A 55,499-nucleotide genomic window follows, 5' to 3' on the forward strand; every position below is an offset into this window, starting at 1 on the left:
TTGTATAACTAAAAAAACGCGGATGATCCTAATAAGCTCGCCCAATAATCCCACAGGCGGATTGTTGGAAATTGGGGATTTAAAGGTGATCGCAGACCTATCCATAGACTATGATCTCTTGGTTCTTTCTGATGAGATCTACGATAGGATAGTGTATGACGACTTAAAGATAAGGAGCATAGCTTCATTCGATGGAATGAAGGATAGGACAATAGTGATAAATGGTTTCAGTAAGACCTATGCAATGACAGGTTGGCGTCTAGGGTATGCCTGCGCGCACAGGGATATTATAGAGGCAATGGATCGCATACAACAGTCGACGACTACGTGCCCCGCAAGCTTTGTTCAGAAAGCTGGCGTGGCAGCCCTGAAGGGTCCTCAGGATTCTGTTACAAGGATGATTAGAGAATATGATTATAGACGCCGTTTCATAGTTGATGTGCTCAATAGTATCCCTGGGGTCCACTGCGTCATGCCCAGAGGTGCCTTCTACGTCTTCCCAGACTTTTCACGCCTAAGAATTCCTAGTTACGAACTCTCTAATAGACTGCTCCTTGAGGAAAAAGTTTCAACAACTCCGGGAATCGAATTTGGAAAGTGCGGAGAGGGTCATATTCGCCTTTCCTATGCGGTTGGGCTAGACGTAATCGGCGAAGCTCTTAAAAGGATTAAAGAATTCGTTATTAGATGCCAAAAGAATTGAGAAGTGAGCCAAAAATGTTCGATGAGAAGTCTCTTTCGGTGTTGAAGCGGATGGTGGAATCTTTCGGTCCCTCAGGATTTGAAAGAGAAACTGCTAAGATAATTAGAGATTACATGAAGGAATATTCTGACGAAATTCTTTCAGACAAGCTCGGCTCATTAGTCTTCCTCGTGAAAGGTGATAGCGAGCGTCCGCACGTGCTTATAGCGGGACACATTGACGAGGTCGGATTTGTAGTTTCGGGGATAGATGAGAAGACAGGTTTCCTATCTTTCAATCCTCTAGGCGGATGGTTCGATCAGGTCTTACTCTCTCAAAGGGTTGTCGTCAGAACTGAAAAAGGAGATTTGCATGGAGTCATCGCAGCAAAGCCGCCGCATCTCTTAACAGATGAGGAGAAAGCCAAAGTAGTCACTCAGGATAAGATGTACATAGATATAGGCGCAACCTCGGGCAAGGAGGCTATTGAGGCTGGCGTTAAGATCGGGGATCCCGTGGTGCCTTGGTCACCCTTCTCTTTAATTCGACAGGGTAAAGTTGCAATGGGTAAGGCCTTCGATGACAGAATCGGCGCATTTGTCATGATGGAGACTATTAGGAGGATCAGAGAGAACCATGTGAGCCATCCAAATACCGTTTATGGAGCCGCAACTGTTCAAGAGGAGGTTGGGCTTAGAGGGGCACAGACCGTCGCCTACCTTGTTGATCCTGATGTCGCGATAGTGCTTGAAGTTGATATTTCAGGTGACGCGCCCGACATTAAACCTTCAGAGGCGCCCGCTAAGATGGGGAAAGGGCCAAGTTTAGTCACTTATGATAGGAGTATGATACCAAATCAACCTCTGAAAGAGTTCGTCATAAAGGTAGCTAAAGAAACAGGAATTCCGCTTCAGCTATCACAAGTATCAAAAGGTGGAACTGATGCTGGACGAATACATCTAAATAGAGTCGGATGTCCAAGTGTTGTGCTTAGTGTGCCTACTAGGCACATTCACAGCCACGTAGGTCTCTTGAGTTTAGAAGACGTTGAGAACACGGTTAAGCTAACGCTTGAACTCATTAAAAGACTGGATAAAAGGACAGTTGAGAGTTTTACGGAGATCTAGAACCCAGCGCCTTCATACTTTTTTCACCTGTTTATCTTAGAAGTCTGAAGAGCTGCATTGCTGGGAGGACATTTCCTTTATCATCGAATAGAGCGTTAGACCCGCCGAACCAGACATCTAGTCCGCTTACAGGTATGGATTCTGGATACCACCAGAGAACCCCCGCTCCCAAGTCGTTAGGCGTTTGTAAAACAGAGAATATCAGATCGGCCAAAAATTTTCTTTGACCTTCTGGGCTCATTTGCCATCCTAAATAGGCTGGATTCGCATACTCGACTTTGCTGAAGTCGACGTAACGGTAAGGATAAGCGGTTTCCACTATGAAGATGTCTTTACCGAAACGTCTTGCCGCATTGGTTAGAGTTTCACGTAGTGCGCTAATGGGACCATGCCACCATGGATAATAACTAAGACCTATAATATCATATGTGACATTATAGCGCTCAATGTTTTCAAAGAAAAACCTTGTTCCAGCCCAGTCACCACCCCGATCAATGTGAATCAATATTTTGATTTCCTCCCCTCCAGATCCGTCTCTAATCCCCTGTATGGCAGCTTTAAGTAGAAGCGTGAATCTTCGCCACTGCTGCTCAGTATCCCCCAGATCATAAAGTTTACCGTCTGGCCACAACATACCAGAGGTTATCTCATTACCCGGCTGCACAATGTCCGGCAAGACCCCCTCATTTCTGAAGTATTCGATACATTCTCTAGTGTAATTATAGACCCTCTCAACTAATGAGTCAAAATCCAAATCTTTCCAAGCCTCTGGTTTAAGCTGTTTTCCGGGATCCGCCCAAGTGTCACTATAATGAAAATCAAGGACTAATTTGGCTCCTGCTGCTTTGATACGTTTTGCAAGTGCCACAGTATATGGAAGATCGTTGACCACCACATCAACACGCGGCGGATCAACAAATAAACGGAGACGAAAACAGTTGGCTCCATATTTAGTCATAATTTTTACAGCATCATCAGGTCTGCCATCGTCCCTAAAAATTCCGCCTCTTTTTTCGATTTCGGCTAATGAAGAAATATCTCCGCCAAGGAGAAACTCTCTTCTTCTGGTCTCGAGTCTCGTCCTTATCAACTTCTTGATCTCTTCCTCTATAGAAGATTTCACGTTAAAGAGGCTCTGGAAGATTGCATATGCCACTAATAAGGATCCTAGAAGTATTATTGGGATTAAAATATAGGCTGGTCTCCTGATACCTCATCGCCCACTATCTTCATTTTACCTCTCCATCTAATAATTCTTTGCATGAAAGCTTCAAATTAATGATTTTCTGCTGATCGTTTCCAGAAAAATCTGGTTTCACCCATCATTTTGATGTCTAAAGGTCTAATTTTTATAATCATTGGAAAATCCTTTACAATCTTACCTAAAACAAGACAGTAATGTGGAGGAAGATCCCGTACAATAGATATCACTGTCTCAGCATCCACCTTGGCAGCTCTAGACACTGTCTCCAAATCATGCTCGTTGACGAAGTTTAATAGGAAAATATTGTCCACTTGCCTGTAAATGTTCTCATTTATCGTGTTCGGCTGATTTGTTACGAATGTTGTGAAGATGCCTAGGTGTCTCATTCGAGTTACAACATCATCCCAGTATGTCTCTCTTAGGTATAAGTGGGCTTCTTCAGCAAACAGGAAGATTGGTTCGATCCTTCTTTGTGAAAGGGCTTCTTGGAGCTCTGCTAAAATGAATTCAACGACTATCTGACGGTCCGTATGGGATGTCTCGCTTAAATCGACAACTATAACTCCGCCGCCGCCTTTCTCAATTTTCCTAATAAGGCCTTCGAAGTCAACAGCTTCGGCCATGTTGTCAGTGAAGAAATTTGAATTCAGTAGTGCATGGTAACGTGAAAACATGGCGTCTCTTACATGCTGGTTGCATTCCCATCTTCTTATAGCATCTCCTAGGCTGCTGAGGGTAAGGGAGCCTCTTTCATGAAGAAGCCTCCAAATCTGTCTAAACTCCCTCGCCGATGTGCCAGGTAAATCCAATACGTAAGTAAGAATTCGAAGTATGACGTATAGATCTGTCTGGTAAAGTGTAACTTTGAAATTTTTTCCGGGCGAGAGTATGTGAATCTTATCATAGAATCTATTTTTTTCACCATTACATGTTAGACCGAGATTTGTGTATTCGCCGTTTATGTCAAATACGATGACTGTTGCTCCATGCTCAACAAGACCTAATGCGATAATTTTTGAAAGATGTGATTTACCCGTTCCCTTCTTTCCAGTTATGACATTCAGCCGCCCATCAAGTTCACATGCGTCAATAAAAAATGGCACCATGTCATGCGTCCAGCCAAGATTTATGCGAAGTCCGTTGCAAACACCAATAATTTTCAGAAGCGATTCAGTAGTCAACCTCTTTATGGTTGAATGTATTCGAGACGGAAGCCATGAATTCTCAGGCCTAATTTCCTCTCCAAAGATTGTCCCATGTATCTTGCAGATGAGCAGATGCGTGTCTTGAATATGCTGTATATGTGACACGATATTTAACGGATCGATGTCGTTGCACTCTGGGTCCTCCTCAATGTTGGGTGAGCGAAGTAGTTCTTCCATTATTCCTGGAACATTCGCATATTGTATGTCAATAACCTGCGCTACCATAGATTTTTTAGCTTTATGATCTTCGATCACAAGGTATCCTCCTTTTTCAATTTCTTCGCCTGGAAAGCTCAATATGTGCAGTGTATTGCCAACTTTTTTGAAAAGCCTCATCCTTTAATCCCCGAGTCCAGTGCCATAAGGTCCGAAAAGGGATCTTCGCATATTCGGCCGCCGCATTAGTCTTATTCCTAACTCTTTTACAAGATAAGATTGTATTCCAACCACATCAATTGAAGTGAATGTGGAATGGATGTGGGCTAGTCTGAGAGTTTCTGGGTATCCTTGAAAATTGAGTTCATTTCCGAGAAGTCTCTCAATAGTGCTTACAGAATCTTGTTTGGAGAAAGCATGATCAACGTCGAGACGAAAGTGGAGACCATCCCTTGAGAGTTTTGCTATATATACTCTTCCGAGAAATATTGTGTGCTTGCAACTTTCTGAATATGGTTGTTCGACTTCAAATAGGCAAGGACATGTGTATTCGGCGAGTAAATCCGTAATTTTTCTCAATATGGGCTGAAGGCTGCTCTCTTTAGAGATGGCGATGACGACGTTAAAGTTTTTTCTGGCATTTCTAAGTATTCGATCAACATCTTCTACGTTCTGACTATATGGGTCAACCGATAAGGATCCGTCCCAAAGAATTAAGCTGTTGCAGGTTGTAGAGGAAATGCTTGCTCTAACATGGTGTTCTATTAGGTTACAAAGGAGCTTCTGCGTTTCGATCAATACGGATTGGCCATTGTAATTAAACGTCCATCTGCCTCCGAGGGTCCTCAGAATTTCCTTATAGTTGTCTTGGTCGATATAGAATGGAAATGGCCCAACTCTCATATACCTATATTTTCCCTTGTTATTCCACACTATTGCCGCTCTCACTGCACATAATGTTCCCGTCTCGGTCTCTCCGATGCGAATAGTTGATGCGTCGATTCCTACGATAGGTGTTCCATCGGGAATTGGCTTCAACGGTATAAGGGAAGCGGAAATAGTTCTCCCTCCAAAATCCTCGTCGATTCCATGTAGCAGGCAGACAGGTTCCGAAATTTCCGGATGATAAGACGTGAACGTTTTTCCCTTGGAGCGGTCAATTGAGCTTAGACTTAACTCTGTAAGGATAGCTTGAAGTTCAGTTTCCTTTATTTGGTCGGGAAAATTATATTTTGGTGTTGCATCATATTGTAGTTGTTCAATCAACAATATTCACCAACTAGCATTTAGTAGCGAGGTATTGATATATAAATGTTGCGCATGTTCATCTTGAACAACACAATAAACAATAATTAGGAAAAATAGGTGCGAGAACAATCATGTCAGATCCCCCCAAAGAAGAAAAACCGTCCGGCCAATTTCCCGTTCACATAAAAATTAGAGTTAGAGGTGTAGAATTCGAAATTGAATGTAGAGAAGAACAAGTAGGAGATGTTGTTCAGAAGATCCTTGCAACCGCAACCCAATATGCCGAAAAGTCATCTACTTCTCTAGAGGAGAAGACAACCTCCATAACTAAGGCTGAAACATGTAGAGGAGTTGTGGAGCAACTCTGGAGGGACGGATGGTTTTCAAAACCTAGATCCCTAGGTGACATTCATGAGGAGATGACGAGAATAGGATACCATTATGACCGAACTGCAGTTGCGCATGTATTACTAGACCTTGTGAGAGATGGCATATTGACAAGGGATGGAAAGGCTCGACGATACGTTTATGTCCAGAAACGTCCATCTTCAGTTGCTGAATAAACGTGTGGAATTTTAAAGGATGAATTGGTAAAGAAAATGGCGCAGAATGCAGAATATGAATTTAGACCCGAAGTTTTGGTGCTTGCTCATTGTCTCCTAAATTATGGAACTAGATGGTGGCAGTATGAGCCTTCAAACGAAAATAGGGGGCCATGCCCCGAGATCGTCAGATTTTTGGTGAAGCATAGAGTTGGAGCAATCCAGTTACCATGCCCAGAATATTCTTTCTGCGGAAATCCCCGGCCACCAAGAACAAAGGATGAATATGAAAGGACGCCGTCCTTCAGTTCACATTGCAAAGATCTTGCGGTTGGAACAGCAAGATATCTTAAGGCCATGGCCCGTGCAAAAGATGGTTCAGAGCTTAAGATCTTAGCAATTGTTGGGGTTGAGCATTCACCCACATGCGCAGTAAAGAGTACTCCACGCATTATAAATGGTCTGAAAGTATACGTCGAAGAGAAGGGGCTGTTTATGGATCTACTCGAGAAAGAATTAATCGCGCTCGGTCTGAACTTCCCCTTCATTGATGTGAACCTCAATGATAGAAAAGAAATCGGCAGAAGACTGAATTTTCTGCTCCGTAAACCTAAAAAGCATCCTGGATGCAGTCCATAGGACTGGTGATTATATGCCCGGTTTAGTGGTGGTTGGAACACAGTGGGGCGACGAGGGAAAAGGGAAGATAGTTGACTTCCTCGCGAAGGATGCTGACTGCGTTGTCAGATATAATGGTGGGTCCAATGCTGGACATACAGTTGTGGTTAAAGGCAGGATATATAAGTTCCATATTGTCCCATCAGGTGTCCTCCAGGGAAAGAGGGTGTACATAGGTAATGGAGTAGTTGTCGATCCCGAAGTTCTTCTTAGGGAAATTGAAGGTCTAAGAAGTAATGGTTTTGACCCAGATCTTCATGTAAGTGACCGTGCTCATGTCGTCTTTGACTTTCATAAGGTTATTGACGGATTAGAGGAGAAGTTTAAGGGCGGATTGAGTGCCGGGACAACACTTAGAGGGATAGGGCCAGCATATTCTGACAAGGTTGCGAGGTTTGGGATACGAGTAGCAGACCTCTTAAATAAGGACGAGCTCAAAAGAAAGCTTGATCTTCTTTCCACATTAAAGCAAAAAGTAATAACTCATGTATATGACGCTGAAGAGGTAATTGACAAAGAAGCAATATTTAGGAAGTACTTAGATTACGGCCAACGTATTTCAAAGTATGTATGTGATGTTTCATCTGAAATCAACGAAGCTTTGGATAAAGGAGAAACCGTTATTTTCGAGGGTGCTCAAGGCACACTCTTAGATGTTGATCACGGAATCTATCCATTTGGGACCTCATCAAACGCGACGGCGGGAGGGGCATGTACAGGCGTGGGTGTCGGGCCAACGAAGATTGAAAAAGTAATAGGGGTGGCCAAGGCTTATATCTCAAGGGTTGGAACAGGTTACGTTCCCACAGAATTGAGGGACGATATTGGTGAGAGAATACGTGTTATCGGCGGCGAGTATGGGACTGCAACGGGGAGGCCTAGAAGGTGTGGCTGGTTTGATCTTGTTCCGGTAAAATATTCAATCAGAGTTAACGGGATATCTGAGTTGATACTTACTAAGCTGGATGTTTTAAGCGGCATAAATCCATTAAAGATTTGCCTGCATTACATGTGCGAAGGTAAGGTTGTGAGCGATGTTCCAGCAGACCTTACAAAATATGAGAAATGCGTGCCTATATATGAGGAGATGGAGGGGTGGAGCGGCTCTATAGACTGGCACAAAGTTGCGGTTGGGGGGTACGACGCGATGCCTGAGGAAGCGAAAGCCTATGTCGAGAGGATCGAAGAGCTAACTGGTGTACCAATCAAGATGATTTCAGTCGGTCAAGAAAGAGAGGACACTATAATCAAGGATTAGCTTCCGGCGTACGGGATTCACGTATTACTTTAAGGATTTCTTCAACTCTTCGAATGCCGAGAAGTGTTAAACCATATTCGCCATCGGGCCTCCTCTCAATAATACCATTTGAAAGCAGTTTCGGGATCTCATTTGACACAGTTTTACGTGCCTTTCCAATTATCCTCGCAAGTTCGGCGGATGACAATGTTGCCTTCGGAAGCTTACCTATCATGTTTCCTACATATGCTCCAAGTAGTGAGATGCATATTGCATCTCTAGATGAAAGGTCAAGCCTGGATAGGATCGGGCCATCATCAGTTATCTCAACTAGACCGACAAGTTTTTCAGACAACTCCGCAATATTGGGATTGTAAGAGATTTTTTGAGCGATCTCTAAAGATGGAAATACTTTGGAGAGAAATCCGAAGATGAGTTTAAGGGCTTCGTTCACATCCCCCTCAAAATCTGCTTTGACACCATCAATCTCTAGGTGAACCTTAAGTTTACTCTTCTCGGCCACTTCTTAGTCCTCAGACCTAATTCTTGGCAGAATCTCATCTAGAAATGCATTTATGCCTAATGTAGTTATGCGATACTCTCCACGTCCAACCCTCTCAACCCAACCAGCATTAGATAGCTCGCTCAGCCTAGCCCCCACCGTCCCAATCTTACCGCTTGTGAGAGAGGCTATTTCACTTGCCGTTAAGGTCTCCTTCTCTGTTTTACCAGCCTTATAGCCGACATAAGCCTTGATGAGTTGTAGAATTATGGCGTCCTTCTCGCCGCCCATCTTCTCTCTGGGAACCGTTATAGCGACCCCCTCAGGTGTGAAGACTATCAATCCTTTTATGCCCTCCAGAAGCCGCTCGAAATCTACTGTTAAAGTCAATTTCGAAAAGAGGTCATATGTGGGAATAACTTCCCTGATGAAAGCGAAAAACGACTTCAAAACGTCGTCACTACTGCCTGAAAATTTTGCCTCCATGTCCCTATACTTTACGTGAACTTCAAGTGTGTCTTTGGGTTCGCCGCTCATATGAACTGTCCTCCTCAACTCCTTCCAACCTAACCTTTCTACTTCAACATGTCTGAAATTATTAGGGTATGTAGTAAATGGTATGCTACGCATCTAAATACGCTCGCATTATTTAAAAGACTTTTTGAGCAGGAAAAGTTCTTTCCGTCAATGTTAAAAGATATTTTTAGAAAGCCTATGCTTTTATATAATTTTGAACAAAAAAAGGCCTGGAGTGTAAAAGAGTTTGAGTGAAGCAAAGTTCTTTCCCAGAAGGCTAAGCTTTCCAAGAATATGCGATGTTCTAGTCGCGTACTTGAATGCTGGAGCTGATAAAGAATTTGTAGGTCTGAGCGACGTTGTGGCGAAGTCTAATGTCACGCTCCATAACATAAGTAGAAACAACAATTTTCTGAAGAGCTGGAGATTCATTGAGGAAAAGGAGGGAACTGGCAAGTATAGGCTGGGTCGAGAGGCAGCAGAATTCGCTTATGCCTATAAGATTGATCCTAACGGACAGCAGACGAAGGAGATTTTGCGGAGAATACTTTCGGCTGATGATGCGTTGGCAAAGTTTGTCGAGAGGATAAGGGAGGAACGAATGGGAAGGGAGAAAGTATTGATAGAGCTTCCTCGTCTAATAGGAGATCTTAGATCAGATAAGGTTGGGCTTAACGCCTTTTTGGACATGATGGCCTACGCATTCAATTTGGACGAGATTGAGAGAGTCCAGGAAATAGGGACTGGTGAAACAGTGACTAAAAAAGGGAAAATGGTGAGATTGGTTAGAGGGGCGCATAGGACCTTGGCTATGGCCAGGCTGCCGACATCGGAGACCAGCATTTCAATAAACATCAATATTACTCCTGAGATATCTCCCGAAAAACTTAAAGAATATGTGAGGGCTGTGCTCGAGGCTCTTAAGAGCGGCGAAGAATAGATGATCGAATTATTCACGTTCCAACATGCTCAATTTTTCCTTAATCATCCTGCTGAGAGAGTCGGTGTCAACCTTTCCCCTGTACTCTCTCATTATTGTTCCCATGAGGAAGCTGAATGCATCTGCGCCTTTTCCCCTTATGATCTCTCGTTTATCCTCGATTATGCTGTCAATTATAGATGAAATTTCAGCTTCAGATAGAATTGAAAGTCCTAAAGCATCGACGGCTTCTGAAGGCTTCAAGTCGACATGCTTTGTCAACCATCTCAGAATCTCAGGAATTGATTCCTTAGAGACCCTCTTCGCATCAACAAGTTTGAAGAGCTCAATTAATTGGGCATCGTTCAGCTGCTCGATTTCAGCACCTTCTCTCTTAAGCGCCTTAAGGGTTTCAGTGAGGGTTGCAGCTACAACTGTCGGAGCGATGCGTGTCTCCTTCATTATCTTTTCAAAGAGGTCCCCATAGGGCGAGTCTTGAAGCTGACGAGCAAGTTTCTCATTTAACCCATAGTCTCTCATTAGCCGTCTTATTCTTTCCTCGGGCAATTCGGGAAGATTCATCCTTATTCTCTCAACATATTCGGCTGCTATCTCTATAGGTGGGACATCAGTCTCAGGGTACATCCGAGCTGCTCCTGGTCTAGGCCGCATGTACCTTGTTGTCCCATCTGGATTGGCGGCTCGAGTTTCCTCCGGGACACCTTTTATTGCCTCTCTTGCCCTTTCAATCACAGCCCCTAAAGCGTCGACCGCATTTTCTTTAGAATCAGCAACTATGACCACAGCGTCATCAATCTCGGCGTTCAAGAGTCTCCTGACCTCGGCGACTTCCTTTTCGGTCAGTCCATACTTCTGAAATTCGTCGCTGTGCAATATGCCTGCTACTCGACCCCAGAAGCGCGCCCTATCAGCCATCTCTGTTCCAAGCCTCACTCCCGGAATAAGTTCAAGTCCCAACAGTCCCGAAAATTTAGGTAACTTCACGGCTAGGACATGCTTACCTTGATCTATTGCCCTGCCAATCAGTCGGCAACCTGTTCCTTTGAAGGCGGAAGTAACATCTATGATCTCCTCATTTATTGTAGACTCGCTGAGACCCCTCGCCCTAAGTTCATCTCTAATTTTTAAGAGGTTTAGCTGGCGCTGTACTTCATATTCAACTACTTTCGATATTAGCTCCAGCTCCTGTACTCCCTTGATTTCAACTAATGCTCCCTCTGAAATCGAGATGTTCAGGTCTTGCCGAATTGTTCCGATGCCTCTCTTAACCTTTCCTGTAGCCCTTAAGATCCTTCCAATGGATAGAGCTACCTTCTGAGCTTCTTCTGGCGTTGTTATCACTGGGCCGGTTGCAACCTCGATAAGCGGGATGCATAGCCTGTCAATGCGGTATCTTACGGTTAAGCCTTCATCGCTAATCTTCCTTGCCGCATCTTCTTCTAGGCTTATATGCTCTATCGGTACCCTTTTTCCTTCGACTTCGACTGAACCGTTAAGAGCTATGACACATGTCCGCTGAAACCCTGTCGTGTTTGAACCGTCAATCACGATTTTCCGCATGACATGTACCTCATCTACGGGCTTTGCATTCATCATCAACGCTATCGAAAGTGCTATGTCAAGCGCCTCCCTATTCAACTCGTGCGGGGGTTCTTCATCCATCTCGACAAGGCAGGCTGCCTTCCTATTCGATTCGTAAAGTATTCTAACTTCTTTCTTGAACTCAAAATAGGCGGCAGGATCGACTTGACCCATTTCGCTCTGAGTAGGCCTGAGTCTCCTCATAAAGACTGTCTCCGGTTCCTCTTTAAACAGTGAAGGTTTGCAGGCGCAGAAAAGTTTCTCCTCTGTGTCGAGTTGCTGATGGCATTCGAGCCCGACTTTAAGGCCTATTCTAGTATACTCTATACTCACAATGCACCCTCCTATATGCGGGACAAAATATGCGGCTGGATCGACTCAATACTTCTTGGGGAGATTTCATTAGCTATATTCGCTTTAAGGAGAGACCTCACTTCGTCCTGATTCTTCGTCTGGCCGAGTATCCACATTAACTTGACCAGCGCGGTCTCAGGAAGCATATCCTCTAAAGGTATGACGCCGGCGGTCAGCAGGTCTCTTCCATTCGAGTATACGTTCATGTTTACCCTTCCCCATATACATTGAGATGTCATAGCGATGATGACGCCGTCCTTCAACGCGTTTCTTATAGATTCGAAGCATTCCCGTCTAATATGTCCTAGACCTGTTCCTTCTAGAATTATCCCTAGATAGCCCTCCTCTACATGCCAGTCTATGACCTTCGGATTCATTCCAGGATAAAACTTAATCAATGCGACTTTTTCATCAAAATCTGGCTTTAGCACTAAGATTCTGCTCTTGTCCCTTTCTCTGAAATTCTCTGTTAGCATTTCAATTCCCCTATTCTCCAGGATTCTGGCGAGTGGCTCTCCATTAACGGTTTTGAATGCATCTCTTCTACTAGTGTGGCATTTTCTAACCTTTGTACCTCTATGCAATAATACTGAGTCGTCGGAGATTGTCTCATGCATTGCGACAGCGACTTCCGCGAAGGGAGCTTGCGAAGCAGCTAGAACCGCCCCTATCATGTTAGTCGCAGCATCTGAGCTTGGTCTATCCTCCGATCTCTGAGCGCCGACGAGGATGACTGGTACAGGCAGATTCTGTAGTGCAAAGCTTAGAGCAGCTGCGGTATAACCCATTGCGTCTGTGCCATGAGTTATGACAACTCCGTCCACTCCTTTACTTATATAATCAGCAACCTTCTTTGCCATACCACTCCAGTGAGCAGGTGTCAGATCCTCACTGAATACGTTAAAAAGGATATCAGTCTCAATGGCGGCTATTTCTGAGAGTTCGGGGATGATGCTATAAAGATCGCTGGCAGATATTGCTGGTCTAACCGCTCCAGTTCTATAATCGACGCGGCTTGCTATAGTCCCCCCAGTTCCAATTATGGCCACTCTAGGAAGATCTGGTCTTTGTGGTGGTGGCGGCGGCGGAGAGAACGAGGGCCTTGATTCTACGCCTATCTTCTCTATCCTGGTTGCAGGAGTAATTTTTATCCCTATGTTATATCCCGATTTGATCTTGATGACAATATGCTTGTCATCTCCGTATTCCGACCTTGGAATCAGTATTCCTTCAAAAGAAGTATCTTCCCTCAAGATCCGCACTCTGTCCCCGATCTTTACTTTAGATTCCTTCAGCAGCCTGAGCGCTTCTCCTCGATATCCAGGGAGTTCCCAGTCCAACTTTACATTACTTCCAAAGATTTTTTTCTTAGAACTTAAGATCTCATGCACATTAATAAAGGTGAGGGAATGGGATTGCTAATCCGCAAATAAGCTGACCGTGTATAATCTTAAATATGATAACAAAAAAGGAGATCATTTTTGGTATGAAGTGTTAGAAATTTCAACTACAGAATCTTCATTAATCGTTAGGTCATAAGATCTTATAGACCCTATCCATTTCTCTAACTCTATTCTCCACCTTGAGTCCTATGCTTTGTCCGGCATAAGCCTTAGTGACGTTTCTATGCTCTATCTGCATTGAAGAGACGGTTTGCTCGAAATTTGTGGTAGATCCTTGAATTAGAATCTTGTCGCCGACGGAAAGGGTATCGGTCAACTCCACAACTGCAACCCCTATCTTCGTGAAGTAATGTGTTACCCTACCAATCTCTTTTAATTTCCTTTCAGACATGCCAAACCACCTGTACATGAAATGAATAGTACACTTTGCTTAAATGATTTTTCTATTTAAAACGAAATTTATGATTCGCCTGAGAGCTAGGCGCCTACTCTATGAGGATACAGCGCGGTACATTATGCATTTTCAGAAGTTTGCCAGAAGCTGCAGATTACGATAGTATTCAATGTATTGATGCCCGAGATCGGTTGTTTTGAATCTTTCTTCCTTGTCTCTTTCCCTTTTGATGAGACCCTTTTCCTCAAGCCTCTCTAGATACTGCTTAAGAAGGGAGTGATTCAAATTCGCGCCATAGACTATCTGCGTCTTTCTCGCGCCAGCGCTGGCGATACGCAGAATTTCAACTGTTATCTCTATACAGTTTCTTCTTTCCATTCGACACGTCTCCAAATACCTCTTAAGTTTATACACCCATCAATCTAAACCTTTCCTTGACTAGCCCTCGTATAAGCGAGGCCGCCAGGCTTGTGTTGAAACAGATTCCATCAGTCATCTTAGGAGCCTTCCCTCTAAAGCGTTCGTCACCTAATCAAAAAATCCAATATTTAAAGTTAATCTGACAAAAATGGAAATCATTTTCCTAACATGGAAAATTTTTCCATTCTTTTCCAATAATTGGAAAATCCATATTATGAGATGGCTGCACCTCTAACCTTGAAACTTACCAAAAACCTTAATATTTTTCCGGACCGTTTAATCCGAGATAGGCGGGGGTGTCCGAGTGGTCAAAGGAGGCAGGCTTAGGAATACGCTGCAGAGGAAAAATAATCCATCCGAAAAGGAAAGTGATTAATTGATGTATAAAGAAGGTTTCTCTAGGCAGCTTTTAAGATACCTGCTGGCGTAGGCCTGCGCGGGTTCGAACCCCGCCCCCCGCACCTTGCATATACTTTTGCCGCATCAAATCGATATAGGCGTGATCTTAGCAAAAGACCGCTCAGTTATTTAAATATGGAAACTTTTCAGTCGGCTGTTTCCCATTTTCGCGTAAAAAGAAAGTTTTACAATAAAAAGTTTTATAAATTGATAATACATGTAAAAAATATACGTGGCAAATATGTCTGAGGAAGTAGAATTAAAGAGTGGCTTAACACCGAAGGCGGTGGTTACCGGCGTAGTCCTTGTTGCTTTGCTTGCCGCTTGGAGCACACTCTTCACGTATACATATCCGATGAACACATACCTTCAGCCCTATCTGCCAGCCGACCGTGTGAACATGTCGATCTACTGGATGTTCTGGGCTGGAGCGCTCTTCACGTTCTTCTGCCCGCTGCTTGTCTTCGTTCTCCTTCCGGAGAAGATGAGGTTCACTCGGCAAGAGCTTTCGGTAATCTTCGCAATGGTTATCGTTGTTTATCCCTTGACCGTCAAGACGGGTAACATGATGGCACTTCCATCAATAGCATTATCAGGAGCGCCATGGCTTGACGGAGATTATCCGGAAAGAAACTTCTGGATAATGCCGTGGCACTGTCCGGCATGGAAGAGACTTCCTGACGGAACATGGGAATACCAGTACGTTAATGGGGGCCCTGTAGGGAGACCGCTTAACGTAGCCGTACCAGTCAGGTGGGACTTATACTTCCCAGGTTACGTGTTCGGTTTCTTCGAATTAGGTCTATTACTCATAATGGGGTTCTGTGTTGCAGCCCTCATCCGCAAGCAGTACATCGAGGTTGAAGCTCTGCCGTTCCCAAATGCTGCTGCAGCCACATGCCTAATTAATGAGGCTACAACGCTGCCTGAGGGTAAAGCAGGCTTCTTAGGAACTAAACCTAAACTTCTAAGCAATAAGTGGCTATGGATCGGCTTCTTAGTCGCTCAAGGCCTTATGATCCCAGCGTGGCTTGGACTAATCTTGCCGCGCATGGGGATCAGCGCAACAGCATACCAGTTCTATGCAACATCGGCGAACCAGATCATACCCTACATTCCAGTTAGGATAGTTTTCACGGCACCTTGGATCCTAGGCTTAGGTCTTCTCTTGCCACTTGACGTGCTCATAAGCCATCAGATCACATGGATAGTATTCGTCGTGATAATAGCGAATCTTCAATGGATAGTCGGCTTTTATGGGCCTCCGCCAGCAACCGCGACAATGTTCTGGTACATCAGGCAAGTTGAACAAAACCTCCTCATAAGGGTCAGCCCAGGCGGTCAGGGCCTAAATGCATGGGCGGTCGGTATCCTCATAGTGGGAGCCATATACCCGATGTGGGTTCACAGAAGACATGTGAAGTCAGTGATAATGTCAATATTCAAGCCTCAGCCAGAGCTTGAGAGAGGCGACATAAAATACAGATGGTACTGGCTCGGGCTGATACTCAGCTTCATAGGATATGTACTCTTGTTCGCGATACCTGAATACAGAGGATACAATATACGTCCATTCCTATGGATTACGGCCCTATTCCTGATATTCACATTGATAATGTGGCTAGGAGAGGCAAGGCTCAGAGCTGAGACAGGTGCAGTCGGAGGATTCGTCAGCTACGTCGTCCTATACTACTTCTCGCCGCGATTCTGGGGGCCGAGAGCTCTGATGGCACAGTTGATGGGCTACCCTGACGTTGCAGGTAACGCCTCTGGACGCAACATGATATACTACTGGACGTTCCAGTCAACACATGGAATGTTCTGCAACCAGAATAGTCCAATTGGAATACCAATAGCGAATATGCTGGAAGGATTCAAAGTCGGACATGAAGCTAAGGTGAGACCAGTAGATCTGCTAATAGCGGCTATTATAGGCATCGTCGTAGCATACTGGGTCTGCAACCCATTATGGAGCTGGCTGCTTTGCACCGCTAACTGGCAGGGACAGCAAGGATTGGCGGAAGAGCACATCCGACATGATTGGCACACGTCATACACTGCCTCTCGAGGGGCGCCCATAGGATGGAGAGGCTACTGGTACATGGGCTACGGAGACCCATGGCCAGACGTGACAAACATAACATACCAATACATCATCGGCGGTGCCGTCGGATTAATATGCTTCATACTTAGAGCGAAGTTCCCAGCCTTCATCTACAACCCATGGACAATCGTACTATGGGGAGTATGTAGAGGAAACATCCATGACGCATGGTTCTTCTTCCTCGTGGCATTGATCGTCAAATTCATAGTCATTAGGGTGTGGGGAGTTACATTCTACGAGAAGAGCTTAGTCCCGCTCTCTGTAGGTCTAATAGTCGGCGGCGCGCTGATATTCCCAATAAACGAGATCATCTACTGGTTCACTGGAAGAATCGTGGCAACATAACCTCCATATCCCCCTTTTTATATGCTCACATTTTTGGGAGAAGCATGAAAAAGACTCCGCTTCCGGTCAAGTTACTTAGAGACTATGTGAGAGATTGGATCGAAACTAGAGAAGGAATAGTTATCCATCCTAAGGATGAAATGTTGGAGGAGCTGCTGCTGAGGCCGCACTACGTCTTCTTTCTCGGTGAACAGATTGGATGGGAGTTCATAGCCATGGTGAGGATTCCATTTCGGGAAACTGACACAGAATCCATAAAATTTTTAGAGCATCTAAGGAATGTGAGATGCAAGTTGACTTGGCATGGAATTGTCCGAAAAATTCCTGTCTTCCAAATGATAGAACCTACGGAACATGATGAAGCGGGCTCCACCATCCCTTACCATGACCTTCCATCGTTTCTCAATCGTAGCGAGGAACTAAAAATGTCTGTAAAAGACGCAAAATTCAGTGAGATGATGATCTCCCTCCTGGGCGGCACGAAGTTCCTAGGATCTGATGAGACTAGGCGTGTCGCGATGGGTCCATATTGGCTTGTAGAGGCTGTGAAAACTTTTATGTTTCCAATTGAAGGGCTCAGCCGTAAAAAATGCAGAAGAGACTTCATTAAGGCTTATGACGCGATCTCAGAAACCTCCAGAGCCTTAAATAACTACTTCTTAGCAAAGTTGGCGGACAAGTTCTCTGAAGACTAAAAAAGTGTTTGAGAAGAGTGGAAAGAAAGTCTTATATTTTAATGCGAATCGATAATGATTTGGAGAGTAAGAAGCGGATGAAGGCGGGAAAGATTATTGCCTTAACACTTTTTCTCTCAATTCTTGTATTAACTGGCCTAAATGTAGTATGGTCGGTAAGCGGATATGAACCTAGAGTGATTCCGAAAATCAACTACCTACCCATAGTTGAGAGGGCGAACAGAGATTATGAAGAAGTTAAAACCATTGTTAAGACGTTATCTTCCCTGGGAACTCGCTACACAACCTCTCAGGGATACATCATTGCCAGAGATTACATTCTAGACTGGTTTAATAAGTATCTAACCAATGTCACAGTTCACAAATATAATTTGACAGTTCTGGTTGACTACGGAGGAAATTTGACTCTAGAAGATGGAACATTCTTCAAGGCATACCCATTGATGCCGAACGTAGTGGTTCCGGTAATCGCAGAGAATGTCTCAGGACCGTTGGTATACGTTGGAACCGGAGAGCTAAATGAGCTGGACGGCAATCCAATCCAAGGGTCAATTGTTATTATGGACTTTAACAGCGGTCTAAATTGGATAGAAGTAGCCAAGCTAGGAGCAAAAGCTGTAATATTCATAGAACCCGCGACAACGAATCGAGAGCAGGCATTAGAGAAGAGGCTTGAAAGGCTTGCATTCAAGTTCCCCAGATTCTACATTAAAAGAGAAGACGCTTCTAAGATTCTGTTGGCTCTTGCGCAAAGCAAAAAGCTTGGAAAGCCGCTAATAGGGACTCTGAACGGGCTTACAAAATGGGAGATGAGAACCGCAGAGAACATAATAGGCTTTGTTAGGGGCACAAAATATCCGAACAATTGGGTTGTAATAGGTGCGTACTACGACTCGCTTTCCGTCGTGCCAAGCATATCCCCAGGAGCATCGGAATCTGTAAGCATGGCCATCCTTTTGACGCTTGCAAAGTATTACAGCGAAAAACCGCCAGACTACACAGTTATGTTCGTAGCATTTTCAGGCCATCACCAAGGGATATGGGGAGCAAGAGAATTTGTGGCTGATTACGTCTATGGACCAGTATATCCTAAGGATTCTCCGCATTATAGGGCGGAAAGCATCGCAAAATATGTGGTTGCAGGGTTCGGAATAAGCATAATCCCGGACACTCCACTCCTTTATCCAACCCCAAGCGGAGGTTTCTACATACAACCAGAAGAAGAGAAGATGCCGGGAGATGGCATAAACTACATTATAGACACTTATAGGCTGCTTATGGAGCAGACTGGGAAAGATTATGGTCTTGAACCGCATGGCACAGGAGGAAGTCAATCAATATCATTTGCCATCTCAGCAGCTGACACCTATCCCGTGCAGAGTCCAAATTATATGAGGTGGGTTGACATGGAGGCACTTCTTGCGCCTAACAGTCCAAGGTGCCCCGGATACTTATTTATGACTTCAAGATGCTTTGATTGGTTCTACTATACGCCTACGGATACATACGAGGCCATAGAGCCTTTGCTTCCCAATGTCAAGGAGCAGATGGAACTTCTTTATTCCTGGCTCCACACATTTCTACATACAGATTATCTTACTAAAATCCCTGCTAACAATCCGCAGCAGCACTGGGGCCTATACTGCGATATCGGGACAGAAGGGTTAGTCTCAAACCATCAGACATACATGAGAAACTACTTCCAAGCAGTGATGTATGATGAAACCACAGGTTGGTATGTCAATGTCGCGCCAAAAGAGAACCAGCAGCTACTTTTAGTAGTTCATACGGCTAGTCATGGAACATATGAGGGTTTAATACTCTATAGGGATCGGATAGCCTTTGTAACCTTAGCAAACGAGTCAGGTGTTGCTGAGATCATCGGCGAGATTGGCAGCGAGCACTTAGATAGGTCTTGGCAGCACCACGAAATGTTCAACATGTATCTCTTAGATTCAAAGGGTAATGTTCTTATGGCAAGAGATCTCGGACAATACAATCTTCCACAAACAATATATTGGCATCTCACAGGGGCTGTATGTCGAGGTCAAAGCAACTTCAACCTCAGGCGTGTTGTTCTATTTCCATGCGCGGCTTTCGTCCTCTTCGATTATATTGAGCCAGACTATCTAGACCTTTCATATCTATCCTTTGTCATGAGCGTCAGATACTTCATCGGCCACACACCGATCATCCACCATAATTTGCCGAGGGTCGAAGCCTCGGAGAGGCTCTATTATGACCTAGGTCCGAACATCGCTATGGCATACGTGGAACCCAACGTGCCATTAGAATTTATTATATACTCCCCATACGCAGCCAACAGACCATACGCAATCTTCACAAACGCGACAAAGGATAATCGTGAAGGTTACGGATACACCCTCAGGCAGGGTGAGCAATTCATAATAAGCATATACGATTACGCTAGGGACCTATTCTATATCAATGAAGAGAGGATTATGAGGGTGGCCGAGCCGGCCAAAATATCTGGAATCTACACGGAACTGCATGCCAAGTCACGTATCCTTCTTGAAGAGATGAGAGCCGCCTTAAAGAGTTACAATTACAGTGTTGCGTATGTCAAGGCGGTTGAAGCTTGGAAGAATGAAATTGAAGCATATGCCTCGCTAAGGAGCACACTAGAGGACACAATCTTTACTGTCCCATTCTTCTGCGCCCTGATAATACCGTTCGTATTCTTGGCGGAAAGATTATTCCTCCATTACTCCGGGTATAAGAGGTTGGGCGCAATTGTCGCCATCTATGCAGGGCTAGTAGCAATATTTTCTATAATGCATCCAGGTTTCACGATAGCGTCCTCAGCAATGATGGTTCTAGTTAGCTTTGCAATATTGGCTCTGGTAATACCTATCCTCTTCATAATAGGTAGCCAGACAAACACACTGTTGAACGCGATAAGACGAAGAGAGCTCGGGATGCACGTCGCGGAGATAGGGCGTATGTCCTTCGCAACCACAGCATTCTCGACTGGAATAGAAAACATGAGGAAGACAAGGTTCAGAACGGCTCTCACACTGATCTCAATCTTGATACTAAGCTTAGCATTAGTTCTGTTCACATCTGTCGCTGGCGTTCAGATGGTCAGGAAGACAGAGCAGTCCCCGAAGTATACTCCGCCATTCGAAGGAATAGTCGTCATGAGAGAAAACTTCGGGGAGACCCTAGAGGGGTTCAGGTATGGCATTGGCATAAGAGCCATTCAATACCTCAAGGCTAAATATGGGTCAGAAGCCATAATTGCCCCTAGAATCTGGTTTATAGCAACGCATCCAAGCCGAGTATCATGCGGTTTGATCGTATGCAGATTGCCCCAAGAGAAGGAGCCATCAGGCAAACCCACTCTAATCAGGGGCATAACCCTATTAACGCCTGAAGAAGCAAAGCTTACAGGTGTGGCCCAAGCCTTAGTCGGAAACAACAGCGACTGGTTTAATGAGCAGGACCTCTATGCATGTATTCTACCCGATATTATTGCTGAACGTTTAGGAATCCCGAAAGACCTTTCCCCAGAGAGGGGCAAGTACAAGATAAACCTATGTGGCTTGGTACTCAGTGTAGTCGGAATAGTTGAAGACGGCTTCTTCGATGCGATAGTTGACTTAACTGGCTTCGCCCTGACACCAATCGATAGAAGGGTGTCAGTTTCGCCGCCAGCACAGCTGTTTACAAGCGAGACGATAATATTGCCGGCGAAGCTAGCTCCTTACTTGAGACAGCATTGGAGGAACTCTGAGATAGTTGAGGGGGTTATGACGAGCAGCGTTGCACTCAAGTTTCTGAACAGGAGCGCAAATATAGATAAGGCTGGCGAAATCTTCAGCATGTTCAGAGGCTCGACATCGCAGGTCTGGGTGTACCAAGACAAGAATCTATACACGCTGACGGTATCCGTTTCTGTTAAGAGTACAGGTATGGCTGAGCAGAGCATCGCGCTTGTCCTCGTAGGACTAACAATATTCAACCTTATGCTGGGAAGCGTACATGAGAGGAAAAGAGACCTATTTATCTATAGCTCCGTTGGTCTAAGCCCCATTCACATATCAATAATGTTCATAGCGGAGGCGGCCGTATACGCGGTTGTCGGAAGCCTCATCGGTTATGTGGTGGCGATGACTGTTGGACGGGCTGCTGTTACGTTGGGTCTCCAATTGGGCTTCATGAACTACGCTTCAGGATGGGTGGCAGGAGCAATAGGAGTCTCACTCCTTGCAACAATCTTGTCAACCTTGTATCCAACAATATCCGCTGCGAGAATGATCACACCCTCATTGGAAAGGAGATGGAGGATACCTACGAAGCCTGTTGGAGACGAATGGTCAATACCGCTTCCCTTCTTCCCAGCGGATGAGAGAGAAGCGGCGGGCATACTAAACTTCATTAAAGAATACTTTGAGCATCATATGAGCCCAGTCGCGCCAGAGTTCTCTGTCTCATCCCTAAATATAATGGAAACCCGCGTTGAAGGTTTCCCAGCACTAATCCTTGATGCTGAAACGAGGATAGTACCATATGAGCAAGGGATAAGACAGAGGACAAAGATACAGCTGATCAACAGATCGGGGAAATGGAACATCGTAATACATCTGACGAGGCTTACGGGAACTTCGAAGGCATGGGCTGACCATAATAGAGCGTTCCTCACAAAGGTTAGAGAACAATTCCTATTGTGGAGAGGTCTTCCGCCAGAAGAAAGGCGGAAGTACTTGAAAGAGGAAAAGAAATAGGTGAGGTGGGATGGAAAAATCTGGCAGCTCCGAAAAACTCCTGAGAAGCGGGCTTACACCAGTCACAGTGATAGCTCTGCTCTACGCAATCTTCGTATTTCAACCAGCCATGGTCTGGCTGTCGCTGACTACGGGTGGAGGGCTAGGCGCCATAAGCTGGATAACAGTAATAATATTTGCGGAGATAATGAGGCTCTCTGGAAAACCCATAAGCAAACAAGAGGCAACAATCATATTCCTCCTCGCGGCCGTTGGGGGAAGCATGGCTGGAACACCCTTCTTCATAAACATGATTTACAGGGCCTATTATGCCCAGTCGCCCATCGCTAAACTATTCGGAATTGCGGATGAGATACCGAGATGGTGGGCTTCAACAAGTATTGAGGCGTGGCAGAGGAGAACTTTTCTACACCCAAGCTGGACGCAGCCAATCATCATCGGGATAATCATGCTAATTCTGGGGGAAGCCGTAAACCTGAGCATGGGCCTCATCACCCGAGAGATATATATCAGATCGATGAAGCTACCCTTCCCAATGCAGGAGGTTTCAGCAGTGGGAATCGCCACTATCGTCGAGCCGGAACAGGAGAAGAGAACAATCTTCCTGATCGGAAGCCTATTCGGAATTATATATGGATTCATACTTTATGGTCCACCCATACTGAATCAGCTACTCACAGGCGTCCCCAGCAGCGCACCTATACCATGGGCTGACATGAACGAAATCATCCAGACAGGCATACCTGGAGCAAGCTTCGGAATAGCGACAAGCTTACTGACCCTTATAGGCGGATTTATATTGCCGTTCAGCACGGTTGTGAGCATTCTTGCAGGATCAGTCGCATTGTACATGATTGCCAATCCGCTGCTCGTCAGCCTCCGTCTAACAGGGTTCGCGGAAGAATACTTCTATGGTATGAGCATAGCTGACATCATGTATAGGACGAACCTTCATGCGTGGGCGGGACCTTTAGTTGGCGTTGCCTTGGGAGCAGCTGTGATCCCGCTGCTACAAGCCAGAAAGGCAATAGCCGCGGGTTTCAGATCGCTGTCGAAGATAGAGAAAGGCGGTCTCAGTGTCACATCTCTACCAGTTCTACTTGCAATATGGCTAGGCTCCTCAGTCGCCTCGGTCGCCATAACCTACATGCTAATACCAGCAGGGATAATCTATCTCCTAGTAATGCTCGGATTCTCGGTTGGCTGGTCATTCATTTGGACGATGATCAACGCGTATTCCCTAGGTGTAACCGGCCTCCAGATAGGAGAGCCCCGGCAGGTCATACCAATATTTAAGTACTCATATATCTCGACCGGGTTCTATCAGGGCAAAGACATATGGTTCATGGATCCGATTATAGGCACAGGGGGAGCCGGATGGTGCGGAACATTTAAGGTCTGCGAATTAAACGACACGGATCCTATAAGCCTAATAAAAGTCTTCCTATTAGTGCTGCCGATAGTTACGGTAATGGGCTTCGTTTACGTTCAGAACTTCTGGTCAATAGCGCCTATCCCCTCCGTGATGTATCAATATACTGCCATATACTGGCCGATATCGGCAACGAACGACTCACTCTGGATAGCAGGCAGAATGTTCACCGCATTTGATCCCATATGGGTTGCTGGAGCATTCGCGTTGACTCTTGCAGGCGGAATCATAATTGCGGTGCTGAAAATACCCGCAAGCATAATAGGGCTGGCTGTCGGAGTAAACACTGCAATACCCTATGCAGTAACAATATTCCTCGGAGGAATAATAGGAAGATTTATCGAGTGGAGAATTGGAAGGGACTGGTGGAGACGAAACAGAATGGTTCTAAGTGCAGGCCTCTCACTCGGAGAATCCACATCAATCATAATCGTAAGCGTAATAGGGATGATCACGCGGTCCCTCTGGGTAATGCCATATTAGAATAGACTTCTCCCATCATGCATGACGCGGTCCTAATCCCTTGGCCATTAGAAATCCTCCTCTTTTTCCTCCCCCTGTAAAGAAGAGTAGATGAGATAGGCTAAGACGATGAGATCAAGCAGGTAGATGAGAAGTAGGTTGAGAAAAACGTCTAAGCCGTAGATAGAGATTGCCTTTCCAAAATCGACTAAGATATTAATTATGATGGCGAAGGCGGCTATGACACGTCCAATCGGCCATGAAAGAAATATGATTATGCCTGAGACAACATAGATTATGCATATTGACAATGGAATAAGCGGGTCGAAAGGAGGGCGGAAGAAGACTCCAAGATCAAAGTTTACCATATACAGCTGGATGGTGACCCTGAACAATCCAAATAGCAGCATGAAAAGCCCCGAAAGGACTACCCCTAAAGATAATTCTCTAGCCATTATAACCAGCCCGGCAACCTGAAAGATTTTACATAAAACTTTATTTAACAATTATGCAAAGGCTATTCTCTCCATTACTAATCCGTAACCAACGTCAATATTTATATCAAAATTAAAATTTTGGGAACACTTAAATATGGAGTAACGAAAAAAGATATGAAAAGATATGTCGCGCGGACAGATTACGCCGGTACTGCTCGCCGCCCTGATGTTCGCAACCCTGCGAATATATGTCTGCGAAGCTCAGATCGAACCTATCATATATGGAAGGGTGAGGGATGCTGTTACCGGTCAGCCAATTATTGGAGCGACAGTAATCATTTGGAATCTGAATCGCAATATGAGAGAGGTTTACCAAACCAGCGTTAATGGAGAATACGTGATATCAGGTTCAATCCTATTATGGAATGATCAGTACCTGGTCTATGCGTTTCGTGGGAACCTTACAGATGGAAGATTGGATTACGTTCCTGGAATGTATGAATTCAAGCTTGCCTACGGCGAAGTTTCAAAGAATGTTTCAATGCAGCTGCTGCCAGGCGCATCTATAACAATAGATGGAAGCTTCTACTCGCCTGAATCTTCATCTCTTGGAGAACGATATTTAGTAACAGTAAATCCTGAACTAGGCTACCTCCCCCAAACAGAGACGAGATATCTGAGAGAGTATGGAGACTCGTCCTATGCAAGGCTACTCGGCATCAGCCGGCGAGTAGTTGTCGTACCAGCTAATATACCCATAAAATTGGTGGTTGAGACAGCATTTCTTATTGAAGAGTATAGGATGGATTATGGAGTTGTATATAAGACCTACAGCTTCCGAACTGAGAGGTTGACGCTTGACGATTTTGGAAGACCATTCAACCTCACACAGGCCCAGCAAATCTCCCTCAATCTATCAGAGTACTCGCTGAGACATGGCATGAATATGCTTAACAACAGAATATCCGAGGTCTCCTCAAGCCTGGACGAGGCTCAGAGAATAGGGTTTGTAGTCTTCGAGGATAGGTCGAAACTTGCTGAAGCTGAATCTAGGCTCACCGAGGCTGGAAAATATCTTGAAAGGAAAAACTATACAGAATGCTGGGTAGTGCTCAGCGATATCCTAACAAGGACGAAGCTCATCACATTAAATCTAAATAACATGAAAACTGTCAGTATAACAAGCGCGGTCTACATGCCAGCAATCCTTGCAATATTCAGCGTTATCCTAGCCTTCTTCTTCTTTGAGAACGAGAAGAGGAAGCTTATCTCAAGCATCATGATCTATACCGCCTTCCTAGGCATTTTCTACATCATATACCCTGGGGCGCATCTCATAATGGATCTGAATAGGATATTATTCATAGAATCCGCTGTAATCTCAGTTGCGGCGACATTGCTTGTCGTCTTCGGGGTTCCAAAGATATGGAAGGAAAGGCAGATTGAAGGTGAAGTGTCACTGAAGAGCGCAGTCTCAATCCTCTTCTCGATGGGGAAGAGGCAGATAAGACGAAAGAAACTTAGAGGATTCTTCACGATACTCTCCACCGTCATCCTCGTTCTGGCATTCGTTTCTCTAACATCCTTCGGAACAGTCTTCGACATAGTTGCAGAGAACATAAACGTTAACCCAGGTGCAAATGGGATACTTGTAAAACGGCTTCAGAATGCGACTTCAATATTATCAAGCCCGCTTCCCATCAGTGACATGGAGATAATATCTGGGCTCTATAGCGCAATGACGCTCTCACCTAGATTTGAGAGTTCCCCAAGCATGAACCCCATAGCTCAAATCATCAACCCCGCAAATAACAAGGATTTACCAATATATGGGATTGAGGGGGTGTCGCTTGCAGATGATCCTGTGATGAAAATTAGAACAGGCCTAATAAGCATGGGAAGACCCTTCAATGAGAGCGTGGCCGACGAAATAATTGTCAGCAGCACGGCAGCCTCGATCCTGGGACTAGGATTAAACCAGACAGTCTACCTAAGCATAGCAGGTGTATCGGGCTTTATTGGCAACTTCACAGTTGTGGGCATATTCTCTGACTCTGTATATGCAGGTATCATTGACCTTGACGGGCAATCCTTCGGGCCGATAAGGCTTCTTCCCGACGGAACCCCAAGAGTTTGCAACGCTACCGAGGTTATACTCATGCATTGGAAGACGGCTAACATGCTCCAGGAGAAGATTAATGAAATCGCGGGAAAGGGAGCGCCTCAAATTGCAGTGATTCATGAGATAATCTTCCAGCCATCTGCCACAGTTAAAATTCAGGATATGATAAAAACCCTAATATACTCCTTCCATTACGATGTCTTCATCTCATCGAATAATATTATAACACATTATTTCATAGGGTCCTTTTACGAGATAAAAGGAGCCGCTGAGCTAATAATCCCTCTAGCGATGGTAATCCTCAATATAGGCACGGTTATGCTTAACGCTGTGTATGAGAGGCGTGGGGAGCTTAGAGTACTCTCAATGCTAGGTCTCAATCCGGCTCATATAAGGTTCATGTTCTTGGCGGAAGCCATAATAGTAGGCATGGTTGGAGGTGGAGTTGGATACCTCTTCGGGCTGGGCTTCTATCGGATCGCAACCTTCTTCGGGCAAACATTAATGGTGAGGGAGAAGCTAGAATGGTGGTGGAGCGCGATAGGCTTCGCGGTTGCAATGATTGCATCCGTCATCTCAGCGATTAGACCAGCAATCCTTGCTGTTAGGCTATATACGCCATCAATGGTCCGCAAATTCAAGCTCAGCGAGCAGGAGCAGAGAACACGCAGAGAGGAGATATTCAAGGTTTATCAGGCCAAGGAGGTAAGCATGCCCGTTAAGATCCTCCCAAGCGAGCTGCCATTCTTCTGCGGCCTCGTACTCAATAGGCTTGAAGAGATGAAGACGGGGGCAATGGAGAGGGTTGAGGAGGTTAAGGAGATACCGGAAATAGAGAATGTGAAGGGTGAACTTGTAAAGGCGATTAACTTCAACTACTACTTTACTATCTCGGGAACAAGAAGAGGCACAAATAACGAGCTGATATGCATCAAGAGTCCCGGGGAAGATTATTATCGTGTAAGGCTAAAATCGAAACCAGCCGCTCCAGGCATGCCTGAAGACTCAATAGACAGAACAATAGATTTCGTCCACTCCCTCTGTATTGAGTGGAGCAAGAACAAGAAGAGGATAATCGGCGGCTAAACCTAAAATTTATTCTCAAAACATTCGGATAGATTCTCCAACATCAAACTGGGATGTAGGCCGGGCGGAAACAGACTTTCACTAACTGTTGTCTCCTAAACCATAATTATGATAGGAGGGAGGCTTGCAATTCATAAAATAAAGCAACGTCAGAGTTTAGGGGCGGAAGGGTTGCCGGGACCGAAATGCTTCAAGATCACAAGGTTCTCCACTCTACTCTGATTGGAGATCTCAACACCCTCTTTAGCAGCTTCAACAGTGACGAAAAATTCGTCACTGGTAAGTTCTCCGTAACGAATCATGGTAGGTGATTCAGCATGAAATCCGCCGATTCTCCCATGCCCCTGAACAACTATCAAGCCGTAGGCTGCCTCGTCAATGATCTTCACGTTCCGACCCGGATATATGATGAGCTCTTTCGCGCTGAAATCCTCAGATCCATAGATTACCCACCGTTCTATATAACCATCATCTAAAGCGTCCTGCCCCCCACTCAAATTTCTCGGGATCAAATGATGATGCCTCTTAAACTCCGGATCTAAATTCGCATCCCAATCGATCATGTCTACCAGATAGTCTAAGTCGCCTTGGAGGTCTGGAGGGACGTCCTTAACCAGTAGTCTCCGCGGAACAGGCTTGCCCTCGAGCATAGACTGGTACATGGCGAAGACGTCTGAAGCCTTCTGCACCTCATATGTAACAAGTGTTCCAGGGGCGTGAAGTATCCCTGCCTGCACAAGCCAGCCTGTTCCTGGAACGAGCCTATAGGCTTGGGAATACGCTAGAATGCCATTGTCCCCATTCTCCCACCTCTCAAGGCAACGTTTAATATCATCCCTACTGGTTCCCGGAGCCAGCCCGAAAAATGTATAGGGGAATTTTCCCTCAACCATGTTCAATTGGGGCGGAAAATAGTAGGCCTCGGGCTTCGGCTCCCGGCCAACAATATGGGCATGTTCCTCCATCTGGTGTAGGTGAAGCGGGATTGGGCAGGCGTTATCGAAGAACTTGGTTAGAACCGTCCAACCGCCATACCTATGCATTACTTGTCTGCCTAGAATCCTGTCACCAAACTCGGCGATCAGATCGCTTAAGAGAACCTTCTCAATTCTCCCCTCATCCTCTATCACGGCGTAGCTTAAACCTTCATCTTCAGGCGCGCCTGGGTTGTCCGCCCTCACGGTTGAAGCCAGCCACCTCTCATCTATGCCGCCTCTCTCGACGCCTAGAGCATAAAGGTCATGGGGTGAAAGCCTAATTCTTCCACCTGGAACTAGAAAGTCTCTTGGAACCCATGCCGGGGCCAACCTTATAATCCCATGATCCACAGCGTCTGATATGCTTCTCCTCTTCAACCTAGACACTCCGGCTCAAAGCATACTGAGGATTGGCGGATCATCAATAAAAATTATTTGATAATTGATCGGGATTCTTCTTAATCAAGCAGCTATTGTCCGGCGTGGAACCCCTCCTTCTTCAAGGCCTCCCTCAGAGCCCTCAACAGTATCTGTACAGTCTCCTCATTCGCGTTTACACCCATCAAGCCTATCCGCCAAATCTTGCCTTTAAGTTTCCCAAGGCCTCCGCTTATCGTTATGTTGAACTCCTCGCGGAGAGTTCTGCGGACATTTTCGTCGGAAACCCCCTTTGGCACCTTAACCGACGTTATCACTGGACACCTATACCTCTCATCAGCGTGGAACTCAAGTCCAAGATCCTCAAGCCCCTCAACCAGGAGGCTCCAGCTCCTCCTATGCCGCTCCCACCTAACCTCCAGTCCCTCCTCATAGAGGAGCCTCAAAGCCTCTCTTAGAGCATAAACTAGGAGAATCGGCGCGGTGTGATGATACGCCCTATTATTCTTAACCCAGTATTCCTCGATGGTTGAGAGGTCAAGGTACCAGCTCTGAACCTTACTCTCCCTACCCCTAATCCTCTCCATCACCAGTTCATTAGCGGTGATGGGGGCCAGTCCGGGAGGGCAACCCAAACACTTCTGAGAGGCGGCATAGCAAATGTCTATCCCGAACCCGTCTACGTCGAGCTCGCATCCGCCTAGCGACGTCACAGCGTCGACGAGTAGAAGCGCACCGTACTCATGTGCAACCTTTGAGATCTCCTTTATCGGTTGGAGAACCCCGGTTGAAGTCTCAGCGTGAACGATAGTGACAACTTTCGCATCGGACTCGGACAGTGCAGATTCAACAGCCTCTTTACTCACAGCCTCCCCCCAATCCGCCTCGACCAGGATAGGGTTGCCGCCGCATCTCCTCACCATCTCCGCCATCCTCTCGCCGAAGAACCCGTTCACGCATACAACCACATCGTCGCCGCGTTGGACAGTGTTGCATATAGCGCTCTCCATTCCAGCTGAACCCGTCCCGGAGATCGGAAAGGTAATATAGTTTCTAGTGCGGAAGCAGTACCTAAGCAATTCAACAGTCTCGTCCATCACCCTCATGAAGAATGGATCAAGATGATCAACGATCGGCAAGGACAAAGCCTTCAGGACACAGGGGTCAACATTGCTCGGCCCAGCGCCCAAGAGAAGCCTGCTAGGCGGCCTCAGCTCACCATAAGTCCTCATGGCGAAATCGGATACCTCAGGCAACATCTTAACCCAAATAGCATAAACATTATGATATAAAGGCTTTACGCTCTATCACAACTCCGCAGGGCACGGTAAAACTTAAGTTACACATGCTCCACTCAAAAATATCGGCGGGGGTACCCGAGCCAGGTCTAAATAATGGGTCAGAAATCCCTGATCCCATAGGATAAGGGGGAGGACTTAAGATCCTCTGGCGTAGGCCTCCGTGGGTTCGAATCCCACCCCCCGCACCACGGATGAACCCCCTGCATTCTCATTCTCTTTTCCGGAAGAATTTGAGGCCGTCTTGCTCGCAGACGTATTCAAATCCAGCCTCTATTAAATCAGCTATTTCTTTAGGCGTCTTTGCCACTTTGCAGACGAAATCATCCTCGTTCTCATTTTTCGTCAGTTGTGTATAGATTAATGTGTTTTTTAGGCTTTTATGTCCAAGCGTTTTCATCACGTGTAGAATGTCTCTGGTCTTAGCGTATTCCATAGTGGCTTTCCAATGCCGTAGCGTGTGGAAGCTAATCTTCAGAAGCCTTGGGTTTGAAAGTTTATGTGCTAATCGTTTCCTATGCCTCCCGAATGTGCCTGCTATACTGTCCAAATCCTTATAGCGGCTGAAGACTCTTTCACGGTCTCTTGGAATCGTTCCCAGCATGCCGCGCCTGTCCTACGCAACCGAGCATACTCTTCAAGATCCTCCCAAGGCTCAACAAGGCTGACCAATCTTGTCACCTTAAACATTTGTTTGAGGAAAACTATAAGACGTTTCTGGCGCAGGCAAAGTACACTGTACCTTGCAAGCTTAGCTAATGCACAGTGTACTTTAAAGCGGCCTTCAAAGTACATATTAAAGGCGAGACTGTACTGTCGGGGCTGTGGGCGAAAAGGCTGAGCTAGCCCAGGTTGACTGGCGCGAATCTTCCGTCTGTTCCAGTTATTTCTAGTTGCGGTGAGGCTGGCTTATCTATGTAGTCTTTCTTGAATTCTGTGTAGTCTCCCCAGCCGTAGAAGCTGAACCATTCTCCGCGCAGGTGGAAGGCTGGCTCGCCGTGCCAGTGCATGCCGCTTGGGTATATTGCTCCGGCTACGCGTGCCTTCACTCCAAACGTGTACGCGACAAGCGTCGTGTATTCGGGAACAGTCTGTTCGCTCATGCTTGGAACTATGTTTGTTTTTGGCGTTTCCTGGTATGAGCCGCGCAGATAATAGGGGTACCCGATTATGAATGGTATTAGGTCGCTTTCTTTCATGATGCTGTCCAGGTTCTTCTGGTACTCTGCATTGCTATTGGGCCAGTTACGGGCAAGAGCATCTCCTTGTCCAAAAGCAAACCATATGGCGACCTTGTAAGGCGGCTCAGCCTCGCCGGAATTTGCGATGGGAGGGTCTGAGCGGAAGTAGTCGCTTGGCACTCCGCCGCCTCAACCCGAAAACCCAGCCCCCACGAAACCAAGCAACACTTTACCCAACAAAACCCTTATTTTTTACACCCAACACATAAACATGGAAGCCAAAGCAGAGATAACTGTTTGTATTTCAGCTTCCTCAACAAGCCTCTCCAGATCTAGGCTGCCTAATGCAACCGCCAAGGCAGCTCTAACCGTCAACCAGTAAAGAGGGGCTCTGAATCCTGCCCTTGTCTCCTGCCATCTCAAGATATCTCTTGCTTGTTAGAGACTAATTCTGCGGTAGACCACAGAGTACTTTACGCGGCTAAACTGCCTCTGCGCCCTAACCCGTTTAGTTACCTCATAAGCCGTGAGAGGCGCCTCTTCTGCAAGAACCTTAAAGATGGCCCTGTTCAGCCTCGCCTCCCTACCCATGAAGACTGGAAGCCTTAAGCCGCCTGGCTTTGGCATGGACTTGCAACCTGCCCTGAGAAGATCACCCATTCAAGTGGCGCTAAGAGGATTCCTTTGGTGGCGAGTTGTATGCTTCTTCTTAAATGGGTGATGAAGCACCCTAAGGGAAGGGATCCATCTGCCCCATTGTAGATTTCGTTAAGCAACAACTCAAACGTGAAAGGATGAGCTACCATTATTTTAGAGAGCTTGTCAGGAGCTTATTGAAAGGGCTGGAATGAAGAAGAATGTTTGGCCAACACTTTTCTTCGATATATGGCTAATTGTGCCGAAAACCGCAGCGGAAGAACCAAACACGAATTAACTCATCAAGACAATAGTTGAGAAGAGTGGAACCGCACTGCTAACAGACGAAGAGTGGGAAGACCTCAACCCATAATGGAAAAGCTGAAGGGAAAACTGGAAGTCTATTAGAAGTGCCAATCTCCTTCTCGAATACAACCTTGAAGGTGAGCATTGGGAAAATACCTGGTAAACAAGATGTATGGTTACCTCCTTATCGAGGCACGTAACTTCACGAATATCCATGCTTCCCAGTTATGCCTTGGACATAGCATATTGCTATGAGAATGCCGATGATAGGCAGGTGCGTGGCGAAACCTATAATTGCGTGTACTGTTCAACAATGGCTGATGTGGAGCGTTGGTTATGGATAAGTTCGCCGTGGTAATGGAGAATGTTGTCAAGCGTTTTGAAGATGTTGTCGCTGTGGATGGTGTAAGTCTTAAGGTTTTTCGGGGTGAACTTTTCGGCTTACTCGGCCCTAATGGGGCTGGAAAAACCACGACTGTGAATATGCTTTGCGGCCTTTTAAAGCCTACAAGCGGCTTCGTTTCGGTGGGCGGCTATGACGTGCAGAGGGAAAATGCCGAAGTTAAAGAGCTTATAGGCGTTTGCCCTCAAGAGACTGCCGTTTACCCATATTTGACTGGTGTGGAGAATGTGGAGCTTTTTGGAAACCTATACGCCTTAGACAAGGAAATGCTTAGAAGTAGACGGGAGATGCTTCTTGAAAGATTAGGGTTAATTCAAGACGTCCATAGAAAGGTTGAAAAATACAGCGGCGGAATGAAAAGGCGGCTGAGCATTATTCTGGCTTTAATCCACAATCCCCAAATCATATTCTTAGACGAACCCACCGTGGGCATGGACCCCCAATCTCGCCGCGCCGTCTGGGATTTCATGCGGGAACTGAAAAGGGAAGGCAAAACCATTTTCCTAACAACTCACTACATGGAGGAGGCGGAATCCCTCTGCGACCGTGTAGGCATAATTGACCGTGGAAGGCTTATAGCCCTTGATACGCCGAAAAACCTGATTTCCAAGCACGATGTTGGCAACCTCGAAGAAGTTTTCATAAAATTGACTGGGCGAAGGATAAGGGAGGAAATCTAATGAATTTTCAAAGAATAAACGCCCTAATAAAAAAGGAATTGAAGAAAACCTTTCGGGAACCAGCCGTCCTATTCATGATTTTCCTATTCCCATTAGTTTTCGTCTTAACTTTCGGAGCGGCTTTCGGCGGTTTAGGCAGCTCCCAGCCAACCTACAACATTGGCGCCGTCAACATGGATTCCGGCGGCCTATCGCAAAAATTCATTGAAGCATTGTCAAACACCCCGCTTTTGCAAATGCACATTTACGCTGACAACCAGACAGCCCAAGACGACCTGTCTCAAGGGAAAATTCAAGCCGCCATAATCATTCCAGCCGATTTCAGCCAAAGCCTCGCCTCCTATTACGCTGCGCCAAACAATCCAAGTGGCTGGGTGAACACCACGATTTTACTCTATTTGGATAAGGGTTCAGTTGTTGCCACGCAGGCGGTGCCGCCCATAGTCCAAAACGTTTTAGCCACGTTTCTAGGTCAGCAGGCGGCTCCAAGCCCCGTCAACGTGCAAATTGCCTCCCTAATTGAGGCTAAGGGGGTTTCAGCCTTCGAGTTTATGGCGCCCGGCATGTTCACTTTCGCCTCAATATTTCTCATAATGATGGTTGCCCAGTCCTTCACACAAGACCGCGAAAACGGCATGCTGAAAAGGATTAGGACAACGCCTATAACGCCAGCCGAGTTTATGACCAGCCAAACATTGTCCTATATGCTTATAGCCCTAATCCAGGCAGTGCTGGTTTTTGCTGCAACCTATCTGATGGGCTTTAGGCCAGCCGTCAGCTTTTACGCCTACCTTCTCGCATTCATCTTCGTTCTACTTTTCTCATTGTCTAACGTGGGCTTCGGCCTAATCACGGCGACCGTTTCAAAAACGTCCGGAGCAGCTACTGGAATATCCTTCCTCTTCGTGCTTCCTCAACTTTTCCTCGGAACCTTTGTTGGCGCCTCGCTTTCGTCTAATGCGCAAACTCTCAGTCGATTCGTGCCAAGCTATTACGTCACAGACGCCTTAACATCCCTTTTCCTCAGAGGCGCCTCCACCACAAGCCCAACAATAATCTTAGACCTGGTAACGGTAACACTATCATGCGTTGCCATCTTAGCCATAGGCATAATTCTCTATGCAAAACACTTCAAAATATAGAGGGGAAAGGGTGGAGAAAACAAAACACATCCTAAATCCGTGATTCATAAAGATATCGAAAATAAAAAGAATTTCACTGTTATTTTCGATCCCCCCTCCTAGGTGTTTATATACTCTGCTAGCTTTGGCTCAAATTCATGTTTTTATTCTTCAAACGTTTGCGGAAGCCGGGCGTGTGCCTGCGGCGGCCTTGGAAAGAGCGGGTTTGTGAGGGATGTCGAGTGTGGCAATAGCTTTATAAATCATTCTTGATATTGCTAATGATATCAAATAAGATTTCAGTTGTGTCTTGGAGGCGTATCTGGTTGTTTGAGGTTTCAAGACCTTCAAGGCGTTGGTTAAGATACGTGGCCAGTGTTCCAAGAGGTTTCTTGCGATATCAAGTTCTAAGGTTGTTGAAGGAGAAGCCGATGTCGGGTTCCGAGATAATGGAGGAGATTGAGAGGCAGACTGAGGGAAGATGGAAACCTGGTCCAGGTTCAGTCTACCCGCTTCTTGCATGGCTCCAAGATAAAGGCTACACGAGAAAATTGCATGAAGAAGGGGATGGAATCAAGAGGTATATACTCACTGAGAAGGGTGAAGAATTCCTGAGGGAACAGATGAAGCTTAGAGAAATTTTGCAGGAAAGGATGGATTTTTTGGCGCCATTGATATTCGTAGGATTCTGGCCTGAACACCTGCAGGAGCTCAGAGAACCTGTTAGAAGACTTATTCGATCACTACTCGTTCTCAGGCGGACGCTGCAAGAAAACCCTGATAGACAATCAGTACAGGAGATCAAGGATTTCCTGAACGTGGCATCCGAAGAGATTGAGAGATTAAGTAAGAAGGTCGGTCAAAAATAGCCGTAGCATAGGAGCATAGAGACAACATGTTTAAACGTGAAGCAGAAGTTCGAAGGAGACTTATGGAGATAGTGGAGAGATTCCGTGAAAAAGGTGCCATTAGCCCTGAGAAGGCGTTGTCCGCGCAGGAGTTGGGGTTACCGCCATACTTTGAGTTGGCTATGAGACGGCGGCTCGGTCGGCTGGGAATCTTTGTTGAGGTTGACGGTAAATATTATCTGGATGAGAGTAGGCTTAGCCAATTAGAAGAACAATATTTCAAAAGGGGACATAGAAGCGACCAAGCTGGATGGAAGAGAAATAAGATGCGCGGCTGGCCTCGTTATCTCCGTCTTATCCTCATGCTGCCAATTGGCCTAATTGTTTCATTAGCAATTTTTTGTCTTCTGTATCTCAGCGGAGTCAGATTATTCCCTGGAGAATTCCTAATTATCGTAACTATTGCGACGATCATTATGACTGTCGTTAGAATTATCTTCTGGAGGTCTAGAAGGAGATATTGGAGTGGGAGATGGTGAAGAAACATGTACCAGCCTGTTGCTCTTAGACGCATCCCGCATGGAGATGATGAAAATGTCTCGGGGAACCTGTGAATTTGCTAATGAGAGGTTAATGTTGGGGGCGGGAACAGCAGGGAAAATTTCCTATGGATAATCAAATCCGATTTTGCATTTATTTAATCCTGTAAAACACATGCAAAACAGCGTGAAGATGGAAAATTAACATTTCGCTGCATAAATCAGGTGGCAAATGGCCGTTGATCATGATAACCTATGCTACCAAGCGTGTCTCCCGCTCTTGGAATCTGTTCATAGCCCTATTGCTCAGCGTGATACTCGCCTCATCTTTCTTCGCAGGCATAAACATAAGCATAGACCTCATCGGCTTAAAAAGTCTCCAGCAGCAACTTGAGCAAGTATATGCGGACGTGGTTGTCACCCCCTCCACCGTTCCCGTATTCTCTCCACAAAACACTACGTTGCTCAAGTATCTTCTATCAAATATTGATGGAGTTGAAAGTGTTGATGTAATCTCCAGAGTCAATTCTGTACAAGCGATGCCAATCACTTTGTATATGCCAGACGGATCAAATATGACGCTTAGGTTTTTTGTTGACAGCTTAGTGGGCATCTCAAAAGGCTCCCGCATCTACAAGGACATAGTCTCCGAGATGAGTATTGAACCGGAAGAGAATGAAGCCTTCATCGAATCTCTATCTGTTATAGCGACCAGGATAAAAGCTGGTGACACATTGAAGATAAGCATACCTATAATTGTCGGGTCGGGTTCAGGTGCACGATTGCACCGTATCGAAAGAAGCCTAAAGGTGATAGGCTTTGTGAACATGGACGACTCCTCCTACTTAATGACCTTAGGCGTCTACACTATGCCAGTTCTCTCCCTTCTTCAGCCATCAGCAGTTCGTAGAGTTACACATAATTTCATAATAATCGATTGGGAAAAAACCCTTGCAAGAATCCTAGATGAAATTAACTCTTACACACCGTCTTTCTCTCCTATTGTAACAAATGTTCTCATAAACATTGATAGAAATAATCTCCTGAATCCTTGGGACATCGAGGTCTCAAAGACGAATATAGATCGAGTTGTCTCAATAATAACCAACACAATAAGGACCAACTATGGCGCGGTAGGTCTCAACGTTAGCAATAACATAGGGAACGTCTTCAGAATCTATGAGGGGTTCTCAACACTCATGACACTTCAAGGGGTCATACTTTCACTTCCAGTCTTCTTCATAGCATGGTATGTAGGTCTAACTGCCTCCAGCGTCTCATTCAATCTCCGCAGGCGTGAGATAGGCCTTTTACTCGCCAAAGGCTTCACAAATAGGCAACTCCTAAAAATATTCTTGATGGAAGCCATCATCGTCGGTATCATAGGAGCAGTTGCTGGACTATTTTTAGGCGAGATTTTATCGCCAATTTTCAGCATGAACCAGTTCATAGACCTCCTAATAATTGGTCCAGACACCGTATTACTCGTAGTTTTCTTCAGCGTGGCTATCGCTTTCCTAGCCGTCCTCCAGCCAGCCAAAAAAGCAGCCAACCTAAAACTTGTGGAGACTTTGCGTGAATATTTAAGTCTAGAGGAACCCAAGTCCCCCAGAAAGATCTGGATCTGGTTGGCTTTGTCGCTGGGAACATACAAGATAATAATGCTACTTTTGGGTTCAAGTTTAGATGATTTGCTATCTGCGGCCAGCGGCATATTAAGTATAGGGCGAGCGGGCTTCCTCATAAATCTACTATTAAGGATCATTAGATTCATCGACAGTTTATTACTTTACCTTGGACCTATACTCTTCTTTTGGGGGTTCACAAAAATATTTGTGGCGCAGTCACTAAAATTCCAGAAGCTTTTGGCAAGAGTATCCTCTCCGATAATCAAGGACCTCAGCCTGTTAGCCGAGAAAAACATACATAGGAATGCCGCTCGTATTGCGTCTGCAACCTTTCTCATGGCAATAATACTCGGCTACGCGGTCTCAACAGTAGGTCAAATCGAAACCCAGACGGACTATACCTCTAGACTCATCTACCAAACCATCGGCTCAGACATCAATATTATCCCAGACTCAATTGAGAATATCAGCTCTATTAGAAATGCTCTGCTAACTAACGTTCCAGGAATCGCAGCCGTCGCCGTTGAGTATAGAGGCTTCACTGGACAGACAGTGCTGGGAGCCGACTTCAGCTCAACCCAGCTCTCTGCAATAAACCCCGAAGAATGGCTTAAAGCCGCATACTATGAAGATGAGTGGTTTGTCGGAGGCCCAGCCGAGCAGATCTTTAAAGATCTCTCGAATGAAACCATCATACTCGAGGGAAGATTCTCCGACTATGTAAAAATCGGTGACATTGTCTCGATAACGATAGGCAACAGGGCATTCAACCTTAAAGTTATAGGCTTCTACGGTCCCAGCTCAGCAATCATCTCAAGCTTACCTCAAGCACAGCAGCTCAGGCTGAACCTAGTCCTACATTCTTATATAAGTGACTCTCTCTTTGCGCAGGTTAAGGGAAGCGTCTCATCCACTGCTCGCATACTCGTTAAGCTCCAGCCAGGTCAAGACGGCGAAACTATAGCCCAGAAGATCAATGAATTATCCGGTGTGGAGTGGGTCAACACGGCGGCTGAACAGATAAGATTGCGAGCTGAGAACGTTCTTCTAAGCGGGTCGCTAAATATTTCGAGACTCGGCGTCTTATTTGCAACGCTTGCAGCTTCAATCGCCATTACGCTCGTAACTTCTGTTACTCTACTTGAGAAACGTAAGGAGATTACTCTACTCATGGTTAAGGGTCTATCCGCCAAGCAGGTGATCTTGATGCTTATTGCTGAGAACCTAGGCGCCCTACTGGTTGCCAGTGCTATAGGCACTTTCGTAGGGTACTTGGTTCACAGAGGGAATGTAGCCTCAACTAGAACAGTGACGGGTCTCGTTGCTTCAAGAGTAGTTTTCTCAGCGAATGCCTTGGCAAGTTTAATCGGGATCTACGGATTACTCACAGCATCAGTAGCCATTCCCATCATCATAATGGTCAAGATAAGAGCGTCTAGGCTAATTTGGAGGACATAAAAATGGGTTTAGATGTAATCGTTAAAGATGTATTCAAGATTTATCGAATCGGAAAAGTTGAGGTTCACGCATTAAGGGGGTTAAGTGCACATATAGAAGACGGAGAAATAGTCTCGATAATAGGCCCAAGCGGAAGTGGAAAAACAACATTGCTTAACCTCATCGGCGGCTTAGATCGCCCCACCGCAGGCTCAATAAGGGTGGGAAGCATCGAAGTGTCTGAACTCAAACCTCATGAGCTGACAAAGTATAGACGAAAAACTGTCGGATACATTTTCCAAAACTTGAATCTTATACCCACATTGACTGCGGCTGAAAATGTTGAATTACCAATGATGGCTCTAGGCATTTCCAGAAAACAAAGAACTGAGAAAGTGAAAAATCTCCTAGAGATCGTGGGCTTGTCATATCGAATGGACCATAAACCTGAAGAGCTTAGTGGAGGGGAGCAACAGAGGGTCGCCATAGCATCAGCGCTAGCCAATGATCCGCCAGTCATACTTGCAGATGAACCTACAGGGGAGCTTGACACACTGAATGCAAAATTGGTTACAGACTACCTAATAAGGGTAAGCAGAGAGCTTGAAAAGACTGTGATACTCGTCACACATGATCCAAACGTGGCCAGAGCAGCCGATAGAATCATGAGAATTGAAGATGGCGTGATAAAAGAGGTATTAGCTCCAACAAGACTGGAATCAGGAATAACTACGCCGTCATCATACATAGATCATATAAAAACTAGGCTAGCAGATCTGGATCTTGAGCTGAGGAAGCTAGATGAAAGATTCAGAAAAATGGAGATCGATGGAGAGGAGTATGTGAAACAAAGAAGCCGTATCCAAAATATTAAATTGGGATTACAAGAAGAGCTCCATAGAATGGGTTTGGTCACATAATCACCGATCTGATCCAGACGAGTAGACAAGAACGGAGTATCGCATAAAAAACGAATAACATTGTTTTATAATAAAAAATATTGGAGCGCTATTTAGAAGCCTGACTGGATCCGCAAAGCATTTTCTTTAACCTCTCTTCTTATACCTAAACTGCTCGACCCGCATAACTGCCACCACATAAAGTCAAATCTGCCTCAGTCTTCTTCTGATAAAACACAGTATAACCTTCACCGCAGCCAATAGTGTTTTATTTAATTTCTAATCCATATCGTTGAGGACGAATAGGATGTCAGACTGTAAACTAATACTTGTCGGTATAGATTCGATGATCCTTGATCTTGTTCAGAGATTCGTAGCTGAAGGCGCAATGCCGAACATTAAGGAACTAATGCATTATGGATCTTACGGCTATGCTCTCCCATCCATGCCCACCTTTACCCCGCCAAACTGGACAACCATTGCGACGGGGGCGGATCCAAGCGTACATGGCATAACCAAATGGGTTTTCAACTCGAAAGAGTGTAAGGCTAAGCATCTGTGGACCAAAGCTGCTGAGCACGGTTTAAGATCAGTCCTTCTGAGGTATCCATGCGGCTGGCCTTCCACGCATAAAAATGTTATTGTCATCTCTGATGGGGCTCCACATGACGCGATTGGGGTTATCGAAGAGGCAAAAGCTTACACCATGGGGAAAATTTATAGATATTCTGGAGGGCTTCATGGAACCTTCGAAACATCTCAGCTAAACTTCTCACAGGCAGAGAGCTGGAAAAACCTTCCGGAATCGGAGCTTGCACCAATGGAGACGGAAATCGACCTAATCACATCCAATGAATACACCCAGATAAGATGGGTAGGCTTGGTATATGCTGATGGAAGCCGATCCTACAATAGGCTTCTCATATGTAAAACAAGAGACATCCGCGATAGTGTATGCAACCTGAGACCAGGAGAATGGAGTAACCATATTATCATTGACCTAGAGAGGAACGGAGAAAAGAAGAAAGCGGTCTTTAGGTTTAAGCTCGTGGAATTAGACGAGAACCTAAAAGGACTCTCAATATTTAGAACGCAGATACATTCATTGGAAGGCTTCACTGACCCGCCAGAGATAGGTGAAGAGATTTGCAGAAGCATCGGACCGTTCCTTGACAATCCATCCAGATTTTGCCTAGCACATAAATGGTTCGGCACATACTTCGAGGAACTGAAATGGCATTTGAAATGGCTTGTAGAAGCCGCAGCATATCTGAAGAAGGAGATAAAATGGAACCTCCTATTCACTCAATGCCAAGCCCCAGACTACGTTCAACATGAGTGTTGGGCTGGAATAGATCCCTCAGCCCCAGGCCATAATCCTGAGAAGGCGACGGAATATTGGAATATTCTGAGAGAAACCTACATGCTAATGGATAAATATATTGGGGATCTGAGAGATCTCTCTGAGGATGATACACTCTTCCTAGTAGTATCAGACCATGGTCATCTGCCCAACAAGGGAGTAATCTTTCTAGCAGACGCCCTGATCGATCGAGGTTTACTTATTTTGGATAGAGAAGGCAATGTGGACACGGCAAGATCGATCGTAAGGGGCTTCACTCATGATGGAATAATTCTAAACACTCAGAAAAGGTTTAAGGACGGTATTTTGAGTGATAAAGAGTCAGAGGAGTATGTTGAAGAGGTAATTGATCTACTATTATCCATTATGGACGGAGATCGACATGTCATTACCCTAGCCGTCAAGGGGTCAGAGGCCTATGTGTTAGGCTTAGACGAAAGTTCAGGCGACGTCATCTTCGCGCCAAGACCTGGCTACCACTTAGTGACAAGGCCTTCCGAAAAACTACAAATGCAAAGGACGGGATATATCGGATTACCAGACCCAAAATATGGGATTTGGGGAGGGGCCCAAAGCATTCATAACGGAATCCCCTCCGCACGCAGCCATCTCGGAACAAACCTAGCTATGTTCGTTATCAGCGGACCTGGAATAAAAAGGGGATATTATTGCACAAGGCCAATCTGGCTAAGAGACTTGGCCCCAACACTATCCTATCTAATGGGTTTGGGCAGGCTGGAGAATGCAAACGGTGCATTGATAAATGAGATTCTGGAAACAAAATGCTGAATGGAATGGACGGAGTAAAGTAGGATATAAGCTCCCCCTCATGGGCATGAGTGATCATGAAAATTGCCTCTTAATCTGTAACTGAGCACAAGCACAGTGATCTACGGGATAATTCTTATAAACAACCATGCATCTGTTCAATGAAAGTTGGTGGTTCGCAAGTGCCAAAATGGGGATATTCAGTAGCTGACTTAGATACGGAGACAATAGCTAAGGCGAGCGGTAGAGAGCTGAGAGTATCGGTCAAGTTGGCGAGAGAGGTCTGCACAGCAATTAAAGGCATGAAGCTCGAGGAGGCGAAAGAGTTCCTTAGACAGGTTCAAGAGAAGAAGAAGGCCGTCCCATTCCGTAGCAGCCGAAAAAAGCTTCCCCATAGGCGAGGCTTGGAAAAGATTGCTTCAGGAAGGTATCCGGTTAACGCTGCGAAGAACATCTTAAGAATTTTGGAGAGCGCAGAATCCAATGCACTTTATAAGGGATTAGATACCGAGCAGTTAAGAGTTATTCACGCAGCAGCCTATCCCGGAATGAAAATAAAGAGGTATATGCCAAGGGCAATGGGAAGAGCTACCCCTCGTTTTGAAACTCTATGTCATATCGAGATAGTCTTGGGAAGCCAGGGAGGAAAAAGTTAATTGTCCACAGTTAAACACTTCATTATCGAATCAGTTAAGAAAACAGATCTAGATGAGTTCTTATGGAGAGAGTTCGAGAGAGCGGGTTACGGTGGTGTAGATGTTACCAAAACCCCGCTTGGAACAAACGTAGTCATCTACGCCATTAGGCCAGGCATCATAATTGGACGCGGCGGCTTAACCATAAAGAATCTAGCTCAGGTTTTGGAGGAAAAATTCGGTTTACCTAATCCACAGATTTCTGTCGCCGAAATCGAGGTTCCGGAACTGAACGCCCATGTAATGGCCTCAAGGATAGCGGCTGCATTAAAGAGAGGAGTACATTTTCGGAGAGCCGGCTTCTGGGCATTAAACCAGATAATGGAGGCTGGCGCATTAGGCGCTGAGATAGTCATAAGTGGAAAACTTCGAACTGAACGCGCCAGAAGCGAAAAGTTTAGAGCTGGGTACATGCCTAAAAGCGGAGATCCCGCCCTAAAATACGTGAGAAGGGCTGTCGTACACGTTCAATTGAAGCCTGGAATTTTTGGAATAAAAGTCTCGATTATGCCTTCAGGAGTAGAATTTCCAGATAAGGTGGAACTAATTGAGATTATCTCTGAGGGCGCCTCAGAGGTACTAGAATCTTCTAAACCACAAATAGATGAAGAATCAGGGGATGCGAGTGAGAGTGAAGAGGTTGGGGAGGCGGGCGAATAATGGCGATCTTGAGGATGAAAGATATTAGAGATATGACGCAGAATGACAGGATCCAGAAACTGAGCGAGCTTCGCGCTGAACTTTTAAGATTAAAGACGATGGCTAAGTCCGGCGGGGCTATCGAGAACAGCGGCAGAATTAGAGAGATCAAGCGTACAATCGCCCGGATACTCACAGTTCTTCAAGAAGAAAGAATGGGAGTAAAAACAAGATGAGGATCGATGCTTCCATACTCCAACGTGAGTTCATAGGATTGGAGGCAAAAGTCGTTAGAAGCGCAAATCCAAGCAAAGTCGGAATTAAAGGGAGAATAACCAACGAGACAAAAAAAACTTTCACTCTTCTACATAATGGAAGAGAGAAGATGATAGTAAAGGAGACATCGACTTTCCACGTGAAGTTTCCAGATGGAACAGTAATTGAAATAGACGGAAAAGTTCTTATTGGGCGGCCGGAAGACAGGGTCAAAAGAGTCGTTAGGAGGCGTTGGTGAATGACGCTAGACACTGTCAAGAGACCTGAGAAGGAATGCGAAGACCCAAACTGTCCATTTCATGGGACACTGAAGGTGAGAGGAAGAGTTATTGAGGGTGTAGTTGCCAGCGCCAAGATGGAAAAAACGGTGATAGTCAGACGAGATTACCTAAAATATGTTCCAAAATACAAGCGGTATGAGAGGCGGCACAGCCACATACCCGCCCACAACCCGCCATGCATCAATGCCGCGGAGAACCAGAAAGTGAAGATTGCTGAATGCAGACCAATCAGCAAAACAGTATCCTTCGTTGTAATCGAGAAGGTGGAGGCATAGAGGAAAAATGGCCGCTAAAGCGAAGGGAAGGGCGCTGGTCGCAAAAGGAATAATTGGGAATAGACCAAAAATCTCAAGGGGTCTCCCTGCAGGCTGCCTGATAAAATGCACGGACAACTCAGGGGCCAAACTGCTGAGGCTAGTACAGGTCTTAGGGTATAAGGGTAGGCTGCGGCGAGTCCCAGAAGCTTCAGTCGGCGATGTCGTAATCGCATCGGTCAGGAAAGGGGCGCCAGACATGCGAAAGAAGCTTTTCAGGGCCGTTATAGTTAGGCAAAGGAGACCGTTCCGGCGGCCTGAAGGAGTATGGGTTCAATTTGAGGATAACGCGGCTGTTATAATCACTCCGGAAGGAGAGATGAGAGGCTCAGAAATACATGGGCCAGTAGCAAGAGAGGCTGCGGAGAGGTGGCCTAGAATAGCAAGCGCCTCAAGCATTATAGTCTAGGGGGTGATTTGAGATTTGATGAGGACCATGACATCTAAGCCGACAAAACAGAGAAAAATGCTCTTCAACGCGCCAGATCACATACGCGCCCGCATGCTCTCAGCACACCTTTCGGAATCATTAAGGAAAACATATGGAACCAGATCCATAACAGTGAGAAGAGGCGACAGCGTGAGGGTTGTTAGAGGCGACTACAAGGGATACGAGGGGAAGATAATAAGGGTTGACAGGAAGAAATACAGAATCTTCATAGAAGGGATAACACGAGAAAAAGCCGACGGGTCAACTGTTCTAATTCCAATTCATCCATCGAAGGTTGAAATCACAAAAATAAACTTGGATGATAAGTGGAGAGAGAAAATATTAAAGAGGAAGCACTCAACAAGAGCAACCGAAACCCCTGGCGGCGAGGAGATAGGAGAAGTAGGCAAACCAAAACTTGAAAAAGAGGTAATATCAGAACAGGTTGGAGAGGTTGAGAGAGAATGAAAAGAAAGGGGGGCGGAGGTCACTTAAAACGTGAGGTAGCCCCAGGTTTCTGGCCCATCCGCAAGAAGGAGGCTGTCTGGTCCGTTAAACCTATACCCGGACCACACCCGATTAGTCGCTGCATACCCATAGCATTAATCGTTCGAGACATGCTGGGATTAGCTCAAACTAGAAAAGAGGTTAAAAAAATAGTTTCACAGGGAAAAATTCTGGTGGATGGGAGACCCATACGTGATGATCGCTTTCCAGCAGGCTTAATGGATGTTATTTCGATTCCTGAAATCGAAAAGAATTTCCGTGTCCTGCCATCTAAGAAGGGTTTATCACTTCACCCAATCCCCCAAGATGAGGCTGGGTTCAAGATTTGTAGAATCGAGAATAAAACAACCCTGAAGGAGGGGCATATACAACTAAACCTTCATGATGGAAGAAACATTCTCATATGCAATGAGAACACGCCAAACCCAATACAAAACGAATACGAAACATTAGATACGTTGGCGATAGCCCTGCCAAACCAGGAGATCTTAGAACACTTCAAGATTGGGGAGGGAATGTTCGCATCCGTCATCGGAGGCGAAAACATAGGAAAATTCGGCACTGTCACCTCAATCATAAAAGAGACTGGCCGCAAACGTAGAAGATGGCTTGTTACCCTCAGGAACAGCGGAGATGAGACTTTCCAAACGATTCTAGACTACGTCTTCATCATAGGAGACAAGAAACCAAAGATCTCAATCCCAAGCCTGGAGGGAGACTGAGAATCAGATGATAACAACAGAAAGTGTTGAGGCAATGCAGAGTAATCCTATGCTTAAGCCAAGGATCGATAAAGTAGTGGTCAACGTGTCTGTTGGGAAATCCGGTGAACCACTAGAAAAAGCAATGAAAATAATCCAGGAGCTGACAGAACAAAAACCCTGCATCAGAAAGGCGAAGAAGACTATAAGGGACTTCGGAATTAGAAAGAATGAACCTATCGCTTGCATCGTAACTCTCAGAGGGCAAAAAGCTACATCTTTTCTCAAGAAAGCCTTCTCGGCTGTCGATAACAAGATCCGAGGGGAATGCATAGATAAGCTTGGAAATCTCTCATTCGGAATCAAAGAACACATAGATATTCCAGGAGTAAAATATAACCCGGAACTTGGGATAATCGGGATGGACATCTGCATATCCCTAAGCAGACCCGGGTATAGGGTGAAATGGAGACGAAGGGCCAAGTCTAAGGTTGGCAAAGATCATCTTTTGACCCCTGAGGAGACAATTTCTTTCCTTAAAGAGGAATTTGGTGTTGAAATATTGTGAGGTGAGCAATATTTGAGCAAACAGCCGATAAAGAAAATTAGAAAGTTCGGTAAGGGAAGCAGGCCGTGCAGAAGATGCGGATCTTACGGTCCAATAATCCGAAGGTATGGTATCAACTTATGCAGACAATGTTTCAGAGAAGTCGCTCCGAAATTAGGTTTCAAGAAGTATGAGTAGTAAGAAGGTGGAAAATGAAATGGATACAATATCCAATGGGCTTACAACGATAATGAACAATGAGCTAAGAAGAAAGAAGGAGTGCATAATTGCGCCAGCCTCTAAGCTGCTGGGAAGCGTACTTCGAGTAATGCAAATGAACGGTTATATTGGAGAATTCGAATTCATCGACGATGGGAGATCAGGAAAATTTAGGGTTCAGCTCCTTGGACGCGTGAATAAGTGTGGTGCAATAAGACCTCGTTATTCAGTGAGAGCAACGGATATTGAAAAATGGGAGAAGATATACCTGCCAGCAAGGGACATAGGAGTGATCGCCATATCAACACCTCAAGGTGTAATTTCTCATAGGGAAGCTAAACAGAAAAAGATTGGAGGTTGCCTCCTAGCTTATGTCTACTGAGATCCCATCTAAGGTTATCGTACTCCCTGAAAACGTAACCGTCAATCTGGACGGAAAAAAAGTAGAGATAAGTGGAGAGAAGGGAAGAATTATTGAAGACTTTTCGCATGCACCCGTCTCAATAAGGGTTGAAGATCGAAAGATCATAATTTCCACATCTGAATATAGGAAAAAGAAAATCGCCATGATCGGCACGGTAAAGTCGCATATAAGCAACATGATAAAGGGTGTGACCAAAGGTTTTAGATACAGACTCAAGATAGTATACTCACATTTTCCTATTACCGTGAAGGTCGATCGAGATAAAATTCTAATCGAGAACTTCCTAGGCGAACGGAATCCTAGAATTGCAAAGATTGTCGGCGACGCAAAAGTGATGGTGAAGGGAGACGACATAATAGTTGAAGGCATAAACCTCAAGCATGTAAGCCAAACCGCCGCAAACATTGAACAGGCAACAAAAATAAAGGCAAGAGACCCGAGGAAATTCCTAGACGGAATATACATCTACGAGAAGTCGGAGGGGATTTATGATTGACAGAGAAGAGCAATGATTTAAAAGACCTGGTAGAAAAAAGAAAGAGGGAAAAAAAGAAGAACCCGAAGTTTAGAAGACAGGAGAGCTGGCGTTACAAGCGCCTAAAGGAAAACTGGAGAAGACCAAAAGGATTAGACAATAAGATGCGAAAGAAGGTTAAGGGCTGGCCCCAATCTCCCAACATTGGATATGGGGGACCGAAAAAATCTCGTGGACTGCATCCCTCATCATTGAAGGAGATCATCGTATTCAATGTTGATGACTTAGAAACTATACGTCCGGATGTTGAAGCGATCAGAATCGGGCACACAGTAAGTAAAAGAAAGAGAATCGAGATAATCAATAAGGCAAAAGAGAAGGGGATATATGTACTTAACCCCGGGGAATTTAGAGAACTCGAAAAACCAGTAGTCGAAAAACAAACATCATGAGGAAATATTAGGCTTAATTAAGGGGTGGGCGGCTTGACATTGAGAACTCAACGCAGAATGGCTGCTGAAATATTGAAGGTTGGAGAGTCTAGAGTATGGATAGATCCTGAAAAGGCAGACGAAGTTGAGATGGCAATTACAAGAGAAGAGATTAGAAAACTGATACATGAGAAGGTCATACGCAAGAAACCAGAAAGGGGGATAAGCAGATACAGAGCCCGGATATTAAGTGAAAAGAAGAAGAAAGGAAAGAGGCGTGGACCCGGTTGTAGAAGCGGATCCGAGAATGCTAGGTCGCCTTCAAAAGAGGCCTGGATGAAGAGAATAAGGGCGCAGAGGAGAAGGTTAAGAGAGCTGAAAGACAAGCGTATAATCACGGAAAATGTTTACCGAAAGCTATACCAGATCGCAAAAAGCGGAGGCTTCCGTTCAGTATCAGATATTGACCGATATATTGAAGCACACGGCTTAAGGAGAAGAAAGTAATGGCAAAAGACGCAAGCTATAATGTGCCATACCGCCGACGCAGAGAAGGAAAGACGGATTATAGGCTAAGGAAAGATTTGATACTATCCGGGCTTCCTAGAATTGTCATAAGAAAGACTAGAAAGTACATCATTGCACAAGTTATAAAAGCGACAGAAAAAGGTGACGAAGTAATAGCCTCATCTCATTCGCGTGAACTAAGAACAAAGTATGGATGGCTTGGAAACTGCGACAATCTACCAGCATCATATCTAACGGGACTAATTTGCGGGTACAGGGCGGTCCAGAAAGGTGTAAAAGAGGCTGTCTTAGACGTGGGGCTACAAAGACCTACCAAAGGCTCACGGATATTCTCGGCTCTGAAAGGTTTCACGGATGCGGGAGTAATGGCTCCATACGGCGAGGATGTCTTGCCATCTGAAAGTCGAATCTCCGGGGAGCATATAGCAAAATATGCCGAAAAATTGTCCCAGCAACCTGAATTATTCTCTAGAATATTCTCAGAATACTTATCAAGAGGTTTAAGACCAGAAGATATTCCTGAACATTTCCATGCGATCAAAGAAGCCATAATCTCATGTTTTGAAAAACAGACTTGAAATAATAAAGTTCCCCATTATTTAACTCTCAAGAATCAATCGTTAATTTTTAACTTGAAAGACTGGTCATTTATGATTACTCTCGTTCGTTACTCCCTTCGAGAGATCGATCTTCACGTGGTAAAGATCTCCCTCAACTCTGTACTGCATTGGGAATGAAGATTTCCTGAAAACACGCATCATCTTAATATTGTCTCTCATCACCCACGCTACGAAGCCTGAAATTCCCTTTTTTATAGCAACTTCAGCAAGATGCTTGAAGAGTATTGATCCTAAACCCTTATTCTGCCAATCATCCCTAACGACGAATGCTACTTCGGCCAGATCGCTGTTGGGGATTCGAGAATAACTTCCTATTCCAATTATGCTCTCTCCGCTCCTCTCTGAAATAGAGGCTACCAAGACCATCTCATTATTGTAATCTACAATCACGTATGGCCAGACTCTCTTTAGGGGAAAAGCCCTTAAAGAGCCGAAATAACGTTTAACGACGGCTTCCTTCGACAAAGAATAGAAGAGATGCTGTTTCATCGTTGCATCTGAAGGCTTGATCGGTCTAATCAAAACATCTGTACCATCCTTAAGGGTCACCCTTCTCTCAAGTTCCTCCGGATACTCAAGTTCGGGGAAGGGAAGAACTTCTTGAGGAACGTAATGTCGGCGTTTAGCCCACTCTAAGAGGCTGTTCCGGAATCTCGGATGAGCGATATTTATTATTGATAACGCTCTCTCTTTAATGCTCTTCCCCCTCAAATTCGCTATACCATACTCTGTCACCACGTAATCGACATCACCTCTTGTCAGAACAACGCCGGCGCCGCTGCTTAGATGAGGCTTTATTCTCGAAATCTTTCCCTCCTTTGCTGTTGAGGGTATAACGGTTATTGCCTTACCATTCTTCGCAAGCATCGCCCCCCTGATGAAGTCGGCCTGACCGCCAAGACCACTATAGAATCGATAACCCAAAGAGTCAGAGCAGACCTGTCCCGTCAAATCAATTTCAAGCGCCTGATTAATGGCAACCATCTTCTCATGCTGGCTTATCACTAACGGGTTATTGACATAATCTGACTCATAGAATTCAACCATTGGATTATTATCTATAAAATCGTATAATCGTCTAGTTCCCATAGCAAAAGATGCGATTATCTTTCCCCGGTTTATCGTCTTTTTTGCGCAAGTCACCACACCATCCTCAACTAGATCGACAACGCCTTCGGTGAGGAGTTCAGTATGTATGCCAAGATCCCTCTTATCTACCAGAGCATCCAATACCGAGTCTGGAATACTGCCTATGCCTATCTGCAAAGTTGACTCATCATCGACTAGCTGAGAAACATACCTAGCTATCCTCTCGGAAACTATGTCGCGTTCTCGACGCGGCATCTCTAGGATCGGCTCATCATGCTCAACAACGACGTCGATTTGGTTGACATGAATGAAGCTGTCGCCTAAAACCCTGGGCATCTCACGGTTCACTTGAGCGATCACAAGCTTCGCATTCTCTGCCGCTGTCTTAGTGATCTCAACTGAAACCCCGAGACTGCAGAAGCCATGCTCATCTGGCGGTGTCACCTGAATCAATGCAACATCGATGGGAATCATTCCTCTTCTAATTAGGCGAGGAAGATCTGAAAGGAAAACAGGTGTATAATCAGCTCTTCCTTGGGCAACAGCTTCACGCGTGTTAATCCCAACAAAGAAGGCGTTTAAACGAAATCTTTCCGAGTAGATAGGCCTCGTGTATGGAGCGACACCCAACGTATGTACATGTAGAATCTCATTATCTTCGAGATGACTTGCCTTTTCAACAAGTCCGTTGACCAAGTACTGCGGCTCCCCGCAAGCTGAACCTACGAAAATATGGTCACCAGTCCTAATCAGCTCAAGAGCTTCCTTTAACCCCATCTTCTTCTCGTCATAAGATCTCGATCGAAGCTCCTCCTTACTCTTCATACTTGTCAAGCACACTCATGTTAAATTCGAATACAAATAAACATTAAAACCGGCATAGATAAATATGAAGGAGCCGCGCCTAAATCATTAAAAACCCGACAGAAAAAGGTGATGGAGACAGGTGAGCCGATGGTCCTAGAGGCGTTCTTCAAACCAAGGTCGATCGCCGTTATCGGGGCGAGCAGAGAGCCCACAAAAGTTGGGCACAAAGTATTCAAGAATCTGCTTGACTCAGGCTTTCCAGGCGACGTCTTCCCAATTAACCCTCAAGCAGACCAAATATTAGGAGTAAAATGTTATCCTGATGTAAATTCTGTTCCATCAGAGGTGGACTTGGCGGTGATCGCCGTCCCAGCAAAGATAGTGCCAATAGTTGCTGAGCAATGCGGACAAAAAGGTGTGAGGGGAATTACCGTCTTATCTGCTGGTTTTAGCGAAACCGGAAAAGAAGGCGCCATGCTTGAAAGGAACCTTGTCGACATTTGTCGAAGATATGGGATGCGACTGCAAGGACCAAACTGCCTTGGAATAATCAACGTTAGGGGGCGAATGAACGCGTCATTCGCGGCTGCCAATCCACTACCTGGAAGAATAGCCTTCGTATCGCAGAGCGGCGCTCTTGGAAGCGCCATTCTTAATCTCGCCATCCAGAAGGACATAGGTTTCACAAGTTTCGTCAGCCTCGGCAATGAAGCGGACTTAACCGCTGCAGATTTTCTCGAGGAACTGGCAAATGATAATGAGACCAATGTGATCGGGCTCTATATTGAGGGAATAAAGGACGGGGAGCGCTTCATAAATGTTGCGAAAGAGGCAACTAAAAGGAAACCAGTAGTCGCATTAAAGGCGGGAACAACTGAGGTTGGAATCAGGGCGGTCTCATCCCACACTGGATCTCTCGCTGGCTCTGACACAGCCTTCACAGAGGTATTCAGAAAGACATCTATTATCAGGGTGAATACCTTAGAGGAACTATTCAATGTGGTCATAGCATTTGGCGAACAGCCTCTCCCAAAGGGGAAAAGAACGCTCATCATAACTAACGGCGGTGGCCCCGGAATTCTGGCCGCAGATATGTGCGAACGGATTGGACTTGAGTTACCTCTGCTAGAGTATGATATTCGAGAGGAGCTGAGAAAATCGCTTCCTCCGCATGCAAGTTTGAATAATCCAATCGATATTCTTGGAGACGCTGATGAGACTAGATACAAAGTTGCTCTCGAGGCCGGTTTGAAAAGCGAGGTGATCGATGGAATAATCGTAATACTGACGCCTCAAGCAATGACTCCATGCGAAAGAGTATCTGAGGTTTTGTCTGAGATACGTAAAAAATCAAGTAAGCCGATACTCGCCTCTTTCATGGGCCTCGATGACGACTCTATAGCGATAAAAACTCTGCAGAAGAGTGGGGTGCCAAATTATAGTTTTCCCGAATCCGCGGCCTACGCGCTAAAGAGAATGTGTGATTATGTATCAGCCCTTAAACGACAAGAGAATAATATTCCCGTTTTTAACGATGTGGATGACGAGAAGATTAAAGAGATAATTACGAAGGTCAAAAGTAGCGATAGACTGAGTCTCACAGTCGATGAGGCCTTCGAGGTTGCTGAGGCTTACCGAATTCCCATACCTAAGGGCGCTATAGCAAGAAATAGAACAGAGGCGGTCGATATAGCCAATTCTATCGGATACCCGGTTGCGATGAAAATTGTTTCTCCAGAAATACTGCATAAAACTGACGTAGGCGGTGTTATCCTAAATGTTAACTCAAGCTTTGAGGTAGATAGACACTTTGATGAACTGTTGAGAAGGGCGAGTCAACTCATTCCTCAAGCAAAAATATCGGGTATACTGATTCAAGAAATGGTGCAGCAGGGAAAAGAGGTTATTGTAGGCGCAATCAGGGACCGACAGTTCGGTCCATTAATAATGTTTGGACTCGGCGGGATATATGTAAACTTCCTTAGAGATGTTTCCTATAGATTATGCCCCATAACTAGGTCGGAGGCAAAAGAGATGATTGAAGAGACCAAGGCATATACGCTGCTGAGAGGTGTAAGAGGAGAGTCACCCTCAGATATTGATTCCCTGATAGAGGTTATCTTGAAAGTCTCACAGATTATGTATAGATTTCCAGAGATAGTTGAAATGGAGATAAACCCGCTCTTTGTTTATCGGGAGGGAGAAGGCTGCACTGCAATTGACATCCGAGCGACGATTAAAAAGTAACTCATCTTAACGAACCATGCGCACGATATGTCACGACACTATCAATCCTCTAACCCTTTATTGTTCATATGCGAAGGACGCTGAAAGAGGCTACTGATCTCTTCTTATCACATCTCTAAATGCCCAGTAATAGTTAAGAAAATAGTTATGTGCAAAGGCAATTAGAATTCCAATAGATACAGAGATGAGATACCATATTCCAAAAAACTCTGTCAAGACATATGTCACGATCATTTGAACGACGGCTCCTTCAGCTCCGACAATAGCAGACTTAGAAGCACGCTTAAAATGAAACCTGATAAACCTGCTAATTCTACTCATCATTTTCCATCCACTTCTATACCTTCAAATCTTTCACCATATATGTTCTCTCATATTCGCCGCGAACTTTTTCATATAAAGTAGAGATAGCCTTATTTTAGTTATGCCGCAATTCATACAAGATAATCTCAACAAAGTTTTATGAGTATGAAACAATCCAACAATATTTGTGGAGTGTTGACAGAAATGCATAATCATGCCATTTATCTGGCGTCGTTGGAGGGGCTTGCAGGCAAGACTACAATAGCCATTTCATTTGCGCTGCTAGCAAAAGGAGAAGGAATGAAAGTTGGCTATTTCAAACCATTAGGCTTTCGGAGTGATACGAGATCTAAAGAATCTTTTGACGAGGATGCGGTGACCCTCAAGAAGATTACGGGACAAGAGGACAAACCGGAAGACATCTGTCCCCTAACCTTTAAGAGGGAAGCATTGCTTGACGATTTTATGGGTATAGGAATTTCCAGATGCGGTACTCTAATTGTGGAGTCATATAATAAGGTCTCGGCTGGTAAAGACCTAGTTCTAATAGAAGGTGCCCCTAAGCTTTCATATGGCCACGTACTTGGATGCCCAGCTCCGAAGCTAGCTAAAGACCTTAATGCAAAGATCATAGTGGTAACCGTTTTTAGAGACGACTCCATCATAGATGATCTTCTTCAAGCTGAGGACTACTGCGCCAAATGTGGGGCCTCTATATCTGGCGTAGTGTTAAACAAGGTTCCTGAGGGGAAGATGGAGAGGGCGAAGAAGATGATCGCTCCCTTCCTACAAGAAAAAGGGATTGAGATCTTGGGAACTGTTCCGGAGGACACATTACTCAGCGCACTAACCGTAAGCGAAATTTACGAGGAGATCGGAGGAAAACTTCTAGCGGGGAAAGAAGGCATGAACAGAATTATAAAAGCGGTGTTGGTTGGCGCTATGACTCCTGAGAGTGCCATACGATATTTCCAGAAGACAAAAGATGAGATTGTCATAACGGGCGGGGACAGAACTGACATAATACTTGCGGCATTGGAGGCAGGGGTTTCTGGACTAGTGTTAACTGGCAACCTTTATCCAAGCATAAAAGTTTTGCCGAAAGCAGACGACCTATCTGTCCCCGTAATTTTAGTCCCCGATGACACATACACTACTCTTCAAAAAATCAGGAATATTGTTGGGAAGATTAAACCTGAGGATCACGCGAGAATCGATCGAGCGAAGAGCCTAGTAATGGATAATGTGGATTGGCGCAGGATCTTGGAGATGTGGAACTAAAGTTTTACAGTTTGGTGAACGAATATTGCCCATCAGGCAGCCGATTGTCTGCGTCCTAGGGCACGTTGACAGCGGCAAGACTCTTCTTTTAGACAGTATCCGAAAAAGCAGCGTGCAAGCTAGGGAAGCAGGAGGTATGACTCAGCATATTGGCGCAAGCTTCTTCCCGCTTGAGACTTTGAGGGAGATAGCGGGTCCACTGCT

Annotated in this window: 54 protein-coding genes, 2 tRNA genes and 1 pseudogene (1 of these 57 running past the window's edge); 38 read left to right on the forward strand and 19 right to left on the reverse strand. The window is 45.3% G+C overall.

Annotated elements, in window-relative coordinates:
- Positions 1-703, forward strand: partial view of a pyridoxal phosphate-dependent aminotransferase gene (locus tag NZ952_05130; protein ID MCS7120569.1) — the 3' portion only. 467 nt of this gene lie to the left of the window's left edge; only the last 703 of its 1,170 coding nucleotides appear in the window; its start codon lies off the left edge, out of view; the stop codon is at positions 701-703.
- Positions 700-1,809 carry a M42 family metallopeptidase gene (locus NZ952_05135; GenBank protein ID MCS7120570.1) on the forward strand — a complete coding sequence of 370 codons (1,110 nt, stop codon included), beginning with the start codon at positions 700-702 and terminating at the stop codon, positions 1,807-1,809. Before NZ952_05130 ends, NZ952_05135 begins: the two co-directional genes overlap by 4 nt.
- A gap of 31 nt (positions 1,810-1,840) precedes the next feature.
- Here NZ952_05135 and NZ952_05140 read toward each other — a convergent pair whose 3' ends face one another.
- The 3 genes from NZ952_05140 to NZ952_05150 all read right to left on the reverse strand — a co-directional run bounded on the left by NZ952_05140 (position 1,841) and on the right by NZ952_05150 (position 5,640).
- Positions 1,841-2,965 (reverse strand): arabinogalactan endo-1,4-beta-galactosidase, encoded by a 1,125-nt coding sequence (locus tag NZ952_05140; GenBank protein ID MCS7120571.1) that lies wholly within the window; start codon positions 2,963-2,965, stop codon positions 1,841-1,843.
- Positions 2,966-3,084: 119 nt separating this feature from the next.
- Positions 3,085-4,554 carry an ATP-binding protein gene (locus NZ952_05145; protein MCS7120572.1) on the reverse strand — a complete coding sequence of 490 codons (1,470 nt, stop codon included), beginning with the start codon at positions 4,552-4,554 and terminating at the stop codon, positions 3,085-3,087.
- 3 nt (positions 4,555-4,557) lie between these two features.
- Positions 4,558-5,640 carry a DNA double-strand break repair nuclease NurA gene (locus NZ952_05150; GenBank protein MCS7120573.1) on the reverse strand — a complete coding sequence of 361 codons (1,083 nt, stop codon included), beginning with the start codon at positions 5,638-5,640 and terminating at the stop codon, positions 4,558-4,560.
- Between the two features lie 113 nt (positions 5,641-5,753).
- On the opposite strand from NZ952_05150, the gene NZ952_05155 reads away from it, so the two are divergent.
- From NZ952_05155 to NZ952_05165, 3 genes are read left to right on the forward strand one after another with little or no spacing between them, the layout of a single operon-like run.
- The gene (locus NZ952_05155; protein ID MCS7120574.1) at positions 5,754-6,185 is read left to right on the forward strand and encodes a hypothetical protein; all 432 of its coding nucleotides are present in this window, start codon (positions 5,754-5,756) and stop codon (positions 6,183-6,185) included.
- A 36-nt stretch (positions 6,186-6,221) separates the two neighbouring features.
- Positions 6,222-6,803, forward strand: coding sequence for a hypothetical protein (locus NZ952_05160; GenBank protein ID MCS7120575.1), 582 nt, complete (start codon positions 6,222-6,224; stop codon positions 6,801-6,803).
- 13 nt (positions 6,804-6,816) lie between these two features.
- Entirely contained in the window at positions 6,817-8,100 is a 1,284-nt protein-coding gene (locus NZ952_05165) for an adenylosuccinate synthase (protein MCS7120576.1), read from the forward strand.
- Here NZ952_05165 and NZ952_05170 read toward each other — a convergent pair.
- Positions 8,090-8,602, reverse strand: coding sequence for a hypothetical protein (locus NZ952_05170; GenBank protein MCS7120577.1), 513 nt, complete (start codon positions 8,600-8,602; stop codon positions 8,090-8,092). The genes NZ952_05165 and NZ952_05170 overlap by 11 nt on opposite strands.
- 3 nt (positions 8,603-8,605) lie before the next feature.
- The gene (locus NZ952_05175; GenBank protein MCS7120578.1) at positions 8,606-9,118 is read right to left on the reverse strand and encodes a hypothetical protein; all 513 of its coding nucleotides are present in this window, start codon (positions 9,116-9,118) and stop codon (positions 8,606-8,608) included.
- 226 nt (positions 9,119-9,344) lie between these two features.
- On the opposite strand from NZ952_05175, the gene NZ952_05180 reads away from it, so the two are divergent.
- Positions 9,345-10,037 carry a hypothetical protein gene (locus NZ952_05180; protein ID MCS7120579.1) on the forward strand — a complete coding sequence of 231 codons (693 nt, stop codon included), beginning with the start codon at positions 9,345-9,347 and terminating at the stop codon, positions 10,035-10,037.
- A gap of 9 nt (positions 10,038-10,046) precedes the next feature.
- Here NZ952_05180 and gatE read toward each other — a convergent pair whose 3' ends face one another.
- The 4 genes from gatE to NZ952_05200 all read right to left on the reverse strand — a co-directional run bounded on the left by gatE (position 10,047) and on the right by NZ952_05200 (position 14,147).
- Positions 10,047-11,951: a Glu-tRNA(Gln) amidotransferase subunit GatE gene (gene gatE, locus NZ952_05185; GenBank protein MCS7120580.1), complete on the reverse strand. Its 1,905-nt coding sequence runs from the start codon at positions 11,949-11,951 to the stop codon at positions 10,047-10,049.
- 11 nt (positions 11,952-11,962) lie between these two features.
- Positions 11,963-13,312, reverse strand: a complete 1,350-nt coding sequence (gene gatD, locus NZ952_05190) for a Glu-tRNA(Gln) amidotransferase subunit GatD (GenBank protein MCS7120581.1) — start codon at positions 13,310-13,312, stop codon at positions 11,963-11,965.
- Positions 13,313-13,505: 193 nt separating this feature from the next.
- Entirely contained in the window at positions 13,506-13,766 is a 261-nt protein-coding gene (locus NZ952_05195; GenBank protein ID MCS7120582.1) for a translation elongation factor-like protein, read from the reverse strand.
- Positions 13,767-13,898: 132 nt separating this feature from the next.
- Positions 13,899-14,147: a winged helix-turn-helix domain-containing protein gene (locus NZ952_05200; GenBank protein ID MCS7120583.1), complete on the reverse strand. Its 249-nt coding sequence runs from the start codon at positions 14,145-14,147 to the stop codon at positions 13,899-13,901.
- Between the two features lie 332 nt (positions 14,148-14,479).
- On the opposite strand from NZ952_05200, the gene NZ952_05205 reads away from it, so the two are divergent.
- From NZ952_05205 to NZ952_05225, 5 genes are all read left to right on the forward strand, one after another.
- Positions 14,480-14,650, forward strand: a tRNA-Leu gene (locus NZ952_05205).
- A 179-nt stretch (positions 14,651-14,829) separates the two neighbouring features.
- Positions 14,830-17,037: a hypothetical protein gene (locus tag NZ952_05210; protein ID MCS7120584.1), complete on the forward strand. Its 2,208-nt coding sequence runs from the start codon at positions 14,830-14,832 to the stop codon at positions 17,035-17,037.
- Positions 17,038-17,081: 44 nt separating this feature from the next.
- Positions 17,082-17,732, forward strand: coding sequence for a hypothetical protein (locus NZ952_05215; protein MCS7120585.1), 651 nt, complete (start codon positions 17,082-17,084; stop codon positions 17,730-17,732).
- A gap of 77 nt (positions 17,733-17,809) precedes the next feature.
- Positions 17,810-22,480: a M28 family peptidase gene (locus NZ952_05220; protein ID MCS7120586.1), complete on the forward strand. Its 4,671-nt coding sequence runs from the start codon at positions 17,810-17,812 to the stop codon at positions 22,478-22,480.
- A 10-nt stretch (positions 22,481-22,490) separates the two neighbouring features.
- Complete coding sequence (locus NZ952_05225) at positions 22,491-24,395, forward strand: OPT/YSL family transporter (protein MCS7120587.1); 1,905 nt, start codon at positions 22,491-22,493, stop codon at positions 24,393-24,395.
- Between the two features lie 47 nt (positions 24,396-24,442).
- Here NZ952_05225 and NZ952_05230 read toward each other — a convergent pair whose 3' ends face one another.
- Positions 24,443-24,829, reverse strand: coding sequence for a hypothetical protein (locus NZ952_05230; GenBank protein MCS7120588.1), 387 nt, complete (start codon positions 24,827-24,829; stop codon positions 24,443-24,445).
- 166 nt (positions 24,830-24,995) lie between these two features.
- Here NZ952_05230 and NZ952_05235 point away from each other — a divergent pair, with 166 nt between their 5' ends.
- Positions 24,996-28,019 (forward strand): hypothetical protein, encoded by a 3,024-nt coding sequence (locus NZ952_05235; GenBank protein MCS7120589.1) that lies wholly within the window; start codon positions 24,996-24,998, stop codon positions 28,017-28,019.
- A 149-nt stretch (positions 28,020-28,168) separates the two neighbouring features.
- On the opposite strand, the gene NZ952_05240 is transcribed toward NZ952_05235, so the two are convergent.
- Complete coding sequence (locus tag NZ952_05240) at positions 28,169-29,383, reverse strand: hypothetical protein (GenBank protein ID MCS7120590.1); 1,215 nt, start codon at positions 29,381-29,383, stop codon at positions 28,169-28,171.
- Between the two features lie 83 nt (positions 29,384-29,466).
- The gene (locus tag NZ952_05245; protein MCS7120591.1) at positions 29,467-30,606 is read right to left on the reverse strand and encodes an alanine--glyoxylate aminotransferase family protein; all 1,140 of its coding nucleotides are present in this window, start codon (positions 30,604-30,606) and stop codon (positions 29,467-29,469) included.
- Between the two features lie 134 nt (positions 30,607-30,740).
- Between NZ952_05245 and NZ952_05250 the strand changes: the two genes are divergently transcribed.
- A tRNA-Leu gene (locus tag NZ952_05250) sits at positions 30,741-30,863 on the forward strand.
- Between the two features lie 20 nt (positions 30,864-30,883).
- Here NZ952_05250 and NZ952_05255 read toward each other — a convergent pair.
- The 5 genes from NZ952_05255 to NZ952_05275 form a co-directional block, all read right to left on the reverse strand.
- Complete coding sequence (locus tag NZ952_05255) at positions 30,884-31,273, reverse strand: tyrosine-type recombinase/integrase (GenBank protein ID MCS7120592.1); 390 nt, start codon at positions 31,271-31,273, stop codon at positions 30,884-30,886.
- A complete protein-coding gene (locus NZ952_05260) occupies positions 31,210-31,344 on the reverse strand; it encodes a hypothetical protein (protein ID MCS7120593.1) in 135 nt (44 codons plus the stop codon). Before NZ952_05260 ends, NZ952_05255 begins: the two co-directional genes overlap by 64 nt.
- Before the next feature lie 170 nt (positions 31,345-31,514).
- Positions 31,515-32,033, reverse strand: a complete 519-nt coding sequence (locus tag NZ952_05265) for a hypothetical protein (protein ID MCS7120594.1) — start codon at positions 32,031-32,033, stop codon at positions 31,515-31,517.
- Positions 32,034-32,105: 72 nt separating this feature from the next.
- On the reverse strand, positions 32,106-32,276 hold the full coding sequence (locus tag NZ952_05270; protein ID MCS7120595.1) for a hypothetical protein: 171 nt from the start codon (positions 32,274-32,276) through the stop codon (positions 32,106-32,108).
- Positions 32,277-32,291: 15 nt separating this feature from the next.
- Positions 32,292-32,513: a hypothetical protein gene (locus tag NZ952_05275; protein MCS7120596.1), complete on the reverse strand. Its 222-nt coding sequence runs from the start codon at positions 32,511-32,513 to the stop codon at positions 32,292-32,294.
- 618 nt (positions 32,514-33,131) lie between these two features.
- Between NZ952_05275 and NZ952_05280 the strand changes: the two genes are divergently transcribed.
- The 22 genes and pseudogenes from NZ952_05280 (at position 33,132) to NZ952_05385 (ending at position 49,526) form a co-directional block, all read left to right on the forward strand.
- Entirely contained in the window at positions 33,132-33,878 is a 747-nt protein-coding gene (locus tag NZ952_05280) for an ABC transporter ATP-binding protein (protein ID MCS7120597.1), read from the forward strand.
- Positions 33,878-35,020: an ABC transporter permease gene (locus NZ952_05285; protein MCS7120598.1), complete on the forward strand. Its 1,143-nt coding sequence runs from the start codon at positions 33,878-33,880 to the stop codon at positions 35,018-35,020. Before NZ952_05280 ends, NZ952_05285 begins: the two co-directional genes overlap by 1 nt.
- 305 nt (positions 35,021-35,325) lie before the next feature.
- Positions 35,326-35,868, forward strand: coding sequence for a PadR family transcriptional regulator (locus tag NZ952_05290; protein MCS7120599.1), 543 nt, complete (start codon positions 35,326-35,328; stop codon positions 35,866-35,868).
- 26 nt (positions 35,869-35,894) lie between these two features.
- Complete coding sequence (locus NZ952_05295) at positions 35,895-36,386, forward strand: hypothetical protein (GenBank protein MCS7120600.1); 492 nt, start codon at positions 35,895-35,897, stop codon at positions 36,384-36,386.
- A 245-nt stretch (positions 36,387-36,631) separates the two neighbouring features.
- On the forward strand, positions 36,632-39,472 hold the full coding sequence (locus NZ952_05300) for an FtsX-like permease family protein (GenBank protein ID MCS7120601.1): 2,841 nt from the start codon (positions 36,632-36,634) through the stop codon (positions 39,470-39,472).
- Between the two features lie 2 nt (positions 39,473-39,474).
- Positions 39,475-40,146, forward strand: a pseudogene (locus NZ952_05305) (ABC transporter ATP-binding protein).
- 511 nt (positions 40,147-40,657) lie between these two features.
- Positions 40,658-42,502 carry an alkaline phosphatase family protein gene (locus NZ952_05310; protein ID MCS7120602.1) on the forward strand — a complete coding sequence of 615 codons (1,845 nt, stop codon included), beginning with the start codon at positions 40,658-40,660 and terminating at the stop codon, positions 42,500-42,502.
- A 161-nt stretch (positions 42,503-42,663) separates the two neighbouring features.
- On the forward strand, positions 42,664-43,137 hold the full coding sequence (locus NZ952_05315; protein MCS7120603.1) for a 50S ribosomal protein L22: 474 nt from the start codon (positions 42,664-42,666) through the stop codon (positions 43,135-43,137).
- The gene (locus NZ952_05320) at positions 43,138-43,836 is read left to right on the forward strand and encodes a 30S ribosomal protein S3 (protein MCS7120604.1); all 699 of its coding nucleotides are present in this window, start codon (positions 43,138-43,140) and stop codon (positions 43,834-43,836) included. It begins immediately after the preceding gene.
- Positions 43,836-44,051, forward strand: a complete 216-nt coding sequence (gene rpmC, locus NZ952_05325; GenBank protein MCS7120605.1) for a 50S ribosomal protein L29 — start codon at positions 43,836-43,838, stop codon at positions 44,049-44,051. The genes NZ952_05320 and rpmC overlap by 1 nt, the downstream gene beginning before the upstream one ends.
- The gene (locus NZ952_05330; GenBank protein ID MCS7120606.1) at positions 44,048-44,329 is read left to right on the forward strand and encodes a ribonuclease P protein subunit; all 282 of its coding nucleotides are present in this window, start codon (positions 44,048-44,050) and stop codon (positions 44,327-44,329) included. The genes rpmC and NZ952_05330 overlap by 4 nt, the downstream gene beginning before the upstream one ends.
- Complete coding sequence (locus NZ952_05335) at positions 44,330-44,647, forward strand: 30S ribosomal protein S17 (GenBank protein MCS7120607.1); 318 nt, start codon at positions 44,330-44,332, stop codon at positions 44,645-44,647. It abuts the gene before it with no gap.
- Positions 44,648-44,654: 7 nt separating this feature from the next.
- Positions 44,655-45,095, forward strand: a complete 441-nt coding sequence (locus NZ952_05340; protein ID MCS7120608.1) for a 50S ribosomal protein L14 — start codon at positions 44,655-44,657, stop codon at positions 45,093-45,095.
- Positions 45,096-45,113: 18 nt separating this feature from the next.
- Positions 45,114-45,584: a 50S ribosomal protein L24 gene (gene rplX / locus NZ952_05345; GenBank protein MCS7120609.1), complete on the forward strand. Its 471-nt coding sequence runs from the start codon at positions 45,114-45,116 to the stop codon at positions 45,582-45,584.
- Complete coding sequence (locus tag NZ952_05350) at positions 45,581-46,345, forward strand: 30S ribosomal protein S4e (GenBank protein MCS7120610.1); 765 nt, start codon at positions 45,581-45,583, stop codon at positions 46,343-46,345. Before rplX ends, NZ952_05350 begins: the two co-directional genes overlap by 4 nt.
- A 7-nt stretch (positions 46,346-46,352) precedes the next feature.
- The gene (locus tag NZ952_05355; protein MCS7120611.1) at positions 46,353-46,892 is read left to right on the forward strand and encodes a 50S ribosomal protein L5; all 540 of its coding nucleotides are present in this window, start codon (positions 46,353-46,355) and stop codon (positions 46,890-46,892) included.
- A gap of 12 nt (positions 46,893-46,904) precedes the next feature.
- On the forward strand, positions 46,905-47,069 hold the full coding sequence (locus NZ952_05360; GenBank protein MCS7120612.1) for a 30S ribosomal protein S14: 165 nt from the start codon (positions 46,905-46,907) through the stop codon (positions 47,067-47,069).
- A gap of 19 nt (positions 47,070-47,088) precedes the next feature.
- On the forward strand, positions 47,089-47,472 hold the full coding sequence (locus NZ952_05365; protein MCS7120613.1) for a 30S ribosomal protein S8: 384 nt from the start codon (positions 47,089-47,091) through the stop codon (positions 47,470-47,472).
- Entirely contained in the window at positions 47,462-48,010 is a 549-nt protein-coding gene (locus tag NZ952_05370; protein MCS7120614.1) for a 50S ribosomal protein L6, read from the forward strand. The genes NZ952_05365 and NZ952_05370 overlap by 11 nt, the downstream gene beginning before the upstream one ends.
- Positions 48,007-48,441: a 50S ribosomal protein L32e gene (locus NZ952_05375; protein ID MCS7120615.1), complete on the forward strand. Its 435-nt coding sequence runs from the start codon at positions 48,007-48,009 to the stop codon at positions 48,439-48,441. The genes NZ952_05370 and NZ952_05375 overlap by 4 nt, the downstream gene beginning before the upstream one ends.
- A 33-nt stretch (positions 48,442-48,474) precedes the next feature.
- The gene (locus NZ952_05380; GenBank protein MCS7120616.1) at positions 48,475-48,927 is read left to right on the forward strand and encodes a 50S ribosomal protein L19e; all 453 of its coding nucleotides are present in this window, start codon (positions 48,475-48,477) and stop codon (positions 48,925-48,927) included.
- Positions 48,927-49,526 carry a 50S ribosomal protein L18 gene (locus tag NZ952_05385; GenBank protein MCS7120617.1) on the forward strand — a complete coding sequence of 200 codons (600 nt, stop codon included), beginning with the start codon at positions 48,927-48,929 and terminating at the stop codon, positions 49,524-49,526. The genes NZ952_05380 and NZ952_05385 overlap by 1 nt, the downstream gene beginning before the upstream one ends.
- A 66-nt stretch (positions 49,527-49,592) precedes the next feature.
- On the opposite strand, the gene NZ952_05390 is transcribed toward NZ952_05385, so the two are convergent.
- The gene (locus NZ952_05390; GenBank protein MCS7120618.1) at positions 49,593-51,482 is read right to left on the reverse strand and encodes a GNAT family N-acetyltransferase; all 1,890 of its coding nucleotides are present in this window, start codon (positions 51,480-51,482) and stop codon (positions 49,593-49,595) included.
- Between the two features lie 129 nt (positions 51,483-51,611).
- On the opposite strand from NZ952_05390, the gene NZ952_05395 reads away from it, so the two are divergent.
- Positions 51,612-53,711: an acetate--CoA ligase family protein gene (locus NZ952_05395; GenBank protein MCS7120619.1), complete on the forward strand. Its 2,100-nt coding sequence runs from the start codon at positions 51,612-51,614 to the stop codon at positions 53,709-53,711.
- Positions 53,712-53,801: 90 nt separating this feature from the next.
- Here the strand turns inward: NZ952_05395 and NZ952_05400 are convergent, their stop codons facing one another.
- Positions 53,802-54,035: a GtrA family protein gene (locus NZ952_05400; protein ID MCS7120620.1), complete on the reverse strand. Its 234-nt coding sequence runs from the start codon at positions 54,033-54,035 to the stop codon at positions 53,802-53,804.
- A 183-nt stretch (positions 54,036-54,218) separates the two neighbouring features.
- Here NZ952_05400 and NZ952_05405 point away from each other — a divergent pair, with 183 nt between their 5' ends.
- Both NZ952_05405 and NZ952_05410 read left to right on the forward strand, forming a co-directional pair.
- Positions 54,219-55,295, forward strand: coding sequence for a phosphotransacetylase family protein (locus NZ952_05405; protein MCS7120621.1), 1,077 nt, complete (start codon positions 54,219-54,221; stop codon positions 55,293-55,295).
- A gap of 22 nt (positions 55,296-55,317) precedes the next feature.
- Positions 55,318-55,499 (forward strand): translation initiation factor IF-2 (locus NZ952_05410; protein ID MCS7120622.1); only part of this gene is annotated, 182 nt, incomplete at its 3' end.

This window comes from Candidatus Bathyarchaeota archaeon, from assembly GCA_025059045.1.
GTDB lineage: Archaea > Thermoproteota > Bathyarchaeia > Bathyarchaeales > DTEX01 > JANXEA01.

Coding starts and splice junctions, on each gene's coding strand:
- NZ952_05200 (MCS7120583.1), bottom strand. CDS start 14,147: ATGGAAAGAAGAAACTGTATAGAGATAACAGTTGAAATTCTGCGTATC.
- NZ952_05310 (MCS7120602.1), top strand. CDS start 40,658: ATGTCAGACTGTAAACTAATACTTGTCGGTATAGATTCGATGATCCTT.
- NZ952_05275 (MCS7120596.1), bottom strand. CDS start 32,513: ATGGGTGATCTTCTCAGGGCAGGTTGCAAGTCCATGCCAAAGCCAGGC.
- NZ952_05330 (MCS7120606.1), top strand. CDS start 44,048: ATGAGGATCGATGCTTCCATACTCCAACGTGAGTTCATAGGATTGGAG.
- NZ952_05335 (MCS7120607.1), top strand. CDS start 44,330: ATGACGCTAGACACTGTCAAGAGACCTGAGAAGGAATGCGAAGACCCA.
- NZ952_05175 (MCS7120578.1), bottom strand. CDS start 9,118: ATGAGCGGCGAACCCAAAGACACACTTGAAGTTCACGTAAAGTATAGG.
- NZ952_05160 (MCS7120575.1), top strand. CDS start 6,222: ATGGCGCAGAATGCAGAATATGAATTTAGACCCGAAGTTTTGGTGCTT.
- NZ952_05210 (MCS7120584.1), top strand. CDS start 14,830: ATGTCTGAGGAAGTAGAATTAAAGAGTGGCTTAACACCGAAGGCGGTG.
- NZ952_05405 (MCS7120621.1), top strand. CDS start 54,219: ATGCATAATCATGCCATTTATCTGGCGTCGTTGGAGGGGCTTGCAGGC.
- NZ952_05340 (MCS7120608.1), top strand. CDS start 44,655: ATGGCCGCTAAAGCGAAGGGAAGGGCGCTGGTCGCAAAAGGAATAATT.
- NZ952_05280 (MCS7120597.1), top strand. CDS start 33,132: ATGGATAAGTTCGCCGTGGTAATGGAGAATGTTGTCAAGCGTTTTGAA.
- NZ952_05235 (MCS7120589.1), top strand. CDS start 24,996: ATGTCGCGCGGACAGATTACGCCGGTACTGCTCGCCGCCCTGATGTTC.
- NZ952_05155 (MCS7120574.1), top strand. CDS start 5,754: ATGTCAGATCCCCCCAAAGAAGAAAAACCGTCCGGCCAATTTCCCGTT.
- NZ952_05300 (MCS7120601.1), top strand. CDS start 36,632: ATGATAACCTATGCTACCAAGCGTGTCTCCCGCTCTTGGAATCTGTTC.
- rplX (MCS7120609.1), top strand. CDS start 45,114: ATGAGGACCATGACATCTAAGCCGACAAAACAGAGAAAAATGCTCTTC.
- NZ952_05245 (MCS7120591.1), bottom strand. CDS start 30,606: ATGAGGACTTATGGTGAGCTGAGGCCGCCTAGCAGGCTTCTCTTGGGC.
- NZ952_05350 (MCS7120610.1), top strand. CDS start 45,581: ATGAAAAGAAAGGGGGGCGGAGGTCACTTAAAACGTGAGGTAGCCCCA.
- NZ952_05220 (MCS7120586.1), top strand. CDS start 17,810: ATGAAGGCGGGAAAGATTATTGCCTTAACACTTTTTCTCTCAATTCTT.
- NZ952_05355 (MCS7120611.1), top strand. CDS start 46,353: ATGATAACAACAGAAAGTGTTGAGGCAATGCAGAGTAATCCTATGCTT.
- NZ952_05365 (MCS7120613.1), top strand. CDS start 47,089: ATGGATACAATATCCAATGGGCTTACAACGATAATGAACAATGAGCTA.
- NZ952_05195 (MCS7120582.1), bottom strand. CDS start 13,766: ATGTCTGAAAGGAAATTAAAAGAGATTGGTAGGGTAACACATTACTTC.
- NZ952_05230 (MCS7120588.1), bottom strand. CDS start 24,829: ATGGCTAGAGAATTATCTTTAGGGGTAGTCCTTTCGGGGCTTTTCATG.
- NZ952_05215 (MCS7120585.1), top strand. CDS start 17,082: ATGAAAAAGACTCCGCTTCCGGTCAAGTTACTTAGAGACTATGTGAGA.
- NZ952_05370 (MCS7120614.1), top strand. CDS start 47,462: ATGTCTACTGAGATCCCATCTAAGGTTATCGTACTCCCTGAAAACGTA.
- NZ952_05395 (MCS7120619.1), top strand. CDS start 51,612: ATGGTCCTAGAGGCGTTCTTCAAACCAAGGTCGATCGCCGTTATCGGG.
- NZ952_05145 (MCS7120572.1), bottom strand. CDS start 4,554: ATGAGGCTTTTCAAAAAAGTTGGCAATACACTGCACATATTGAGCTTT.
- NZ952_05390 (MCS7120618.1), bottom strand. CDS start 51,482: ATGAAGAGTAAGGAGGAGCTTCGATCGAGATCTTATGACGAGAAGAAG.
- NZ952_05165 (MCS7120576.1), top strand. CDS start 6,817: ATGCCCGGTTTAGTGGTGGTTGGAACACAGTGGGGCGACGAGGGAAAA.
- NZ952_05385 (MCS7120617.1), top strand. CDS start 48,927: ATGGCAAAAGACGCAAGCTATAATGTGCCATACCGCCGACGCAGAGAA.
- NZ952_05295 (MCS7120600.1), top strand. CDS start 35,895: ATGTTTAAACGTGAAGCAGAAGTTCGAAGGAGACTTATGGAGATAGTG.
- rpmC (MCS7120605.1), top strand. CDS start 43,836: ATGGCGATCTTGAGGATGAAAGATATTAGAGATATGACGCAGAATGAC.
- NZ952_05225 (MCS7120587.1), top strand. CDS start 22,491: ATGGAAAAATCTGGCAGCTCCGAAAAACTCCTGAGAAGCGGGCTTACA.
- NZ952_05285 (MCS7120598.1), top strand. CDS start 33,878: ATGAATTTTCAAAGAATAAACGCCCTAATAAAAAAGGAATTGAAGAAA.
- NZ952_05400 (MCS7120620.1), bottom strand. CDS start 54,035: ATGATGAGTAGAATTAGCAGGTTTATCAGGTTTCATTTTAAGCGTGCT.